This window comes from Bacillus cereus group sp. BfR-BA-01379, from assembly GCF_022663605.1.
Lineage (GTDB): Bacteria > Bacillota > Bacilli > Bacillales > Bacillaceae_G > Bacillus_A > Bacillus_A mobilis.
In genome coordinates this window covers 1-57,671 of the sequence record NZ_JAKUFT010000004.1, presented here as the reverse complement: position 1 = coordinate 57,671, position 57,671 = coordinate 1, and the positions used below count along the sequence as shown (strand labels likewise).

Genomic DNA, 57,671 nt, shown 5'->3' with positions numbered 1-57,671 from the left:
AATAACTAATAATAAGCAGAGAGAAAAAAGTGTGTTCTCTTACATCCATCGTCATTCCCCTTTCTTCTTCATATATATGGACAAAGTATAAGAAGTATGTTTTGATTTCCGCTTTCCTCATCACCTATAATAAAAGTAGTCAAATTGGTAAAGAGAGGGTACAACAGTGAAGTTTGTGCATTTACAATGTCAAACCGTTTTTAGTTTGTTAAAAAGTGCTTGTAAAATTGATGAGCTTGTAGTCAGGGCGAAAGAACTTGGTTTTTCATCACTGGCTATTACGGATGAAAATGTTATGTATGGTGTTATTCCGTTTTATAAAGCATGTAAGAAACATGGTATACAGCCTATTATCGGCTTAACAGCTTCTATTTTTAGTGAAGAAGATGAGAAATCTTATCCGCTTGTTTTACTTGCTGAAAATGAAATAGGCTATCAAAATTTATTAAAGATTTCTAGTAGCATTATGACGAAGTCAAAAGAAGGTATTCCGAAAAAGTGGCTTGCCCATTATGCGAAAGGATTAATTGCTATTTCACCAGGTAAAGATGGGGAAATCGAACAATTATTATTAGAAGACAAAGAGAGTGAAGCTGAAGAAGTAGCTCGCATGTACCAAAGTATGTTCAGCAATTTTTATATGAGTTTGCAGCATCATGCGATTCAAGATGAACTGCTTTTGCAAGAGAAATTGCCTGCATTTATGAGTAGGATAAATATTCCAGTCGTTGCAACAAACGATGTACGCTACATCAATCAAAGTGACGCACTTGTTCATGAGTGCTTATTATCTGTTGAAAGTGGATCGAAAATGACGGATCCAGATAGACCGAGGTTGAAAACAGATCAATATTATTTAAAATCATCAGATGAAATGGAAGCACTATTTTCTCACGTAGAAGAGGCGATTTACAATACAGTAGAAATTGCAGAACGTTGCAGAGTAGAAATACCGTTTCATGTAAATCAATTACCGAAATTTCCTGTTCCAGCTAACGAGACGAATGATATGTATTTACGCCGCGTTTGTGAAGAGGGGTTGCAGAAACGTTATGGTACGCCGAAAGAAGTACATATCGAGCGTTTAAATCATGAATTAAACGTTATTTCTAGTATGGGGTTTAGTGATTATTTCCTCATCGTATGGGATTTTATGAAGTATGCGCATGAAAATCATATTTTAACAGGACCAGGACGTGGATCGGCAGCTGGCTCACTTGTTTCTTATGTATTAGAAATTACAGATATTGATCCGATTGAATATGATCTATTATTTGAAAGATTTTTAAACCCCGAACGTGTGACACTTCCAGATATTGATATCGATTTTCCGGATATAAGACGTGATGAGATGATTCGATATGTGAAAGATAAATATGGTCAGCTTCGTGTTGCACAAATCGTAACGTTTGGGACGCTTGCAGCAAAAGCGGCAATTAGAGATATTGCGCGTGTAATGGGACTTCCGCCGCGAGATATTGACATATTCTCAAAACTTATCCCATCAAAGCTTGGTATAACGTTAAAAGATGCATATGAGGAATCGCAATCACTCCGTGAGTTCATACAAGGGAATCTGTTACATGAGCGTGTGTTTGAAATTGCAAAACGTGTAGAAGGCTTACCACGTCATACGTCTATTCATGCAGCTGGCGTTATTATGAGCCAAGAACCGTTAACAGGAAGTGTTGCAATTCAAGAAGGGCATAACGATGTGTATGTAACGCAATATCCAGCTGATGCATTAGAAGAACTTGGTTTGTTAAAGATGGACTTTTTAGGATTACGTAATTTAACGTTACTTGAAAATATTATAAAGTTTATCGTGAAAAAAACGGGGACACAAATTGATATAAGAAATTTACCACTTCAAGATGAAAAGACGTTCCAATTGTTAGGTAGAGGGGATACAACAGGTGTATTTCAGCTTGAATCAGGTGGTATGCGAAATGTACTTCGCGGGTTAAAACCGAATGAATTTGAAGATATTGTCGCTGTTAACTCGTTATATAGACCAGGACCAATGGAACAAATTCCGACCTTTATTGAATCAAAGCATGGAAAAAGAAAAATTGAATATTTACATCCGGACTTAAAGCCGATTTTAGAAAGAACGTACGGTGTAATTGTATACCAAGAACAAATTATGCAAATTGCGTCGAAATTAGCGGGATTCTCGCTCGGAGAAGCAGATTTATTACGCCGTGCAGTGAGTAAAAAAAATCGTGATATTTTAGATCAGGAACGTAAGCATTTTGTGCAAGGTTGTTTACAAAATGGTTATGACGAGACATCCGCGGAGAAAATTTACGACTTAATTGTAAGATTTGCGAATTACGGTTTTAACCGAAGTCACGCGGTAGCCTACAGTATGATTGGATATCAGCTTGCTTACTTAAAAGCGAATTATACGCTGGAATTTATGACAGCATTATTATCAAGTGCAATTGGAAATGAAGATAAGATTGTGCAGTATATAAGAGAAACGAAACGGAAAGGTTTTCACGTTTTGCCGCCGTCTCTTCAGAGAAGTGGTTACAATTTCCAAATAGAAGGCAATGCGATACGTTACAGCTTACTTTCCATTCGAAACATCGGAATGGCTACAGTGACAGCATTACTCGAAGAACGAGAGAAAAAAATGTTTGAAGATTTATTTGAATTTTGTCTTCGCATGCCATCAAAGTTTGTAACAGAGCGAAATTTAGAGGCGTTCGTCTGGTCTGGATGTTTTGATGATTTTGGTGTTTCGAGAACGAATTTATGGAAAAGTCTTAAAGGAGCGTTAGAGTACGCAAATCTTGCACGTGATTTAGGAGATGCTGTTCCGAAATCAAAATACGTACAAGGAGAAGAGCTCCCTTTTATTGAACAGTTAAATAAAGAAAAGGAAGCATTAGGCTTTTATTTATCAAGCTATCCGACAGCACAGTATGTAAAGCTAGCGAAAGAATTAGAAATTCCATCTCTTGCTCAGGCGATGCGGCATAAGAAAAAAGTACAAAGAGCGATCGTGTATATAACAAGCGTGAGAGTAATTCGTACGAAAAAGTTTCAAAAGATGGCGTTTATTACATTTTGTGATCAAAATGATGAAATGGAAGCAGTTCTTTTCCCAGAAACGTATATACATTTCTCAGATAAGTTACAAGAAGGCGCAATTGTATTAGTTGACGGCATGATTGAGCTTAGAAATCATAAGTTGCAATGGATTGTAAATGGGCTATATCCGTTAGAAGAAATGGATGTGTATGAAGAAAAGAAAGACGCATCTGTTTACGTGAAATTGCCGTCTCAGTATGAGAAAAAGTTGTTAAATCAGGTTACTAAAATATTGTTTGACTATTCGGGTTTTGCGAAAGTACTAATTTATTATGAAAAGGAACATAAAATGGTACAATTATCACGAAGTTTATCGATTCATCCAAGTGAAGAATGTTTAGGAGCACTTCGTGAAATTGTCGGGGAAGAAAATGTGGTTGTGAAAATATAATGGACAATTTCCCTACACTTCGATTATTATAGTAGTAGTGTTCGTGGTCAGACCACTTGGAGAAATTGATATCAGCTAGAATAATTTGAGGAGAGTGGATAGTTTGTCAACACTTCGTGAAGAAGCACTTCACATGCATAAAGTGCATCAAGGAAAATTAGAAACTGTATCAAAAGTAAAAGTAGAAAATGCAAAAGATTTAAGTCTTGCATATTCTCCAGGGGTTGCAGAGCCTTGTAAAGAAATTTATGACGATAAAAGTAAGGTATATGAATATACGATGAAGGGAAATATGGTAGCAGTTGTGACTGATGGAACGGCTGTACTTGGTCTTGGTAACATTGGACCTGAAGCATCTCTTCCAGTAATGGAAGGTAAAGCTGTATTATTCAAGAGCTTTGCTGGTGTAGATGCATTCCCGATTGCCTTAAATACAAACGATGTGGATAAAATTGTTGAAACTGTAAAATTAATGGAGCCAACTTTTGGCGGCGTTAACTTAGAGGATATCGCAGCACCAAACTGCTTCATTATTGAAGAGCGTTTGAAAAAAGAAACAAATATTCCTATCTTCCATGATGATCAACACGGAACAGCTATCGTAACAGTAGCAGGTCTTGTGAACGCGCTAAAATTAGTTGGAAAGAAAATGTCTGACATTAAAGTTGTCGCAAATGGTGCAGGTGCAGCAGGTATTGCAATTATTAAACTTTTATATCGCTATGGTGTACGCGACATTATTATGTGTGACCGTAAAGGTGCGATCTATGAGGGGCGTCCTACAGGTATGAATCCTGTGAAGGATGAAGTTGCAAAATATACAAATAAGAATCGTATCGAAGGTTCTTTAGCTGATGTTGTACAAGGTGCGGACGTATTCATTGGTGTATCTGCAGAAGGTGCATTAACAGAAGAGATGGTTCGTACAATGAATGACGATGCAATTATTTTTGCAATGGCGAATCCAGTTCCAGAAATTATGCCAGAATTGGCAAAAGCAGCGGGCGCAGCTGTTGTTGGAACGGGTCGTTCTGACTTCGCAAACCAAGTAAATAATGTACTAGCGTTCCCTGGTATTTTCCGCGGTGCACTTGACGTACATGCGACACAAATTAACGAAGAAATGAAGATGGCAGCTGTACAGGCTATTGCTGAGCTTGTAGCAGAAGATGAGTTGAATGCAGACTATATCATTCCTGCACCGTTTGACGCGCGTGTAGCGCCTCAAGTGGCAGCTTACGTTGCGAAAGCTGCAATGGAGACAGGAGTAGCTCGCCGTCAAGTAGATCCAAATGAGATTGCTGAGAAAACAAAACAATTAGCGCTGATTGGTAAAGAATAAGCGAGGAATTTCCATTGACATCATCAAATACAAAAGTATATCTCGAAATTGTAAAAAAAATCCGTTCCATTATGGAAGAAGATGGATTGGTGGCGGGGGATCGTTTGCCGTCTGAGCGTGAGTTAAGTTCACGTTTAAACGTAGGGCGTTCCTCTGTAAGAGAGGCATTGCGTGCTTTAGAACTGGTAGGATTGATTGAAACGAGACGTGGTGAAGGGACGTTTATTCGAAACTTTTACGATAACGGTCTTGTACAATTGATTGCGCCGTTCTTGCTGCAAGATGAGAAAACAATTCGTGATTTATTACAAACAAAACGATTGCTTGAGAAAGATATGATTCGAATTGGATGTAATTTACCGAAAGAAACATTTTCTAAAGTGCTAAGTAAATTAAACAAAGTACTTGAAGAAAATGAAAACTCAATTCCAATGCTTCATCAAACGTTCTTTAAAACACTTATTGAACAAGTCGATAATTATTTACTTTATCGCATTTGGATGATCGTAAATGATTACGTATCAACTCTTTCTTGTAAAGTTTCAGGAGATTCTATCGATATGTATAGAAAGCTTTATGCTACTTTGGAAGAAAAACAAGAAAGTGATGCACTAAAAATTTACGATGAATTAGTAGAGAATATACAGTTTCACTCGTAATGTATAAAATTTGTCGAAATGACCATGACACGTTATGACAAACATTCTATCGCGTAGCGGTTAAAGTTAAACGTAAAGAGTGAGGTTATTAGACAGATTGAGAAGATAAGGCTAACATCAAACTTTGGTGTTAGCCCAATTTTCTTCTTGCGCTAACCTTAGCTCTCAACGAAGGGGGTCAAATTGTGCTAAGAGATTTATTCGTGAAAAAGAAAAAGTACGCTGCAATACCTTCAGAACAAGTACGAAAAGATGTGCCGGATGGCGTTATGACAAAATGTCCGAAATGTAAAAAAATCATGTATACGAAAGAGGTTCTAAAAAATTTAAAAGTATGTGTGAATTGTGGATATCATCATCCTATGAATGCATGGGAACGTCTTGATAGTATATTGGACGAAGGGTCATTCCGTGAGTATGACAAAGAAATGGTTTCATTAAATCCACTCGAGTTTCCGGGGTACGAAGAGAAACTAGAGAGCGATCGTAAGAAGACTGAATTGAACGAAGCGGTTGTAACTGGTGAAGGAACAATTGATGACATGCTTGTTGTTGTTGCAGTAATGGATTCTCGTTTTCGAATGGGCAGCATGGGCTCTGTTGTAGGAGAGAAAATCGCCCGTGCAGTTGAAAAAGCATACGACTTACAAGTTCCATTTATTATCTTTACTGCGTCGGGTGGTGCCCGTATGCAAGAAGGGATATTAAGTTTAATGCAAATGGCAAAAACAAGCGTAGCTTTGAAAAAGCATAGTAATGCAGGAGGGTTATTTATTTCTGTTATGACTCACCCAACGACGGGCGGGGTTTCAGCGAGTTTCGCTTCACTTGGTGATTACAATCTTGCAGAGCCAGGTGCACTTATCGGATTTGCTGGTAGACGTGTAATTGAACAAACAGTGCGTGAGAAACTACCGGAAGACTTCCAAACGGCAGAATTTTTATTAGAGCACGGTCAATTAGATGCGGTGGTGCATCGTGATGATATGAGAGAATCGCTCCGTAAGATTTTAGAAGTTCATCAAGGAGGGGAAATGGCTGTATGGCAGAGCTAGAATTTGAGAAACCAGTTGTTGAGCTAAGAAATAAGATTCGTGAACTGAAAGACTATACGAAAAACAGCCAGATGGACTTCAGTGAGGAGATTCGTATTTTGGAAGACAAGTTAGAAAAATTAGAGGAAGATATATACGGCAATATGAAAGTATGGGACCGTGTTCAAATTGCTCGTCATGCAGAACGACCGACAACGCTCGATTATATTGAGCACTTATTTACTAATTTTTTTGAATGTCATGGAGATCGCCTATTTGGCGACGATGCAGCGATTGTCGGCGGCATTGCGAAATATAAGGGGATGCCAGTAACTGTAATTGGGCATCAACGCGGAAAAGATACGAAAGAAAATATTCGTCGTAATTTTGGGATGCCTCATCCAGAAGGATATCGAAAAGCACTGCGTCTAATGAAACAAGCGGAAAAGTTTAATCGTCCTATTATTTGTTTCATTGATACGAAGGGAGCTTATCCTGGTAAAGCAGCTGAAGAACGTGGACAAAGTGAAGCAATCGCCCGTAATTTATTTGAAATGGCGGGTTTAACTGTACCTGTTATTTGTATTGTTATCGGTGAAGGTGGTAGTGGTGGTGCGTTAGGTCTTGGAGTAGGAGATTACATTCATATGCTGGAAAATTCTACGTATTCTGTTATTACACCAGAGGGTGCGGCGGCAATTCTTTGGAAAGACGCTGGTAAAGCAAAAGAAGCTGCAGAAGCGATGAAAATTACAGCATTAGATTTGAAAGAATTAGGTGTAATTGACGAAATCATTCCAGAGGCGAAAGGCGGAGCGCATCGTAATATTTTAAAACAATCAGAAAATATAGATTTAATGCTTAAGAAAACATTTGAACAATTAAGCGGAATTTCGAAAGATGAATTAATCGAAAAACGTTATGAAAAATATATGAAAATTGGGCAAGTTTCGTTTTCAAACGCTTCCATTGGGATAAAATAATAAAAGCGTGCGTTCCTCTTCGCGAATGCACGTTTTTATTATGAAAAGACACATCTTCTCCATTGTGTTTTTATATTTTTTCGTGTTATTTTATTATAAGGCAAATAATCTTTATGAGGTGAGTACAAATGAAACGTATTGGTGTATTAACAAGTGGTGGAGATTCACCTGGTATGAATGCTGCCATTCGTGCAGTTGTTCGTAAAGCGATTTTCCATGATATTGAAGTATATGGTATTTACCATGGATACGCTGGTTTAATTTCTGGTCATATTGAAAAATTAGAACTTGGTTCTGTTGGCGATATTATCCACCGTGGTGGTACAAAATTATATACAGCAAGATGTCCTGAGTTTAAAGATCCAGAAGTACGACTAAAAGGTATCGAGCAATTAAAGAAGCACGGTATCGAAGGACTTGTTGTTATTGGTGGAGATGGTTCTTACCAAGGTGCTAAAAAATTAACTGAACAAGGATTCCCATGTGTTGGTGTACCAGGTACAATCGACAATGATATTCCTGGAACAGATTTCACAATTGGTTTCGATACAGCTTTAAATACTGTTATTGATGCAATTGATAAAATTCGTGACACAGCTACATCTCATGAACGTACATATGTTATCGAAGTAATGGGACGTCATGCTGGAGATATCGCATTATGGGCTGGTTTAGCTGATGGTGCTGAAACAATTTTAATTCCAGAAGAAGAGTATGACATGGAAGATGTTATTGCTCGTCTGAAGCGTGGTAGTGAACGTGGTAAAAAACACAGTATTATCATTGTGGCTGAAGGTGTTGGAAGTGCAATTGACATCGGTAAGCATATTGAAGAAGCAACAAACTTTGATACTCGTGTAACTGTGTTAGGTCACGTACAGCGTGGTGGATCACCAAGTGCACAAGACCGTGTATTAGCAAGTCGTCTTGGCGCAAGAGCAGTTGAATTGTTAATTGCTGGTAGAGGTGGACGTTGTGTAGGTATTCAAGATAATAAACTTGTTGATCATGATATTATCGAAGCGTTAGCTCAAAAGCATACAATCGATAAAGATATGTATCAATTATCTAAAGAATTATCCATCTAATCGGCTTAATGTCGGATATTTGGGAACGGTTTCATAATTTTCGGAGGTGCAATATGCGTAAAACTAAAATTGTATGTACTATAGGTCCTGCTAGTGAAAGTATTGAGAAATTAGAACAATTAATCGAAGCGGGTATGAACGTTGCTCGTTTAAACTTCTCTCATGGTAGCCATGAAGAGCACGGCGCTCGTATTAAAAACATTCGTGAAGCTTCAAAGAAAACTGGTAAAACAGTTGGTATCTTACTTGATACAAAAGGTCCAGAAATCCGTACTCACGACTTCGTAGACGGACAAGCTGAGCTTGTAACAGGTGCAGAAGTAGTTCTTTCTACTGAGCAAGTATTAGGTACTGCAGAGAAGTTCTCTGTATCTTATGCTGGTCTTTATGATGATGTAGACCCAGGTTCTCGTATTCTAATCGATGACGGCCTTATCGAACTAGAAGTAATCGAAAAAGCTGACGGAAACATCCGTACAAAAGTTCTTAACAGCGGAACTGTAAAAAATAAAAAAGGTGTTAACGTACCAAACGTAAGCATTAAGCTTCCTGGTATCACTGAAAAAGACGTAAAAGATATCGTTTTCGGTATCGAACAAAAAGTTGATTTCATCGCAGCTTCATTCGTACGTAAAGCATCTGACGTATTAGAAATCCGTGAATTATTAGAAGAACATAAAGCTCAATATATCCAAATCGTACCAAAAATCGAAAACCAAGAGGGTATCGATAACATCGATTCAATCTTAGAAGTTTCTGACGGTTTAATGGTAGCTCGTGGTGATATGGGTGTAGAAATTCCACCAGAAGAAGTACCATTAGTACAAAAACGTCTAATCAAAAAATGTAACGTGTTAGGTAAGCCAGTTATTACTGCAACACAAATGTTAGATTCTATGCAACGTAACCCACGTCCAACTCGTGCGGAAGCAAGTGACGTAGCTAATGCGATCTTCGATGGTACAGATGCAATCATGCTTTCAGGTGAAACAGCTGCTGGTCAATACCCAGTAGAAGCAGTAACAATGATGGCTAACATTGCAGTACGTGTTGAAAAATCATTACAGTATGAAGATATGTTCAAAAAACGTATTAAAGAGTTCACTCCAACAATTACAGATGCAATTAGCCAATCTGTTGCGCATACAGCACTTGCTCTTGATGTAGCTGCAATCGTAGCTCCAACAGAAAGTGGATATACTGCGAAAATGATCTCTAAATACCGTCCGAAATCTCCAATCGTAGCTGTAACATCTGACGAGCAAGTAGGACGTCGTCTTGCACTTGTTTGGGGTGTACAAGCATTTATGGCTGGAAAACGTGCAGCGTCTACTGACGAAATGTTAGATACTGCAATTCAAACAGGTATGGATGCAGGTCTAATTGGACTTGGAGACACTGTAGTAATCACTGCTGGTGTACCAGTTGCTGAAACAGGTACAACAAACTTAATGAAAATCCACGTTGTTGGTGAAGAAGTTGCGAAAGGACAAGGAATCGGTCGTAAAGCTGCAAAAGGTAAAGTAGTTGTAGCGAAAACAGCTGCTGAAGCTGTAGCGAACGTAAACAAAGGTGATATCCTTGTTACAACAAGCACTGATAAAGATATGATTCCTGCAATCGAAAAAGCTGCTGCTCTAGTTGTAGAAGAAGGCGGTCTAACAAGCCACGCGGCTGTTGTAGGTGTATCAATCGGTATTCCTGTTATCGTTGGTGTAAACGGCGTAACAGCAACTTTAAAAAATGGCCAAGAAGTAACAGTTGATGCAGCACGCGGAATTGTTTATAATGGACATGCGGAAGTGCTATAAGTAATACGGAGAGAAGGATCGGAGTCCTTCTCTTTTTTTTTACACAAAAATGAGGTATAACTAGCTTGAGACGTCTGAAATTGCTTTTAAAAGCTATTTATTATGAGGTTTGATATGTGAAATGTATTCGGCTTTTATATGGTGTGTATGGGCGTTGTGAGGCGTTTAAAGTGATGGTGTGAGAGAGGAGTGTAGAACTATGAAGTGGTTACTATTCTTGTTTATTTTAATACCGGCGATTGAGATTACAGTCTTAATTGGATCGAGTCATGTAATAGGTTTATGGTCTACGTTCGCTATGATTGTATTTACGGGTGTTGTAGGTGTCTATTTGGCGAAAAGGCAAGGATTTAAAGTACTTGGAGAGATTCAATCTAAGTTGAATAGAGGAGAAATGCCAGGGGCGGCAGTACTCGATGGTATTTTTATCTTTGTAGGAGGTATTCTTTTGGTACTTCCTGGATATGTAACGGATATAATAGGTTTGATCTTTGTTATCCCTGTGACAAGGGCTTTATTGAAGCCATTTGTTATGAAATGGATGGAATGGAAGTTTAGAAAGAACTCTACTATTATCGTTCAGAAATAGTGCTTAGATTATAGCGATCTAAGCACTATTTTTTTTGCCCGCAAAAGGAAGGGGATGGAGCTCTGTTAATTAAAGTTTTGTTGTATCATGTTTTAAAATTTGGTGAGTGCGAAGGAGTTAAGTGGAAGTCGGATTGCCCATGAAAGTTCATAATCGGTGGTGGGCAAAATCCTTATTAGTTGTGTGTTTTTTGATTGGATATGTGATTTGGGGAGTTGGTAGCTCTTAATGAGTGTGCTACAAGAAAGTTTTTGTGGACTCCAACTTGTTTTTGTATATAAAAAGAATTAATTGGTATGGAAAAGTTAAATAAGAGCAGGGGAGTTAGTAGGTTAAGTCTCGTTTTACGCTATTTTGTATATTTATTCATTTACATAAAAAGTAATAAATGTAAGTAATAATTATGAAAATAACGGAATAAATATGTAAAAAGACCTCGAAATATGCGTTTTTTATACAAAAAAACAAGAGAATGATCCTTTTTGGGTGCAATTCTCTTGTTGGATGTAATAAGTATGAAAAATAAGTACAAGGAATAATCAGTGGGAATTTCCCACTGATTACATGTAAGTTTTGTTGTATATGAATTAGAAACTATTATTTTGAAGGTGAGCCTTTAATATATTTCCATAAATCATGGAATACACGAGCTTTGTGCAATGTATTAAGTAGTACTAAGGTGACTGGACCGATGATTAATCCTAAAAAGCCAAAGAGTTTAAAGCCGACAAATAGAGCAATTAGTGTTGCTAATGGATCGAGGCCGATATTAGATGAAAGTACTTTAGGCTCCATAATTTGTCTTTGGACAATCACGACGATGTATAAGATGAGAAGACCGATGGCGAAAGCAGTGTCGCCAGTGAAAAATACGTATATAACCCAAGGGACGAAGACGGCGCCTGTTCCTAGATACGGGAGTAAATCTACAACCCCTGTAATAATCGCGATAGTAATGGCGTATGGTACGCGTAATATTAACAGTCCGATTAGTACAATAACAGTTGTCATAGATACGAGTGTAAGTTGAGCTTTAAAAAAACCAAATAAAGCTTTTCTTAAATCAACAAAAATAGTTTTTCCATAGCCATGAACACGATTGGGCAAAAATTTTCTTACTTTCTGAGCAAGACGGTGCCAATCGTAACTAATGAAGAAAGTGGCTAATAAAACGAATACAAGTACAGTTAAAGTTGTTGGTAATGCACTAATGAAATTTGTTAACCCGCTTATAATAGCCGTTAAAAGTTCTTTCATTTGCGTCGTTGCTTCGGTTCCTAAGTTTTGAATGTTTTGTGTAATCGTATAGCGCTGTGGTTCCCCAAGATGATTAAATTTAGAAATTAAATCATCATAGAGAGGCATAATATGATTAAGTGCAAATTGTTGCGCGAATGCAACGATATCTGGAAACTTTACTGTAACAAGTTGTAGTAAGTATGTTGTGGCAGATATTGCTTCTGTTACAAGATATGTAACGAGTCCGACGATAGCTCCGAATACGAGAATTAAGCTAACGAGTACTGCTAGTGCGCGGGGAAATTGTAGTTTTTGATTAAGGAAATTGACGACAGGATTAATCAAATAAGCAAATGCGAAAGCGATAATAAAAGGGTAGATAAGTCCTGACATATATAGTAATGCATAGAACCCGGCTACCGTTGCTACAATGACAAATATGAGTCGCAATATCATATATAGTAAGTTTCGGTTCAAAGATGTATACCTCCCATTCCAATTTGGATTATCCTAGTTCGTTCAACTTATAACGAGTGTGCTCCACTGATTAAAGTTTCACTTTATGTTATAGTGGAATGATGGATTTTTCCTGCTTTTTCAGTATATGAGTGACCGGAAAAGCTTGGTGTTGATGCTTCTACTATATGGTAAAAACTTCATTTTCTCTTCTTTTTATTTTACCTGTTTCTTATTAGAAAAGAAAGGTGAGACGACCGTTTTTAAAAATGTATACATGCTTAAATTTTTGATGGTTAGCGTTTCAATTTGTCATTTTAAAATATGAAAAAATGAAGTGGTTATTGTTGCATATACATCGATATAGCATGTATAACGATAGGTTTAAAGGTATTTTTGTTTGGAAATGAGTTCATTATTTTCAGAAAGGAAGTGCAAACATGATTAGTCAGTCAACGTTATTTTTATTCATACTACTTATTATAGGACTTATTGCGAAAAACCAATCGCTTACTGTAGCCATTGGCGTGTTATTTTTATTGAAATTTACGTTTCTAGGAGATAAAGTCTTTCCTTATCTACAAACGAAAGGGATTAACCTCGGTGTAACGGTTATTACAATAGCAGTACTCGTACCGATTGCGACTGGGGAAATAGGTTTTAAACAACTTGGAGAAGCGGCGAAATCGTATTATGCATGGATTGCGTTAGCTTCAGGGGTAGCGGTTGCTTTGTTAGCGAAAGGCGGCGTACAATTATTGACGACGGATCCTCATATTACAACTGCGCTCGTTTTCGGTACAATTATAGCGGTTGCTTTATTTAATGGGGTTGCTGTAGGTCCATTAATTGGGGCTGGAATTGCCTATGCAGTTATGAGTATTATACAGATGTTTAAATAAGAAATTTTATAGTAATATAAAATTTTTGAATTCTTTCTGTTCACAAAAGTCAGATAATTGTTTATAATAGGATTAGAAACTTTGAAAAGTTACATAACAGCAGAGACTTTACACCAGATAAAATAAAAACAACATAAAACAATTTTATAATGATATTGTTTTATGTTGTTTTTATCATAAAACTCTTCGGAATTCATTTTCCTCACTAACTTGTTGTTTTGAGCGTGAGGATTCGGGGAGACATTCACGCTCATGCTTTCCATGTAAACAATGGACATAAGAGGAGAACATCGCAACAAATTTGCATGATCGTGCATTTTGCTTGCCTAAAGAGTGAACGGGCGTTCATAATTCAAAAGGGGAGCAAATAGATATAAGGAGCAAGGTTGGGAGAATTTTCAGGAAAAGGAGAGAATGTCATGACTGTTATTCGAGGTTTAGAAGGGGTAGTAGCAACAACATCATCTGTGAGCTCTATTATTGATGATACATTAACGTATGTTGGGTATAATATTGATGATTTAGCGGAGAATGCTACATTTGAAGAAGTAGTGTACTTATTATGGCATCGCAAGCTTCCTAATGAACAAGAACTAGCGAAATTTAAAGAGACTGTATCGGAATACTATAAAGTCCCAGGTGAGATTTTAACATATTTGAAACAAGTAGATTTAAAAATCGCACATCCGATGTCTGTTTTACGAACTGCAATTTCCATGCTATCATTATACGATGAGAGCGCTGAAATTATGGATGAAAACTCCAATTATTTGAAAGCGGTTAAATTGCAGGCTCAAGTAGGAACTTTAGTTGCTGCTTATGCAAGAATTCGTAAAGGTTTAGATGTTGTTGAGCCTAGAAACGATTTATCATTAGCTGCAAACTTCTTGTATATGTTAAATGATCGCGAGCCAAATGAAGTTGAAATTGAAGCTTTTGATAAGGCGCTTGTACTTCATGCAGATCATGAGTTAAACGCTTCTACATTTACTGCACGTGTTTGTGTAGCTACACTGTCAGATGTATATTCTGGTATTACGGCAGCGATCGGTGCGTTAAAAGGTCCTCTTCACGGCGGGGCAAATGAAAATGTAATGAAGATGTTAACTGAAATTGGCGAAGAAGAAAATGTAGAATCATATATTCATAATGCTCTTCAAAATAAAGTGAAAATCATGGGCTTTGGCCACCGTGTATATGAGCAGGGTGATCCACGTGCGAAACATTTACGCGAAATGTCCAAGAGATTATGCGTGCTTTTAGGAGAGAACAAATGGTATAATATGTCTATCAAAATTGAAGACATTGTAACAAAAGAAAAAGGTCTTCCACCAAATGTTGATTTCTATTCAGCTTCTGTATACCATTGTTTAGGAATTGACCATGACTTATTTACACCTATTTTTGCAATTAGCCGTATGTCAGGCTGGTTAGCTCATATTCTAGAACAATATGAAAACAACCGTTTAATCCGTCCGCGTGCTGATTATAATGGACCAACACATCAAGTGTATGTTCCAATTGCACAACGATAAGCGAAAAACACTATTTTGATAGTGAAAATACGCTTTCAAAAGTCTGATTTTTTAGGAAAGACGTAATGATTAGAATATTTTAATTTGAATAACGGTTTGAACTGAGGGGTTATTCCCTCAGTTTCATACATATGAAATTTCAAACATGGGGGTTATCACATTGACAACAGGTGAAAAAATTACTGTAACTAACGGTGTTATGAATGTACCAAACAATCCGATTATTCCATTTATCGAAGGAGATGGAATTGGTCCTGATATTTGGGCAGCTGCATCTCGTGTACTAGAAGCAGCAGTTGAAAAAGCTTATGATGGTGAGAAGAAAATCGTTTGGAAAGAAGTGCTTGCAGGGGAAAAAGCATTCAACCAAACAGGCGAGTGGTTACCAGAAGAAACTTTAAATTTAATCCGTGAATATTTAATCGCGATTAAAGGTCCACTTACAACTCCAGTAGGCGGTGGTATTCGTTCTCTAAACGTAGCACTTCGTCAAGAATTAGATTTATATGTATGTCTACGTCCAGTACGTTATTTTGAAGGTGTTCCTTCACCTGTAAAACGTCCGGAAGATACTGATATGGTTATTTTCCGTGAGAATACAGAAGACATTTATGCTGGAATTGAATATGCACAAGGATCTCCAGAAGCAGAAAAAGTTCTTGCTTTCTTAAAAGAAGCAATGGGTGTTAATAAAATCCGCTTCCCAGAAACATCTGGTATTGGTATTAAACCAATCTCAGAAGAAGGGACAAAGCGTCTTGTTCGTGCTGCAATTCAATATGCAATTAACGAAAAACGTTCTTCTGTTACATTAGTTCATAAAGGAAACATTATGAAATTTACAGAAGGTGCTTTCAAAAACTGGGGTTACGAAGTAGCGGAACAAGAATTCGGCGACAAAGTATTTACTTGGGCTGAATATGACCGTATCGTTGAGAAAGATGGTAAAGATGCAGCGAATAAAGCGATGGCAGATGCTGAAGTGGCTGGAAAAATCATCGTAAAAGATTCTATTGCAGACATCTTCTTACAACAAATTTTAACTCGTCCACGTGAGTTCGATGTTGTTGCAACAATGAACTTAAACGGAGACTATATCTCTGATGCACTTGCTGCACAAGTAGGTGGAATTGGTATTGCACCTGGTGCAAACATTAACTATGTGACTGGACATGCTATCTTTGAAGCTACACACGGTACAGCTCCAAAATATGCAGGTTTAGACAAAGTAAATCCATCTTCAGTTCTTCTTTCTGGTGTATTATTATTAGAGCACTTAGGATGGAACGAAGCTGCGAAATTAGTAACTGCTTCTGTTGAGAACACAATTGCTTCAAAAGTAGTAACTTATGATTTCGCACGCTTAATGGAAGGTGCAACTGAAGTGAAATGTTCTGAGTTCGCTAATGAACTTATTAAAAACATGGATGTAGCGATAATCAAAAACGCATAATTAAAGCGGGGGGTAAATTATGACAATCAAACGCAAGAAAGTTTCAGTCATCGGTGCAGGATTTACAGGAGCAACAACAGCATTCTTATTAGCACAAAAAGAACTTGCAGATGTTGTATTAGTGGACATTCCACAACTGGAAAATCCAACAAAAGGGAAAGCGTTAGATATGTTAGAAGCGAGCCCAGTACAAGGTTTTGATGCTAACATTATTGGAACATCTGATTACGCAGATACTGCTGATTCTGACGTTGTCGTTATTACAGCAGGTATTGCACGTAAGCCTGGTATGAGCCGTGATGACTTAGTAGCAACAAACTCTAAAATTATGAAAAGTATTACGCGCGACATTGCAAAACATTCACCAAATGCGATTATTGTTGTATTAACAAATCCAGTTGATGCAATGACATATTCTGTATTTAAAGAAGCAGGATTCCCGAAAGAGCGTGTTATCGGTCAATCGGGCGTATTAGATACAGCTCGTTTCCGTACATTTATTGCACAAGAATTAAATCTTTCTGTGAAAGACATTACAGGATTTGTTCTTGGTGGCCACGGCGACGATATGGTACCTCTTGTACGTTATTCTTATGCAGGTGGCATTCCGTTAGAAACGTTAATTCCGAAAGAGCGTTTAGAAGCAATCGTAGAACGTACCCGTAAAGGTGGCGGCGAGATTGTAGGCTTATTAGGAAACGGTAGTGCATATTACGCACCGGCTGCTTCTTTAGTTGAAATGACAGAAGCAATTTTAAAAGATCAACGCCGTGTATTACCGGCTATTGCGTACCTTGAAGGTGAATATGGTTATAGCGACCTTTACTTAGGGGTACCAGTAATTCTAGGTGGTAACGGAATTGAAAAAATTATTGAATTAGAACTTCTTGCAGATGAAAGAGAAGCGTTAGATCGCTCTGTAGAATCTGTACGTAATGTTATGAAGGTTCTTGTTTAATAATTAAATATAAGCGGAAAAAGATTCGGGGCCCCGAATCTTTTTCTACTATTTATTTCAAATGTTTTTTTGAAATAATATGAAAACGCTATCATTTGGTGTATCCTATAATGAAACTATAGATTTATACTATACATTGCCCTCATCATAGTAAATTTCGGATTAGGTATCGGTTTTAGTAGGATAATAAGGTGAAAAAATCGGAGGGGGTTGTAACATGTTAAAGAAAAAAGTTCAAATTGGTCGTAGAATGGATGAAATTACAGTAGGAGAGAAATTATCTATCACTGAAAAAATTGAGGATAAAGATTTGTTATTGTACTTAGGGTTAACAAATGATGCCAATCCATTATATATTCAGCATGATTACGCATCCCAAACTCCGTATGAAAAGCCGATTGTACCAAGCATTATGCTAACGGGAATGATTACAACGGCAGTTACGAAATATTTACCAGGTCCAGGTAGTCATATTACAAGGAAGGACCTTACGTTCGTGAAGCATGTTCACCATTATGAAACGTTACAAATCCACTTTGAAGTTGTGGCTGTTTCCGAGGAGGAACATACAATTGATATGCTTGTATCTGCCCATGATGAAAAAGGAGAAACGGTTGTAAAGGGCTCTTTAACAGTAACGCCGCCTTTTAAATCAGTTTCTATTATGGAAAAAGCATTAGATAATTTTTAAAACATGAAAATATGAATAGCGCTAGCATACCTTTCTATAAGGGGGCTAGCGCTATTTTTAGTTGAAGAATCCTTGTGTGAATCCTTCGGCGAAATCGGAACAACCTGTTTTAATCGTGTCCCAGCTCGGTACGTTAAAGGTAAGGAAACATGTAACTACTAAAGTTAAAATAGGTAGTAATATTCGCATAATAGACCTCTCTGCATGTTGTTTATTTATATATTTAAATTAATAATATATTTATTGGTAATCGAAGTCAATGAAAGGTGTGATTTTTAAGGTGAAGTGGAAAAAAGAAGACGTTATCTTTGAAACGATAAGAGAAGCTGAAGTGTGGGCAGACGGGGTCGCGAATGAAATGTATGGAAGAGTATTTGATGGATATGAAACGCTAGACTATAAAGTAGCGTATGCTCTTGCGTTTTTGTTAGCGCAAAATCGAGAATTTAATATTCATCCCGCTTTAATGGGCAGTAAGACCCCCACCTCAAAGTTCAGCGAAAGCAAAGAAGTTAGGTGGGGGATCAACTGCCCATAAAAGTCCGATTGGTGAGGGCTAATAATCAGTGGGGGATGAAGAAAACCCCCACTGATTAAAGTTTCACTTTATACGGAAGTAGAATGTAATGAAACTATAGAAGTATATAAAGTATGGATAACAATAAGTTAATTAAGCCAAGTGTAATTGTTTTTAGGAATAATGATAGTACAAATGAGCTTCATGTATAGACAATTATATTGAGAGGGACCTTGTTTTCTAGTATGATGAGAATAACGGGGAAAATACTAGGATGAAGAAGGTTTCAAGTCTATAACTTGGAGGAAAAGAATGAACAATCGTATTTTAGTAGTTGATGATGAGGAGTTTATCTTAACTTTAATTGAATTTAATCTACAACAAGCTGGGTTTGAAGTAATAACAGCGATGGATGGAGAAATGGCGCTTCAAAAAGCGACAACAGAACGCCCAGATTTAATTATATTAGATTTAATGCTTCCGAAAATGGATGGTATGGAAGTGTGTAAAGAATTACGATTGCAGCGCGTTATGACGCCGATTTTAATGTTAACAGCAAAAGATGATGAATTTGATAAGGTGCTAGGTCTTGAACTTGGGGCAGATGATTATATGACGAAGCCATTTAGCCCAAGGGAAGTTGTTGCGCGTGTGAAGGCAATTTTGCGCCGCACGAAATTGCAACAAGAAGAACAAGTTAAAGAAACATCAGATGAAGAGAGCATCACAATTGCTGAACTTAAAATTTTGCCGGAATTTTATGAGGCTTATTTCCAAGGAAGAAAGCTTGAATTAACACCAAAAGAATTTGAACTACTCGTTTATCTTGCGAAAAATAAAAGTCGCGTGTTGACACGTGATCAATTATTAAGTGCTGTATGGAACTATGATTTTGCTGGTGATACACGAATTGTTGACGTTCATATTAGCCATTTGCGCGATAAAATTGAAAAAAATACGAAAAAACCGACGTACATTAAAACGATACGTGGTTTAGGATATAAATTAGAGGAGCCAAAAGGGGATGAATAAATTTCGTTCCAGGCTTCTTTTTACATTTGTTTCTCTTATTGTTTTTATTTTAGTTGGACTAGGTTTATTGCTGGAAACTGTGTTTGAAAACTACTATATAGAACATGCCAAAGAGAGAATGGTAAAAGAGACAGAGTATGTTGCAGTATTAGCAGAAGAACAAGGTTTTGATGAGGTTTTAAAAAATCCATATGTATTTGAAAAGTTAGAAGAAAAAATCCAGGCTTCTATTGCATTTGTAGATGAAAAAAAGAAAGTGCAATATAGCGGCGGAGAACAGTCTGCATTTAGCCAAGGGATAATGAAAGAACTTACTTCTGAAACAGCGAAACAAAGAAATAAAGTCATTACGAAAGAAACAGATCAGAATAATGAATTTTACCATGCGGTATTCGTTCAAGATGTAGCAGGGAAACAAGGGTATATTTTGGTGAAAAGTACAATTGAGCCTTTGAAAGCTGTTCATCAAAAAACGTGGGGATTATTAATTATCGGATTTGTGATCGCTTGTCTCGTAGTCGTATTTTTAGGTATGAAAATTACAGGGCAATATATTAGACCAATTGAATCCGTTACGAAAGTGGCTATCGAATTAGCGAAGGGAAATTATAAAGCACGCGCTTATGAAAGTCATTCAGATGAAACAGGAATGCTGAGTAAAGCGATTAATATTTTAGCCCGTAATTTACAAGAGATGACACTTGAGCAAGAAATGCAACAAGATCGTCTGCATACGTTAATTGAAAATATGGGCAGCGGAATGATTTTAATTGATAGCCGCGGTTATATAAACCTTGTAAACCGTTCGTATAAGGAGACTTTCCACGTAACAGATGAAGAATATTTAGATCGTTTATATTATGAGTCGTTTCATCATACAGAAATTATAGAGCTCGTGGAAGAAATCTTTATGACAGAAGTGAAAGTGCGTAAACAAATGTTATTGCCGCTTGGAATTGAACGAAAGCATTTCGAAGTATATGGAGCACCAATTATCGGGACGAACCATGAATGGAAAGGGATTGTCCTTGTATTCCATGACATTACTGAGCTAAAGAAATTAGAACAAATGAGAAAAGACTTTTTAGCGAATGTTTCTCATGAACTAAAGACACCGATTACTTCTATTAAAGGTTTTTCAGAAACTCTCTTGGACGGTGCTATGGATAATAAAAAATTCTGCGAACATTTCTTGCACATTATTTTAAAAGAAAGTGAACGCATGCAAGGGTTAATTGAAGATTTATTAGATTTATCAAAGATTGAGCAACAAGGATTTAAATTGAATATGGGGACCGTTGATATGAAGGGACTTCTTGAAGACATTCATATGGTGCTTGATAATAAAGCAGGAGAAAAAGAAATTTCTTTACAAGTAAATGCGCTAAAAGGAGTCTCGGTCATTGGAGATCCAAGTCGTTTGAAGCAAATCTTTATTAATTTAATGAATAACGCAATCGTATATACGCCGGCTGGAGGCGTTGTTTCTGTAGAATTAGCAGAAGATAAATATAATGCTTATATAAAGGTATCGGATACGGGAATTGGTATTAGTAAAGATGAAATTCCGCGTATTTTTGAACGCTTTTATCGAGTGGATAAAGCGAGAAGTAGGAATACTGGTGGTACAGGCCTTGGATTATCGATTGTAAAGCATTTAGTTGAGGCGCATCACGGTACGATTACAGTGGATAGTGAAGTTGGGGAAGGGACAACATTTACAGTTGTTTTACCAAAATCAGCAACCGAAAAATAGGATGAAGGATGTTTACAATATATTAACAATGGCTTAATTAAATATTAATAAAGCTCTGTTAATATAATACATGAAAACCCCTTCATCCAAGGAGTAATTTTGGACGAGAATAGTTATGCTGTTCTCGTCACTTCCCTTATATGTTAATGAACGTTTGTATATATGATAGAAAATAGCCGTTATTTTTCTTCTCTCTATTAGTCATGTTAATATAGAGAGAGGAAAGGAACGGTTTTTTTCTGTGAAAAAAATCATTTCAAATTTGTATGGGGAGGTTTATGCTTTGGAAAAAAAGGTCGTATTAGTAGATGGTAATAATATCGCGTATCGTGCTTTCTTTGCACTACCGCTTTTAAATAACGACAAAGGTATACATACGAACGCAATTTACGGTTTTACAATGATGTTAATGAGAATATTAGAGGAAGAAAAACCGACGCATATGTTAGTAGCGTTTGATGCAGGTAAAACAACGTTCCGTCATAAAACGTATAGTGATTATAAAGGAGGACGTCAAAAGACTCCACCTGAATTGTCAGAGCAATTCCCGTTTATTCGTGAGATGCTTGATGCATTCAATGTACCGCGTTATGAATTAGAAAATTATGAAGCGGACGACATTATGGGAACGCTAGCGAAAGAAGCAAGTGAACAAGGAGCAAATGTAAAAGTTATTTCAGGAGATAAAGATTTACTTCAGCTTGTTTCTGATAACACGCTTGTATGCATTCCTCGAAAAGGGATTACGGAAGTAGATGAATATACGACAGAAGCTTTATTTGAGAAATACAGCTTATCACCAAAGCAAATTATCGATATGAAAGGTTTAATGGGAGACCAATCAGATAATATTCCAGGGGTACCAGGAGTTGGTGAAAAAACTGCGATTAAATTGTTAACACAGTTTGGAACGGTTGAAGAAGTGTATGAAAATATAGAGCAAGTAAGCGGGAAAAAATTAAAAGAAAAGCTAGAAGCAAATAAAGACCAAGCTCTTATGAGTAAAGATCTTGCAACTATTATTACAGATGCGCCGATTACAGTGCATGTGGATGATATGGAGTATAAAGGATATGAAGCAAGTGATGTCATTCCAATGTTCGAGAATTTAGGATTTACATCTCTTTTAAATAAATTAGGTGTTACGCCAGAAGAAACGGCTCCAGCTGAATTAGATGATATTACATTTGATATTGTGGAAGAAGTTACAGAAGAAATGCTTCAGCAAGATAGTGCGCTTATTGTTGAAGTACAAGAAGATAACTATCATAAAGCGGACATTCAAGGTTTTGGTATTCAAAATGAAAATGGTTGTTACTTTATTCAGACAGACATTGCTCTTAAGTCAGATGCTTTTAAAGAGTGGCTTGCAGATGGAGAAATGAGAAAGCATACATTTGATGCGAAGCGTGCGATCGTGGCACTTAAATGGAATGATATAGATATGCAAGGGATTGACTTTGATCTATTAATCGCTGCTTATTTACTTGACCCAGCTGATACGGATAAAGATTTCCGTACTGTAGCGAAAATGAAAGAAACGCATGCCGTGAAATCCGATGAAGAAGTTTACGGAAAAGGTGCAAAGCGTGCTGTTCCAGAGCTAGAAGTAGTAGCGGAGCATGTAGCTCGTAAAGTGCACGTATTATATGATGTAAAGCAAACATTCGTAGAAGAGTTACAAAAGAATGAGCAATATGAACTGTTTACAGAGTTAGAATTACCACTTGCGCGTGTATTAGCTGATATGGAAGTAAAAGGTGTAAAAGTTGATACGGAGCGTCTTCGTAATATGGGAGAAGAACTTGCAGGTAGATTAAAGGAAATGGAACAGGAAATTTATAAGCTTGCGGGAACAGAATTTAATATTAATTCACCGAAGCAGCTTGGTGTTATTCTGTTTGAGAACTTAAACTTACCAGTTATTAAAAAGACGAAAACAGGTTATTCTACGTCAGCTGATGTACTAGAAAAGCTTATGGATCGCCATGAAATCATTCCAAACATTTTACATTATCGTCAATTAGGGAAACTAAATTCAACTTATATTGAAGGTTTATTAAAAGTTGTGCATGAAGATTCGTCTAAAATCCATACTCGTTTCAATCAAGTATTAACGCAAACAGGTCGATTGAGTTCAACGGATCCGAACTTGCAAAATATCCCGATTCGATTAGAAGAAGGAAGAAAGATTCGTCAGGCATTTGTTCCATCAGAAGAAGGATGGATTATGTACGCGGCAGATTATTCACAAATTGAACTTCGTGTATTAGCTCATATTGCAAATGATAAAGGGCTAGTTGACGCGTTCCAACATGACATGGATATTCATACGAAAACAGCTATGGATGTATTTGGCGTTGAAAAAGATGAAGTAACTTCAAATATGAGACGACAAGCGAAAGCTGTTAACTTCGGAATTGTGTATGGTATTAGTGATTATGGTCTTTCACAAAACTTAGGAATTACAAGAAAAGCAGCAGCGGAATTTATTGAAAAGTATTTAGAAAGCTTCCCTGGTGTACAAGAATACATGGACGACATCGTAAAAGATGCGAAACAAAAAGGATATGTGGCTACATTATTAAATCGCCGCCGTTATATTCCGGAAATTACGAGTCGTAATTTCAATTTACGTAGTTTTGCTGAGCGTACAGCTATGAATACACCAATTCAAGGTACTGCAGCAGATATTATTAAAAAAGCGATGATTATTATGGCAGATCGTTTAGAAGAAGAAGGATTACAAGCTCGTCTTCTTCTGCAAGTACACGATGAATTGATATTTGAAGCACCACAAGAAGAAATTGAAAAATTAGAGAAGCTTGTACCAGAAGTAATGGAGCATGCAATTGAACTTGTAGTTCCGCTGAAAGTTGATTCTTCTTACGGTCCAACTTGGTACGACGCAAAATAAGGAAGTGATGAAATGCCTGAATTACCAGAGGTTGAAAACGTCAGACGGACACTTGAAAATCTTGTAACAGGAAAAACGATTGAAGATGTCATTGTTACGTATCCGAAAATAGTAAAACGACCGGATGATGCAGAAATCTTTAAAGAAATGCTAAGAGGCGAGAAGATTGAAAGTATAAAGCGAAGAGGAAAGTTTTTGCTTTTATATGTAACGAATTATGTTATTGTTTCACACTTGCGTATGGAAGGTAAGTTTTTATTGCATCAAGAGGGTGAACCAATTGATAAGCATACGCACGTCCGTTTCTTATTTACAGATGGAACTGAATTACATTATAAAGATGTGAGAAAGTTTGGTACGATGCATCTCTTTAGGAAAGGTGAAGAGTTGAATCAAATGCCTCTTGCTGACCTAGGTCCGGAGCCGTTTGATGCTGAATTGACACCGCAGTATTTACAAGAAAAATTGCAAAAGACCAATCGTAAAATAAAAGTTGTATTATTAGACCAGCGTCTTTTAGTAGGGCTTGGAAATATATATGTAGATGAAGTTTTATTCCGCTCTCAAATTCATCCGGAACGAGAAGCGTCGTCTTTAACAGCAGAAGAAATTGAACGAATTTACGAGGCGACTGTCACAACGCTAGGCGAAGCAGTGAAGCGTGGCGGAAGTACAATTCGAACGTATATCAACTCGCAAGGGCAAATTGGTTCGTTCCAAGAACTTCTAAATGTATACGGAAAAAAGGGAGAACCGTGTGTAACTTGCGGTACGATATTAGAAAAAACAGTTGTTGGCGGAAGAGGGACGCATTACTGCCCAATTTGTCAACCAAGAATATAGAAAAGAGATAACATCGGATAGGCATTTGTCATATACATACAGCAGGGCTATGTATAAGGGAGGAGCTTACCGATGTACCTTTATTTATCTCTTATTTTATTAGCTTTTACATTAAGCTTAGATAGCTGTAGTGTAGGGCTAACATATGGTTTAAGAAGCGTAAGAATTCCACTAAGATCTATTATAATTATCGGAATGTGTTCAGCGGCTGTTATGCTTGTTTCAATGGGAATTGGACATATGATCGCGAAAGTATTTTCACCTGTTATCGCAACGCGTATCGGTGGGCTTGTTCTTATTGGAATAGGAATTTGGGTATTATACCAATTTTTTCGAAGTGAGAAGAAAGAAGAACCGAAGCAAGAGGAAAAGGTTTGGAAATTAGAAATTGCTTCGCTCGGGCTAGTGATTCAAATTTTACGGAAACCGACTGTTGCAGATTTTGATAAATCAGGCACCATTTCTGCAGGAGAAGCGTTACTTCTTGGTATCGCTCTTTCTATAGATTCGTTCGGTGCTGGAATTGGTGCATCTTTATTAGGGTATGCACCTGCTATGATGGCGATATTAGTTGCGGTTATGAGTTCTTTGTTTTTATTTATTGGAATGAAACTTGGAACGGTTTTATCAAATATGAAATGGTTACAAAAATTTACATTCCTGCCTGGGGTATTACTCATTATTATTGGAATTTGGAAAATGTAAGTATGGGCGTGGAACATTAGTTTCGCGCCTTTTATATTGTGAGGAGGATTATGATGACGGTAGTAATTGGATTAACGGGAGGCATTGCAAGCGGGAAAAGTACGGTATCAGAAATGTTTCGTGAACTGAGTATACCAGTTATTGATGCGGATATTATTGCGAGAGAAGTTGTAGAGCGAGGAAAACCAGCATATAACAAAATAGTAGAAGTGTTTGGAACGGAAGTATTACAAGAAGATGGAGAACTGGACCGGCCGAAATTAGGAAGTGTCGTTTTCTATAATGAAGAAAAACGATTACAGTTAAATAAAATCGTTCATCCTGCAGTGCGTGAGGAAATGAATACGCAAAAGGAAATGTACATAAAGGAAGGTATGCAAGCGGTTGTGTTAGATATTCCTCTTCTGTTTGAGGGGAAATTAACCAGTCTCGTTGATCGTGTTTTAGTTGTAGCAGTTAAGCCACATACGCAATTAGAACGTTTAATGAAACGAAATAATTTTTCAGAAGAAGAAGCAACGGCTCGTATTCAATCTCAAATGCCGTTAGAAGAAAAAGTGAAGAATGCAGATGAAGTGATACATAATGATGGCACAATTATGGGAACGAAAACACAATTACAGGTGATTTTAAAGAATTGGAACATTATTGACTAAAAAATTGTGAAATTAATGAAAATGCTTAGTGACATATCCCCTTTTTGTGTTATACTATTATTGGGATTGGAGATAAATAGTATAACGCATTCAAGGGGGATAACATATTATGACTCGTGTGGCAATTAATGGATTTGGACGTATTGGGAGAATGGTATTTCGTCAGGCAATAAAAGAAAGCGCATTCGAAATTGTAGCAATCAATGCAAGCTATCCATCTGAAACGTTAGCACATTTAATTAAATATGATACAGTTCACGGCAAGTTTGACGGAACAGTAGAAGCATTTGAAGATCATTTATTAGTTGATGGGAAAATGATTCGCCTTTTAAACAACCGCGATCCAAAGGAATTGCCTTGGACAGATCTAGGTGTTGAAGTTGTAATTGAAGCAACTGGTAAATTTAATTCAAAAGAAAAAGCAATTCTTCATGTTGAAGCTGGAGCGAAAAAAGTTATTTTAACAGCGCCTGGTAAAAATGAAGATGTAACAATTGTAGTTGGTGTGAACGAAGACCAATTAGATATTACAAAACATACTGTTATTTCAAATGCATCTTGCACAACAAACTGTTTAGCGCCTGTTGTTAAGGTGTTAGATGAGCAGTTTGGAATTGAAAACGGTTTAATGACAACTGTTCACGCTTATACAAATGACCAAAAAAATATTGATAACCCACATAAAGATTTAAGAAGAGCGCGTGCTTGCGGACAATCAATCATTCCGACAACGACAGGCGCTGCGAAAGCGCTTGCAAAAGTTCTTCCACACTTAAACGGAAAACTTCATGGTATGGCACTTCGTGTACCAACACCAAACGTGTCTCTTGTTGACTTAGTAGTAGATGTAAAACGTGATGTGACAGTTGAAGCTATTAATGAAGCATTCAAAACTGTTGCAAACGGTGCATTAAAAGGTATTGTAGAATTCAGCGAAGAGCCTTTAGTATCTATTGACTTCAATACAAATACACACTCAGCTATTATTGATGGTTTATCTACAATGGTAATGGGTGATCGTAAAGTCAAAGTACTTGCTTGGTATGATAACGAGTGGGGCTACTCTCGTCGTGTTGTGGATCTTGTAACGTTAGTTGTTGACGAATTAGCGAAACAAGAAAATGTGCAACATATTTAAGTGAATAAGGGAGAGGGCAAGTGAATATTTGCCCTCTTTTTTTTATTTTTTTCTGAAAAGGAAAAAAATTATATAAGTATATTTTTGAAAGTGGACATACCACGAAACGTTGTGATTACTGTATTTGTGAATCATTTATTTTTTTTAGGGAAAAGTAAAGAGGAAAATATGACAGAAAATCGAAAAAACTGTTGTTGCAAAATGAAAATAAACAAAGTATACTAACACTCGTAAACTTAAGAGCTGAGGTACGTAGTCACTACTTAAAGGGTTAGGACCTCTCTGGACTAACTTTCCCCCGTGGTAGTGGAGCAAGCCAAATTGCAAATTAGTTTTCAATTCGAACAGTTAGAATAAATTTACAAGGGGGAACTGTAGAATGGATACTATGGATACGATGGGTCGTCACGTGATCGCTGAACTTTGGGATTGCGATTTCGACAAGCTTAATGACATGCCGTATATTGAACAATTATTTGTGGATGCAGCACTGAGAGCTGGTGCTGAAGTGCGTGAGGTGGCTTTCCATAAATTTGCACCACAAGGTGTAAGTGGAGTAGTAATTATCTCGGAATCACATTTAACAATTCATAGCTTTCCGGAGCACGGTTACGCAAGTATCGATGTTTATACTTGTGGGGATCGTATTGATCCAAATGTTGCTGCAGAATATATTGCAGAAGGTTTAAACGCGAAAACGCGTGAGAGCATCGAGCTTCCTCGAGGCACTGGTAGCTTCGAAATTAAGCAGAGAGAAACAAAAGCTCTTTAAAAAAGAACATAATTGATTTAAAATGTAAAGAGGTGTATAATGCACCTCTTTTTTAGTTTATAAAAAAGGAAAAATATAACGTACTCGTTAGTTAGATAAATTGAGCTCTTATGAATAAGTTAACGCCCCGTCTCACATCTTATTTTTGAAAACGAGATGATAAAATAATGTGCGTAAACTTAAAGTGGTAAGAGAGTTAGAATGAGTTATATAATATTGTATATATATTGTCAGATGAAGTAAGTAGAGGGAAAATAAAGAGTATAGTGTAAAGGAGTGAATATATTGCGTTGTCCATCCTGTTCTCATAATGGTACAAGAGTGTTAGATTCGCGTCCGGTAGACGAGGGGCGCTCTATTCGAAGAAGGAGAGAGTGTGAAAGTTGTTTAAGTCGCTTTACGACATTTGAAAGAGTAGAAGAGTCACCTCTTATCGTTGTAAAAAAAGAAGGCACACGTGAAGAGTTTAATAAAGAAAAGATTTTGCGCGGCTTAATTAAAGCGTGCGAAAAAAGACCAGTATCTTTAAGACAATTAGAAGAAGTAACTCAAAGTGTGGAACGTGAACTTCGTAATTTAGGTATATCTGAAGTGAAAAGTGATATGATTGGTGAAATTGTTATGGAAGAACTGCGTGATATTGATGATGTTGCTTACGTGCGTTTTGCTTCTGTATATCGCCAATTTAAAGATTTAAATGTATTTATTGAAGAATTAAAAGATATACTGCAAAAAGAAAGAGAGTAGAAGTTGTATTTTATTCTCTTTACATACCGTAAGGAATGAGATAAGAGAGCTAGAAGCGAAAGCTAATAGCTCTTTTTCGCTAAGAAATTATATAATGAAGATAGAACGAATGAAGTAGAGGATAGATTAGATGAGAGAAAGGAAAAGCAAGAATGGAAAAACAGTCATGGATGGAGCTATTGCCAATTGATCGTTATAAAGTAAGTGCGAAAGGGTTACTGCATCATTACGACCGAAAAGTGTTAACGATGTTGTATCAGCCGTTAGTAGGTAGTAGAGCTTTTAGCTTGTACATGACGCTATGGGGAGAGTTAGAGCAAGATCGTGTGTTTGGAAAAGAGAATACACATCATTCCCTTATGGTGACCATGCAAATGCACCTTCCCGAAATATATGAGGAACGAGTAAAGTTAGAGGCAATTGGGCTTTTGAAGGTATATATTAAGAAAGAAAAAGATATTCGAATGTTTATATACGAATTGCAACCACCTTTATCTCCGAAACAATTTTTTGATGATATTGTGTTAAGCATCTTTTTATACAATCGATTGAGTCGGACAAAATATAATCAAGTAAAGCAATATTTCTTAGAAGAAGAATTTGATTTTGCTTCGTATGAAAATGTTACGCGTTCTTTCAATGATGTGTTTGGTTCGTTTAATCCAGGACAGCTTGAGCATGCGCAAGAAGATCTTCGTATTCCCAAAACGACAGCTATGCCAAGTAACGAGAAGGGAGACGCTCCAAAAGTTTGGAATGATTTCTTTGATTTCTCCTTATTTGTAGATGGCTTGTCCGCTCTTGTCCCTAAAAAGGCGATTACAGATCAAGTGCGAGAATGTGTCATTACACTTGCTTACGTGTACGATGTAGATGTGTTATCGATGCAAAATATCGTTCTTGGTACGGTGACAGAGATGCAGACAATTGATATCGAAAGGCTTAGAAAAGGAGCACGTGATTGGTATCAATTCGAAAACGGTCAAGCGTTACCTGTATTAAGTGAAAGAGTACAACCTCACGCTGCACGTATGATGGAAGGGAAAGAGCCTTCTACGCAAGAAGAGATGTTAATAAAACAGTTAGAGGAAATCTCACCAAAACAACTATTGAAAGAAATCTCTGGTGGTGCAGAGGCGACAAAGGCTGACTTGCAGATCGTTGAAGATGTAATGATCAATCAAAAATTAACGCCAGGTGTTGTGAATGTACTTATTTATTACGTTATGCTACGCTCAGATATGAAACTTGCAAAAACGTATGTAGAGAAAATTGCTGGGCATTGGGCACGTAAAAAAGTCGGTACAGTAGCTGAAGCGATGGCGTTAGCGAAAGAAGAAAATCGTCAATATCAAGAATGGGCTGAGACAAAGAAAAAAGGCCGTACGTCGAAGAAAACGATAAGAAAAGAAATGGTACCAGATTGGCTGAAAGAAGAGCCGAAAGAACAAGAGAAAGAAACAGTGAAGAAAGATGTAAGTAAGAAAAAAGATGCAAGTACGTTAGATGATGAACGAAAACGACTAGAAGAAGTGTTAAAAAAATATAAGCGTGATTAATAGAAGAGAATGAACGCTCTTTGAGGTGAGAAAATGGAGCATATTCAAAATTCATTTGCAAAGTTAATGGAAAATAAAAATTTTAAAAATAGATATGAAGTATTAAAAGCGGAAGTAATGGCACATCCGCGTGTGAAAGAATTTATAGACGAACATCAAGGTGAAGTAACAACTTCTATGATTGAGCGCAGCCTTGTGAAGTTATACGAATATATTGGACAAAGTGTAGGTTGCGCAGATTGTCCGGATCTAGGTTCGTGTAAAAACATGCTGCAAGGATATGAGCCAAAGCTCGTTATCCAAGGGAAGATGATTGATATTCAATACGATCGTTGCGTGAGAAAAGTAGCATATGACGAGAGAAAGAAATATGAAAAACTCGTTCAAAGTGTATATATGCCAAATGACATTTTACAGGCAACGATGGAAAACTTAGATCCTTCAGATTTAGATGCGCGTATTGATGCAATTGGTGCAGCCAATGAATTTTTAAGTACATATGAACCTGGTAAAAAAGTACAAGGTTTATATTTGTACGGTAAATTTGGTGTAGGGAAAACGTATTTGTTAGGAGCAATGGCGAATGAGCTTGCTCAAAAGAAAATAAGTTCGATGCTCGTATACTTCCCTGAATTTCTACGTGAAATTAAAAGTTCGATTCAAGATAATTCGATTGGGGAAAAGATTGATGCGGTGAAACGCGTACAAGTTTTAATGCTAGATGATATCGGAGCAGAAGCGATGTCAAGCTTTGTACGTGACGATGTACTTGGTGCGATTTTGCAATTCCGTATGTTAGAAAACTTACCGACGTTCTTTACGTCTAACTTTGATTTCAAGGAATTGGAACATCATTTAACGTATACACAGCGTGGTGAAGCAGAACAAATGAAAGCAGCACGTATTATGGAACGAATTAAATATTTAGCGAAGCCAATTCCAATTGGTGGGAAAAACCGACGTCATAAGTAAAGAGTAAGCCGAAAAGCTTGCTCTTTTTTCGTTTTGAACACTTTTTAGACTAGGTGAATTGTAAAACGAAAAGTTCTTATGGAAAATTCATTGTAGCTTGTATCATTTTTTTCTCCCTCCCTTAATATATATAAAATTAGCAAGCCATATCGAGTGGATTCTCTAACGATAGGAGATGTAATTCTACTAAGAGTGAACTTCACGCGGAACGGACTCTTATAGGATTTGTAACGTATAGATACAATCCTTTAGAGCAGGGATAAAAGGGGGGACAAAAGTGATTGAAATTTGCTTCGAAGAAAAAAATGATGCTATGCATGTATATAGACAACTATTGAAAAGGGCTGAACTGTTATATAAGGAAACGAGTGTGTATTTACAGGAACAAAAAGTGGTGATTCACATACCAGTATGTGAATCGAATTATATTGAAAAGATTTTATTGCCAGTCATGGTATATTTCATTGTGAATGTAAAGCAAAATGAGTGGATTTATACGATCTTAAAAGAAAAGTTTTTTTATGAAGAAGAGGAAGAGTGTCATCAAATATTGCATATGGCACAAGAGATTTTAAAGGGAAGAAGAAAAGGGATTGCTCAAGAATTAACACGTCATACATTTGAATCATATATTAAATCTTCTTTAAATAACTGGCTTTGTGATCCGCTTTCGTTCTCGTTTTCATCATATGTTCGTTTTCGCCTTCGTACATATAGGGAAATGGTAGCTAAGCTTGCTGAAGTGTCGATTGATGAGTATAAGTTGGAACAAGAATATCAAATGTTTATTGAGACGCTAAGGCAACAAGTGCGTAGCCGAAAATCACGTTTGTCCTGTGTGCATCTTATTTTTGATGAAAGCTTTATTTTCTATGACGATAAAGGTAGACGTTTAAAACAGGAGAAATTGGTTCAATATATAGATGAGGAATTATTAAAGCAAAAGGATGTATATATTGATACGAAAGTAATTGCACCACTTCTTTCTATCTCGCCGAAAAAAATTTATTTATATACGAAAGAACAAGACCATAATATGATTATTACTTTGCGAAATGTATTTCAAGAACGGGTCCAATTACATGGATTACATGAGTTTGAGCGCAATGTGAAAAATTTAAAAAATAAAGGTAACGCCCTTGATTTTCTAAGTTTTTGAGCATATAATTACCTACATAAATGAAATATATTGAAATGTCATGATGAGGACATGAGTAGTTTTCTACGATTTTCAGAGAGGGAAGCCTTAGGGTGTGAGCTTCCTAGTACGGGATTATTACTTACCACCTCTAAACTTTAGCAGTGAACGGTTTTTCTAGTAATTGCTAACGGACAACACCGTTATGTTGAACTTGAGCAATTAACGATAAGGTTAATTGGAACAAGGGTGGAACCACGAATTCAACACTCGTCCCTTTTTACGGGATGAGTGTTTTTTATTTTGAAAAAAAGAGGAGTGACCAGTGATGGCAGATGTAGTTAAAATTACTTTCCCTGATGGAGCTGTGAAGGAGTTTCCAAAAGGCGTAACAACTGAAGAAATCGCAGCTTCTATTAGCCCAGGCTTAAAGAAAAAAGCTGTGGCTGGAAAATTAAACGATGAGATGATCGATCTTGTTACACCAATCGAAGAAGATGGTGCAGTTTCTATTATTACATTAGATTCTGAAGATGGCTTATACATTTTACGCCATTCAACAGCCCACCTTTTAGCACAAGCGTTAAAACGTTTATATAAAGATGCTAAGCTTGAGCTTGGTATTGGTCCAGTAATCGAAAATGGCTTCTACTACGATATTGATATGGAAGAAGCAATTACAGTTGAAGACTTCAAGAAAATCGAAAAAGAAATGCAAAAAATTGTGAACGAGAACTTAGAAATCGTTCGTCATGAAGTACCACGTGCAGAAGCACTTCGTCGCTTTGAAGAAATCGGCGATGAGTTAAAATTAGATTTAATTAACGATCTTCCAGAAGATGCGGTTATTTCAATCTATGAGCAAGGCGAATTCTTCGACCTTTGCCGTGGTGTTCACCTTCCATCTACAGGGAAAATTAAAGTATTTAAATTATTAAGCGTTGCAGGTGCTTACTGGCGCGGCGATAGCAATAATAAAATGTTACAACGTATTTACGGTACTGCATTCGTTAAGAAAGCAGAATTAGATGAGCACTTACGTATGCTTGAAGAAGCGAAAGAGCGCGATCACCGTAAATTAGGTAAAGAATTAAAATTATTTACTAATAGCCAAAAAGTAGGACAAGGTTTACCACTTTGGTTACCAAAAGGTGCAACTATTCGCCGTATTATCGAGCGTTACATCGTTGATAAAGAAGCAAGTTTAGGCTATGATCACGTATACACTCCAGTACTAGGAAGCAGAGAGCTTTATGAAACTTCTGGTCACTGGAATCACTACCGTGATGGTATGTTCCCATCAATGGAAATGGATAATGAAGAGTTAGTTCTTCGTCCAATGAACTGCCCTCACCACATGATGGTTTATAAAAATGACATTCACAGCTACCGTGAATTACCAATCCGTATTGCGGAACTTGGAACGATGCACCGCTATGAAATGTCAGGTGCGTTATCTGGATTACAACGTGTACGCGGAATGACTTTAAACGATGCGCACATTTTCGTTCGCCCAGATCAAATTAAAGAAGAGTTAAAACGTGTTGTAAACTTAACTCTAGAAGTGTACAAAGATTTCGGTTTAGAGAACTATTCATTCCGCCTATCTTACCGTGACCCAGCTGATACTAAAAAGTACTATGCTGATGACGAGATGTGGGAAAAAGCACAAGGTATGTTAAAAGAAGCTATGGATGAAATGGGTCTTGATTACTATGAAGCTGAAGGTGAAGCGGCATTCTACGGTCCAAAACTTGACGTTCAAGTTCGTACTGCTCTTGGAAAAGACGAAACACTTTCAACTGTACAATTAGACTTCTTACTTCCAGAACGCTTTGAATTAGCTTACGTTGGTGAAGACGGTAAACAACATCGTCCAGTTGTAATTCACCGTGGTGTTGTATCAACTATGGAACGTTTCGTAGCCTTCTTAATTGAAGAATACAAAGGTGCATTCCCAACTTGGTTAGCTCCAGTTCAAGCGCAAGTAATTCCAGTTTCTCCGCAAGTACATTTAGACTATGCGAAGAAAGTGCAAGATGAACTACGCCGTGCTGGTATCCGTGTTGAATTAGATACTCGTGAAGAGAAAATTGGTTACAAAATCCGTGAAGCACAAATGCAAAAAATTCCGTACATGCTTGTAGTAGGTGACAATGAAGTAACTGAAAACGGCGTAAACGTACGTAAATACGGTGAACAAAAATCAGAAACAATCGCATTAGATGCTTTTGTTGATATGATTAAAGTAGAAGGAAAACGATAAGACAGAGCCGCGGTATACCGCGGCTTTCTTATGTATTATAAAAGAGAAAAACTAGAAAAAATAACCAAACAATACTTATCATAAAAAAGTATTGCAAGTATGTTAGTTGTTTGTTACAATATTTCTTGTTGTTAGTAAAACACATCGCGTCTTCTTGACAGACGTCATGTCCTATGATAAACTCATCAAGGATAATAGAATATTGTTTTGTGGAACAAGTAGAAGCACCCGCTTCTCACCTGATGGACGCATTCGCAGTTTACAGGTAAATGTATTTCTTACTTAAGAATTTACAAGTGTGGGTGTCGTATGCCCGCACTTTTTTTGTCGGGTTCTATGACTACAAAATATGTTCTGAGAAAACCTTGGAGGTGGCTTACTATTAGCAAGGATATGATGATTAACGAGCAAATTCGTGCACGTGAAGTACGTTTAGTTGGTGCCAATGGCGATCAACTTGGAATCAAGTCTCGTAATGACGCTTTAGACTTAGCTGCAAATCTTAATCTTGATTTAGTATTAGTTGCTCCAAATGCGAAACCGCCAGTATGCCGCATTATGGACTACGGTAAATTCCGCTTTGAGCAACAGAAGAAAGAAAAAGAACAGCGCAAAAATCAAAAAGTAATTAGCATGAAAGAAGTTCGTTTAAGTCCAACAATTGATGAACACGACTTTAACACAAAACTTCGTAATGCTATCAAGTTTTTAGAGAAAGGCGACAAGGTTAAAGCGTCAATTCGCTTTAAAGGACGTGCCATTACTCATAAAGAAATCGGTCAACGTGTTTTAGATCGCTTCTCAGAAGCTTGTGCTGAAGTTAGTACAATTGAATCTAAGCCTAAAATGGAAGGACGTAGTATGTTCTTAGTTTTAGCACCGAAAAACGATAAGTAATAGATAGAGGAGGAAATACCTATGCCTAAACAAAAAACTCATCGCGGCTCTGCAAAGCGTTTCAAAAAGACTGGATCAGGTAAACTGAAACGTTCTCACGCTTACACAAGCCATTTATTCGCTAACAAATCTACAAAAGCTAAACGTAAACTACGTAAAGCTGGTGTAGTAAGCGCTGGTGACTTCAAACGCATTCGTCAAATGCTTGACAACTTAAAATAAGTTCGGCTGATATATAGAACAATTAGGAGGTAATATTATGCCAAGAGTAAAAGGTGGTACAGTTACTCGTCAACGTCGTAAAAAAGTTATAAAATTAGCAAAAGGTTACTACGGTTCTAAGAGTACATTATTCAAGGTTGCTAACCAACAGGTTATGAAATCTCTAATGTATGCATTCCGTGACCGTCGTCAAAAGAAACGTGACTTCCGTAAATTATGGATTACACGTATCAACGCAGCAGCTCGTATGAATGGTCTTTCTTACAGCCGCTTAATGCACGGTCTTAAAAATGCTGGCATCGAAGTTAACCGCAAGATGCTTGCTGACTTAGCTGTTCATGACGAAAAAGCTTTCGCTGAATTAGCAACAGTTGCAAAAAACAACATTAACTAATTAATTAGTTGAAACCTTAGAAGATTTTTCTTCTAAGGTTTTTTTATTTGTATGCAAAGAGAAGTATGTCGTTATCGATATGACAAAATCAATATAAAAGTTATAGCGATATAGAAGAATATACATATGAAGCCAGGAGGATTCTCCTGGCTTTTTTCAATTATCTCCCTTTGGAAAGAAGAGTATCTTTCCTACCTGAAACGACACTGCTATAATGGAAAGATGATATGGAACTTTCATCAGATAAAATAATTTTTTTTATCAGTGGATAATCCCCGGATAATGACTAACTATCACCAATCGGAGTGAACAATCTAATCGTGATGATTGAAACGTATTTGTAAATTAAGGACAAGCTATTTTGTAAAGAGATAAATGGCTGACTTATTAATAAGAAATGAAAAATAATAATGAACTTTGAGATGAAACAACATTGTTGCGTAAAATGCGATGTTGGAGGAGGACAATAGAATGGACTTACTACAACTATTTAAATTACAAAAAGAATTAGATGACCGTATTGTGAAAGAGCATGACTTACAACCGAAAAAGTTGTTAAAAGAAAAAATGTTAGCTCTTCTTGTAGAAATTGGAGAACTTGCAAATGAAACACGTTGTTTTAAATATTGGAGCAACAAACCAGCATCAGAACGTGAAGTAATATTAGAAGAATACGTAGATGGTTTGCATTTTATTTTATCAATCGGAATTGATTTAGGTATTGATAAAAACTTCCTATTCTATAAATGTGCACAAACGAATAAAACACAAGTAGAAATTTTCTTAGACACATATGCGAAGGTGATTCGTTTTACAGATCAACCATCTATTACGAACTATATTGAATTATTTACAAGCTATCTTCGACTTGGACAAGCGCTAGAGTTTGAGCAAGAAGAGATTGAAAAGGCATATTTAGATAAAAACGAAGTAAATCATCAGCGCCAAACACAAGGATACTGATTTAATTTTTGAATATTTCAATTTCCTTTTGTATAATGAAGTGACTGAAGAAAAAGGAGGGTGTTGGCAATGACAAAATTAGACGCGACATTGACAATGCTAAAAGAATTAACAGATGCACGTGGTATTGCGGGTAACGAGCGTGAACCACGTGAAGTAATGAAGAAATATATTGAGCCGTTTGCGGACGAACTTTCTACTGATAATTTAGGAAGTTTAGTTGCGAAAAAAGTAGGGGAAGAAAACGGCCCGAAAATTATGGTTGCAGGTCATTTAGATGAAGTTGGCTTTATGATTACGCAAATTGATGACAAAGGTTTCCTTCGTTTCCAAACAGTTGGTGGCTGGTGGTCACAAGTTATGCTTGCACAGCGCGTGACAATTGTAACGCGTAAAGGAGATGTAACAGGTGTAATTGGTTCAAAACCACCGCACATCTTACCTCCAGAAGCGCGTAAAAAGCCAGTAGATATTAAAGACATGTTCATCGATATTGGTGCTTCTAGCCAAGAGGAGGCAATGGAGTGGGGCGTACGACCAGGAGATCAAGTTGTACCTTACTTTGAATTCCAAGTGATGAAGAATGAAAAAATGTTACTGGCAAAAGCATGGGATAACCGAATTGGTTGTGCAATTGCAATTGATGTATTAAAACAATTAAAAGATGAAAAGCATCCAAACGTTGTATATGGCGTAGGGACTGTACAAGAAGAAGTCGGTCTTCGTGGTGCGAAAACATCTGCAAATTATATTAAACCAGATATCGCGTTCGCAGTAGATGTTGGTATCGCTGGTGACACGCCTGGTGTAACGGCAAAAGAAGCGCAAAGTAAAATGGGTGATGGGCCACAGATTATATTATATGATGCGTCTGTTATTGGTCATACTGGTTTACGTGACTTTGTAGTAGATGTTGCTGACGAATTAGAAATTCCATATCAATATGATTCAGTAGCGGGCGGTGGAACGGATGCAGGTGCAATTCACATTGCTGTAAATGGTATTCCGTCTATGGCAATTACGATTGCGACGCGCTACATTCATTCTCATGCGGCAATGTTACACCGTGATGACTATGAAAACGCAGTGAAGTTAATTGTAGAAGTTATTAAACGTCTTGATAAAGAGGCTGTACATAACATTACATTTAATTAATAGAAAAAGCGAAGGAGTCTCTCCTTCGCTTTTTTATGTTTTAAAAAGGTCTCTCTAATCCAGCGGCAGTATGAGCTCCTAAAATAATTAAACGAGTTAATTGCATGGCCATAAAATGCGGAGTATATATCATCCCTCTTTTTAACCATGACATAATCATCCCGATATGAGCCCCTGTCACATAGCTAATCAAAATATCACGAGGAACCATAAGATCTTTATCATCTGGCTGTGAAATAGATAAGCTTAACGTTAAATGAGTTTGTATTGTTTTCATCATTTTATAAGAGTAGTTTCCGGCAGCTTTATCGCCAAGCATAACGTTATAGAAGTTCACATTTTCTGCAATATGTTCGAATAAAGCTAAAAAGGTTGGATGTGGTGAATCAAATGTAAGTTGAAACTCTTCTTTATTTCTATTTTTTGGTTTAATAACTTCTGTTAATTTTTCTAACATTTCTTCAATGCTTTTGTCTAATAAGTCATATTTATCGTGGTAATGGCTATAAAATGTAGCACGATTTACAGGAGCGCGTTCTGCGATATGTTGAACAGTTACATCGTCAAATCCTTTTTCGCCTACTAAAGCGACAAAAGCATCCTGTATGAGTTGTCTCGTCCGCTTTACACGTGGATCATTTGTATTTTTAATAGACATTTTTGCTTCTCCTCGTTTAATTTTTCATACTTAAACAACACGATGGTATTATATTGTTGTTTAAGCGACATTTCATACGTAAATTGTCGGTTGTAGATTCGAAATAATTATTTATAATTATAAACGATAGTCCTTCAGAAATCAGCACCGCTCGCAGGTAGATAAATTTCGATTTACACCGCAGATGGTGTGATTTTTTTGTTTAAAAGTTAATATAATTAACAATTAAACAGTCTAAACAATAAGGACGTAAATAGTTTAGAAAAAAATTATATGCGATATAAGGAGAGGAATGCAATGAATCAGTTTCGAAGAATGGTAATTATCAACATTATCACATTAATTGTACTAGTTGGCGGCGGTATTGGCGGTTACTACTATTACAACCAAACGGAAAATTACTTAAAAACAGACAATGCAAAAATTGATGGAAAGGTAATTCCGGTTGCTTCACCAGTAGCAGGTAAATTAACTGACTGGAAAGCTGAAGTAGGTAAGAACTACAATGAAAACGATAAATTAGGTGCGGTTACTGTAGCGGCAGCAAATGGAGAACAAACAGTAGACGTAACAATTCCGCAAAATGCAACAGTTGTACAATCAAACGCAACGACAAATGCTTTCGTTGGAGCGGGTAGCCCAATTGCTTATGCATTTGATATGAACAATTTATGGGTAACAGCAAACATTGAAGAAACAGTGATTGACGATGTTCAAAAAGGTCAAACAGTAGATGTATATGTAGATGCATACCCAGATACAACGTTAACAGGGAAAGTAGAACAAGTTGGATTAACAACAGCAAATACATTCTCAATGTTACCATCAAGTAACGCAACAGCGAACTATACGAAAGTAAAGCAAGTTGTACCAGTTAAAATTTCTTTAGATCATAGTAAATCAGTAAATATTGTTCCTGGAATGAATGTGTCAGTTCGTATTCATAAGTAAGGGGGAGATGAGATGTCCTCAATTGCAATTGTAGGATATGCACTATTTTGTATAATCGTCTTCTTCCTTGTAAATCGTCTTTTACGAAAGAAAAAAACGAACGTGGGAGAAGAACAAGTCCCAGCCGTAAGTAAAATAGAAGTAAGTAAAGTAGAAACAGAAGAGAAAGAAATAGAACAAAAGCAAGAAGTAGAAATTTCTAATGTAGTTGAATTAGAAACAAGCAAGCAAGAAGAAGTAAAACAAGAAAAAGAAGTACCGAAAAAACAAACGTCTATGCCTATAGAGAATGTAAATGTAAAAGCAGTTGTAACAGTATTAATTCTTGGTATGTTCGTTTCTATTTTAAACCAAACAATCATTAACGTTGCGTTGCCACCGCTAATGAATGAATTTAATGTGTCAACATCAACAGCCCAATGGTTAATTACAGGATTCATGCTTGTAAATGGTATTTTAGTACCGATTAGTGCCTTTTTAGTTTCACGATTTACGTACCGTAAATTATTTGTAGCAGCCATGTTATTCTTCACGGTAGGATCTATCATTTGTGCTATATCAGGAAACTTCACAATGATGATGACAGGTCGTATTATTCAAGCGGTCGGTGCAGGTATTTTAATGCCGGTTGGTATGAATATCTTTATGACATTATTCCCGCCTAATAAGCGCGGAGCGGCGATGGGATTACTAGGCGTTGCAATGATTTTAGCACCAGCTATCGGGCCAACTGTAACGGGCTGGGTTATTGAAAACTACAGCTGGAACTTAATGTTCTACGGAATGTTTGTAATTGGTTTAATTATTACGTTCCTATCTTTAAAATTCTTTACACTAGCTCAGCCAGTGTCTAATACGAAATTAGATGTATTTGGTGTAATTAGTTCAAGTATTGGACTAGGTAGCTTACTGTATGGATTTAGTGAAGCTGGAAATAATAGTTGGACTAGTGCCGAAGTTGTTATTTCACTTGTTATCGGTGTAATTGGTTTAGCGTTATTTATTTGGAGAGAGTTAACAACAGACAATAAAATGCTTGATTTACAAGTATTTAAATATCCGGTATTTACTTTTACTTTAGTAATTAACGCGATCGTTACGATGGCATTATTCGGAGGTATGTTATTACTTCCAGTATATCTGCAAAACATTCGCGGCTTTACGCCGATTGAATCAGGTTTATTATTACTACCAGGATCATTAATTATGGGTATCATGGGACCTATTGCAGGTAAACTATTTGATAAATATGGTATTCGTCCGTTAGCGATTGTTGGATTAGCCATTACAACGTTTGCGACATATAAATTCACAACGTTATCGATGGATACACCATATAGCGTTATTATGACGGATTATATTATACGTTCAATTGGTATGTCATTCATTATGATGCCAATTATGACAGCTGGTATGAATGCATTGCCGATGAAATTAATTTCTCACGGTACAGCAACGCAAAATACGTCAAGACAAGTAGCTGGTTCAATTGGAACAGCGATATTAATTACACTTATGACGCAACAAACGACTGCTCACGTAGCAGATTACGGCAACATGTTAACAACGTCAAATCCAATTTTAGTTGATAAAGTACACGGTATGGGGCAAAGTTTAGCAGCCTTAGCTGGATCGGCTCAAGCAGGAGATGCGATGAGCACGCAGCTATTATTTGGACAAATTTCGAAGTTATCTGCAATTAACGGTATTAACGATGCCTTCTTAATTGCAACGATACTCGCAGGGATTGCTTGGGTATTATCGTTCTTCTTACCATCAGGCAATAAACCAAATAGAAAAGCAGGGAATTAATTTCCCTGCTTTTTTGTCTTTTTAAAGAGTGAGATATAAAAAATGATAACCAGTTACAGAGCACAGCCCTGTTATAAACAAAATTGTCCCCATAGAACGAATACTTGATATTTGCCTTCCGGTTATAATAGCTAATAGTCCAGCTAAAGAGAAGAAACTCCAATATAAAGTTCCTGAAATTGGAACGATCTCCTCTAAATCTATTCCAGAACCTATACAAATGATAGGAACAACGATAAGAGATATGCTAATTAAACCAGCTATAATAGTAAGTGACTTACGATATTTAATACCAGCAATAATTAAAAAAATGCCAATGATAAATGCGCATAGCATCAAAGTAAGAGCTAAAATCATCCAAGTTAATATTCCAAACACTTCTGTATTACCTCCGATTTATGGGTTTCTAAAAAATATTATATATAGTATGAATCACCTACAGTCATGAGTAACCAGAAGATAACCCCTAATATTCCAGCGATAAAAATAATGAATCCCATATTACGTATACTTTTAATTTTTGCTTGTAATCCACTTAATCCTGCCAATAATCCAGTTAAAGAAAACAGAATCCAATATAAAGTAGTTGAAATAGGGAGGATTGTATTACTCTCCACTCCCATGCCCCAAAAAACAAAAGGTAGTGTGACAAAGGAGAAGCTAAGTAACCCCATTAAACCGACAAATAATTTACGATGTTTCATGCTAGTAATCATTAAGAAAATACCACCTAAAAATCCACATAACACAAGGAGTGGCATATAAACAACCCAAAGTAAGCTCAACATATATAATCTCCTTCTATGTAATCAGTTATATTTTACTACATGAGGTTTATTTTGGATATTATTAATAAATATGTATAAATTGATAGAAATGAGAAGTGATGATACGAATTAATAGATATAGAGAACGTTAGAGAGGAGGGTGTATATGAAAATTACAGAAGAGAACGTTACAATGCAGCTAAGGAAAAGGAATGAAAAAGCATTATACTTTATTATCGACCAGTACGGTGGACTTATAAAAAGTATTATTCAGAAGCATTTAGCTTCGTTTCAAGATGTACAAGAGGAATGTATGGATGATGTGTTATTAGCGATTTGGAATCATATTGAAAAGTATGATGAAGAGAAAAATACTTTAAAAAATTGGATCGCGGCTATTACAAAATACAAATCTATCGATTATGCGAGGAAATATGCGAAAACAGTAAATGAAAAAGGGTTAGATCAAATAGGTGAAATCGCGATGCATACCGATACGATTAAAAATGAAATTAGTAATGATATGGAACATATATTAGATCATTTAAAGAAGAATGATAAAGAAATCTTTATGAAGCATTACGTGGAAGAAGATAGTGTAGAAAATATTGCAGAGAAAATGGGAGTGAAAACTTCTTTTATATACAATCGTCTATCGAGAGGACGGAAGAAGTTAAGGTCATTATTTTTACATAATCGGATGAAATAAATAAGAAAAGAGGTGAAGAAAATGAAAGATCCATATGAAATGTTAAATGATATAAAAATGGATGAGAATGAATATGAAGAGGTTAACTTAACTCACATAGAGAAACAGAAAATAAAAAAGCGAGTTCATAAAAAAATAAACAAGAACAAAGTTCATACGAAACGGAATGTAGCGATTGTAACATCGGCTGCGGCATTATTTATTATGATGATGACTGTAGATATGAGAAGGATGATTGCGGATATACCGTTAATCGGAAGTAAAATGGAAGACTACGTAAACAGTAGAGGAGAACCTTTGAAAGAATATAAAACGACAATAGGGCAAACAGTTTATGATAACGGTGTAGAAGTGCGGTTAGATGAAGTGATGATAGATGAAGGGCAGATTATTGTTAATAGTACGTTTAAGTCTAGTCGAATCAATTTAGAGGGTTCTTATCCTAGTCCTGATATTTATATAAATGGAAAACAGTTAAATGGCAGTGGTAGTGGTGGAGACAAGAAAATAAATGAGTACACGTATACATTTTTCTCAAATATAGATTTAAAAGATGATGAAATGAATCCTCTAGAAATTCGTGGAGAATGTGATGTACAAGTTGTATATAGGGATATTTCTTTAAAAGAGGGCAATTCAACATGGAAAGGAGAATGGGGCTTTTCCTTCAAAGCGTCTGGAGACAAAATAAAAGCTGAAACGAAAACAATCCCAATCCATAAGCATTTTAAATTAGAAAATGGTCAAAAAATAGAAGTGGAAGATTTAAAAGTTTCTCCTATATCTGCGAAGTTGGACTATAAAATGTTGAATGGAACGAAATTAGAGGTGAAATTTATCGCGAAAGATCAAGATGGAAAAGAGTTAATACCACATTCAGGTCTTACATTATCGGAAAATAGTTATTGGCGATTTGAAAAACTAGAGGATAGTGTAACGAAAATTGTGCTGACACCTGTTGTTACTTCTGGTGAAGAGGGAGAAAGGAAAACGGATTATCGAAAAGTATTAACGGAAGAAGAGTTTGAAGTTGTGATAAAAGAGTAGAAAGAGGTATCGCAATGATACCTCTTTCTAACTCAAGAAAGCTAACATATTATTCATAATATGAAATAGCATAGCTGGAATAATGGATTTTGTTTTTTTGCATAAAATAGCCATTAATAATCCCATGAAGAAAGTAATTACCATGACTCCAAGTGAGTATGTATGAGCGATACCGAAGAAGAAACTTGTTATGATGGCTGCAATCCAAAATGGAAAGCGCTCTGAGAAGAAGTGAAGTATAAAGCCACGGAAAATAAGCTCTTCAAAAATTGGTGTAAGTATTGCGAAACCGAGAAGTAATAATATTTGATACTGCTTAAAAACATCTAAGTTTAATGCGGAAGATTGCTGCTTTGTTGCGTCTTGGAACACATAATTTAACAAGATGTAATTGAGTATAATGTTTATAGCGAAGAAAAGAAGTAAGTATACGTATGTACGCCATTCTTTAAGTGCTTTAAAGTTAAATGATTGTAGTAGTAATTTTTTTGCGGGTTCGAATTTAAAAATGAAGAATAACAACACGGCTAGTTGTAATACGATGCTTGCAGTGTTTACGATCGATTCATACAGAGCAATTTGTTTTTTATCTGTAAGACCGGCTGTATAAATTGTTAAGGGCATTGCGAGGAACACAGTAATAAGTCCGGTTCCGAAAAAAGCGAATAAAACGGAGCTAATAAATTGTCCCCATGACATAGAGTATTTTTGTTCATTAGAAAGTTGTGTAGCGGGTTGCATTTATAAAATCACCTCTTTATATTTGTATATTTAATTATAAAGTATTTTGTTTTTATATGTAATATTTAAATATTACATATAAAGGTGTATTTTCCATAAAATAATAAAAGAGGTATCACCCTATAGTGATTCCTCTTTCTCATTGATAACTATGTTCTGCCGTGTTATTCGATTTCGATTGCTCTATTTGCAATTCACGTTCTACCAATCGGTCTAACTGTTGAATAGCTTTTAATGCTTTTTCATAAGAAATCGTTCTATAATGGTGCGCTCCGCCCGGTTCTTCATCTGCTTCGTCTGCCCATTTAATAATGTTTTGAAGAGATGTTCTTTCAATTTCTTGCTGTACTAAGAAAGAATCTGTATGAAGAAGAATCGCGATAGAAATTTCTTTTGCTAGTTTCGGATGTTCTCCTAATCTAATAAGCAATTTATGAGCTCTTTCTGCTCCTTTAATCGCATGGATATCATTCTTTTTATACAAGTCATAGTCCCATTCTCCCTCACTGTACCATGTGTGATGTCCGATATCATGAAGGAAACCAGCTTTTGTTGCAGCATCGACTGAGGCATGATGCTTTTTCGCTAAGTGAAACGCATGGTAAGCGACAGCGATCGCGTGGACCATTCCAGAACGGTTCACATATTTTTGGGTAATGTGGTGTTTAAAAACTTGTTCAAGCGTAATACGTTGCATAAAACATTCACTCCTTTTTATCCCGCTTTAACGGGCAGTAAGATTCCTACTTCAAAATTCGGCGAATACGAGGAAGTTAGGTGGGGAATCAACTGCCCGTAAAAGCCCGATTGGTTCAACTAATAATTAGTGTGGATGAACACCCTTTCCCACTAATTAAAGTTTCACTTTATCTAATGGTGTCTATAAGAAAATCGATCGGTTTAAATGTATTTTGAACATTGTACTCCATTGGGGTAGCGTTAGTAAAGTAGAAATGTTTAGGAGAAGAAAAAATCACCTTAGCTTATGCGAAGGTGATTTTTAAATTGCTTATTTTTTTAGTCCCTGCTCTAATGTTTCTAACATTTCGTGCTTTTCATTTTCATCAGCGTTTTTCCAAATGACTTCGAATAAAACACCAAGACCTGGAAGCATTTTTTCTTCACCGCTTTGAATTGCATCGACAATTGTTTCTTGCAATTGGTCTTGTGAATTTCCAGATACATTTGCTAATACAGCACCACGTAAATTAAAACTCATTGCTTTCACCTCTTCTTCAGAATTGAAACTGACGTTAGTTTTTGTTCTTTTTTATGTAAATATGTATGAAAAATAGGCTATAATGATAAGACAAGAAGAGAGGGAAATACATATTATGAAAAACATTGATTCAGTACAAAACCCGCGTGTGAAGCAGTGGAAAAAACTGCAGACGAAAAAAGAGCGCGATAAAAAAGGTTTATTTTTTGTAGAAGGATTCCACTTAGTCGAGGAAGCTTTAAAAGCAGGAGTTGTAACAGAACTTATCGTTTCTGATCAGACAGATCTTCCGAAAGATTGGACAGTTAATGATGTGGAAATGTATATCGTACCTGAAGCAATCGTAAAAATACTTCGTGAAACAGAAACGACGCAAGGCGTATTTGCTGTTTGTGAGAAACATGAGAGTGAAGTAGCTCTTGCTGATGGGAAGTTTCTTTTATTAGATGGCCTTCAAGACCCAGGTAACCTAGGGACAATTATTCGTACAGCTGATGCAGCTGGTATTCATGCCGTTGTGCTTGGAGAAGGATGCGTTGATGCATATAATAGTAAAGTGCTTCGCTCTACACAAGGGTCTATTTTCCATTTACCAGTTGTAAAAGGGAACTTAGAAGAATGGGTAGACAAGCTAAAAGAACAAAACGTTCCTGTATATGGAACAGCTCTTGAAAATGGAGTTCCGTATGGTGAAGTAACACCGGTCGGTAGTTTTGCATTAATTGTAGGAAATGAAGGAAGCGGCGTAAGCCAAGAAATTCTTGCGAAAACGGATCAAAACTTGTATATTCCGATTTACGGCGGGGCAGAATCATTAAATGTTGCGGTTGCAGCGGGGATTTTAACGTATTATTTGCAAAGCCCAGTTGCGAACAAATAAAAAACTTCTTATAATAAGTTGAAGTATATTATATTAAAAGTTAAATAACGAAAAACGTTGATAGAGAAGAGTAACTTACAAAATCGCCATATAGGGAGAGAATGCCTTAGACTGAAAGCATTCTTATGGTAGACGGAAGTGAATTCACCTCTGGAGTTGACGCCAGGACCATATATATGTAAAGGCGTTCCGGTCAGAATTGATCGTTATAACTAATGAGTGGGCAGACTTGTTCTGTCAATTTAGGGTGGTACCGCGAATTTACCTCGTCCCTTTTTGGGAGCGAGGTTTTTTTATTTTTAAAATTAGGAGGGTTCCAAATGGAAGCACGTTTAAAAGAGCTAAAGCAAAAAGCGTTAGAGCTTATTGAAGAAGCGAAAGAGCTAAAAGGCTTAAACGACGTACGCGTAGCGTACTTAGGAAAAAAAGGTCCAATTACAGAAGTATTACGCGGCATGGGAAAATTATCAGCAGAAGAGCGTCCACGTATGGGAGCATTAGTAAATGAAGTACGTGAAGCGATTCAAACGCGTCTAGAAGACAAAATTGGTAACTTAGAAAAAGCAGTCATTGAAGCGAAATTAGCTACTGAAACAATTGATGTTACACTACCAGGTCGCCCTGTTGAAACAGGTTGTCACCATCCGTTAACAGCTGTTGTTGAACAAATTGAAGATGTATTCATCGGTATGGGTTATGAAGTAGCTGAAGGAACAGAAGTAGAAAAAGACTACTACAACTTCGAAGCATTGAACTTACCGAAAGATCACCCAGCGCGTGATATGCAAGATACATTCTACATTACAGAAGAAACGTTACTACGTACACATACATCTTCTGTGCAAGCACGTACGATGGAAAATAATAAAGAAAAAGGCCCGATTAAAATTATTTGTCCTGGTAAAGTGTATCGCCGCGATGACGATGATGCGACGCATTCACACCAGTTCATGCAAATTGAAGGTCTTGTAATTGATAAAAACATTCGCATGAGTGACTTAAAAGGTACACTGCAAGTATTCGTGAAAAAGATGTTCGGTGAAGATCGTGAAATCCGTCTTCGTCCAAGTTTCTTCCCATTCACAGAGCCGTCTGTAGAGATGGATATTTCTTGTATGATGTGTCACGGCAAAGGTTGCGGCACTTGTAAAGGAACTGGCTGGATCGAAATTCTAGGCGCAGGTATGGTTCACCCGAACGTACTTGAAATGGCTGGTTATGATTCAAAAGAATATCAAGGTTTCGCATTCGGTATGGGCGCAGAGCGTATCGCAATGTTGAAATACGGCGTAGATGACATTCGTCATTTCTATACAAATGATGTACGTTTCTTACAACAATTCAAACGAGCGTAAGGGAAGGAGAGGATAAGTATGTTCGTATCATATCGTTGGTTACAAGAGTATGTAGATATTAAAGATGTAACAGCACAAGAACTAGCAGACAAAATCACGAAAAGTGGTATTGAAGTAGAAGGCGTTGAAGTATTAAATAAAGGTGTAAAAGGTGTTGTAGTTGGTCACGTATTAGAATGTGAAAAACACCCAGAAGCTGATAAATTAAGCAAATGCTTAATCGATATCGGTGAAGAAGAGCCAGTTCAAATTATTTGTGGAGCTGCTAATATTGCAAAAGGTTTAAAAGTACCAGTTGCAAAAGTTGGCGCTGTACTTCCTGGTAACTTTAAAATTAAAAAAGCAAAACTACGTGGTGAAGCTTCTCACGGTATGGTTTGTGCTCTTCAAGAGCTTGGTATTGATGGAAAGTTAGTTTCAAAAGAATATGCAGATGGTATCTTCATCTTCCCAAGTGACGCTGAAGTTGGTGCAGATGCACTTGAAATTTTAAACTTACACGATGAAGTACTTGAGCTTGGTTTAACACCAAACCGTGCAGATTGCTTAAACATGTTAGGTGTTGCATATGAAGTCGCTGCTATTTATGGCCGTGAAGTAAAACTTCCAGCTATCAGCCTACAAGAAGCAGCAGAAAAAACTTCTGATTACATTTCTGTAAGTGTAGAAGCGAAAGAAGAAAACCCATTATATATTGCAAAAATGGTGAAGAACGTAAAGATTGGTCCATCACCAATGTGGATGCAAACGCGCCTTATGGCAGCTGGCATTCGTCCAATTAGCAATGTAGTTGATATTACAAACTACATTTTAATGGAATACGGTCAACCGTTACATGCATTCGATTACGATAAATTAGGTTCAAAAGAAATCGTTGTTCGTCTTGCAAAAGAAGGCGAAAAAATTGAAACGTTAGATGATCAAGAGCGTACATTACAAGAACACCACCTTGTAATTACAAACGGAACAAAAGCTTTAGCTGTTGCTGGTGTAATGGGCGGAGCGGATTCTGAAGTTACAAATGAGACAGTGAACGTTTTAATCGAGTCTGCATACTTTGCAGGTCAAACAGTACGCCGTACATCAAAAGACTTAGGTCTTCGTAGTGAATCAAGTGCACGTTTTGAAAAAGGAATCGATCCAACACGTACATTTGAAGCAATTCAACACGCAGCTGCTTTAATGGCGAAATACGCTGACGGAGAAGCACTTGAAGGTGTAGTAGAAGCTGATAACTTACAAGTACAAGAGCGTACAGTATCTGTTACTGCTGAAAAAGTAAACCGTGTATTAGGTACAAATATTTCTGCAAGTGAAATGGGTACAATGTTTACAAACTTAAAATTCCCATTCACAGAAGTAGAAGGAACATTCCATGTGAATGTACCAGCACGTCGTCCGGATATTACAATTTCAGAAGACTTAGTAGAAGAAGTGGGTCGCCTATACGGGTATGACCACATTCCAGTTACATTACCTTCTGGAACAATGACTCGTGGTAAATTAACATCAGCACAAACGAAACGTCGTAAAGTACGTCGCTTCTTAGAAGGTGCTGGTTTATATGAAGCAATCACGTATTCATTAACAAGTGCTGACAAAGCGAAACAATATATGGTTGAGCCAAACGAAAAGGCGCCTGTAAATCTTGCACTTCCAATGAGTGAAGAGCGTAGCCAACTTCGTTTAAGCTTAGTGCCACAGTTGTTAGAAGCAGTTTCATACAATGTTGCACGTAAAAACGATAGCGTTGCTTTATACGAAGTAGGTTCTATCTTCTTACCAACAGAAGCAGGAGAACTTCCGAAAGAAGAACAACATCTTGCAGGTGTTATGACAGGTCTTGCTCTTCACCATGCATGGCAAGGTGAGAAAAAAGTAGTAGACTTCTTCGTTGTGAAGGGTGTACTAGAAGGATTATTTGACGTACTTGGCGTTTCAAACCAAATCACTTATGCACCAGCAAAACGTGAAGGTATGCACCCAGGTCGTACAGCTGACATCGTATTAGATGGCGAAGTAATTGGTTTCATCGGTCAATTGCACCCAGAAGCAGAAAAACAATTAGATGTGAAAAATACATTCGTATTCGAACTATCTCTTGTAAAAGTATTCGGTGCAGACGCAGAAGGAACTTACTACGCAGCAATTCCACGTTTCCCATCTATGACACGTGATATGGCTGTTGTTGTAACGAAAGAAACAAAAGCTGGCGAAATGAAGCAAGTCATTGCTAAAGCTGGTGGAGAACTTCTGAAAGACGTAACACTATTCGACTTATACGAAGGTGAAAAAATGGAAGAAGGCAAGAAATCACTTGCATTCTCTATGACTTACTTCGATGCAGAACGTACGTTAACAGATGAAGAAGTAACAGAAGCACATAACCGTGTATTAACAACGGTAGAAGAGAAATTTGGTGCGGAGTTACGTAAGTAATGAGAAATTGCCGGATTAATTCCGGCAATTTTTTTATGGCATGATTGTCGATATATGATAAAAATCGCCGATAAATATTAAGGCATCTTGCATCTTTCTCTCGAATGTAGTACATTAATTTTAGTTTAACAAAATGAAAGACGATGATAAGGAAAAGTAGTATATACTATAATCCAAAGCGAGTCAGGGACGGTGAGAGCCTGATGAGGCGGTATATGTGAAGAACACCTTGGAGTTGCTAACCGAAATTGAATCTTATATTCAAGAGTAGACTTAGACGGGAATCCGGCCTGTTACAAACCGGGAAGTATGTATTACATACGAGTTAAAGTTGGTCTTTATGACAAATTGGGTGGTACCGCGAAGTTTAACCTTTCGTCCCTTTATGGATGAAAGGTTTTTTTGTATTTAAATATATCAGCAAAGGAGAATTTCACTATGGAAAACACATTAGTAAAAAGTCTGTATAGAGATACAGATAAATACGCAGGTCAAACAGTACAAGTATCAGGGTGGATTCGTAACTTACGTGATTCAAAAGCATTTGGTTTCATCGAATTAAACGACGGTAGCTTCTTCAAAAGCGTTCAAATCGTTTTCGATACAGAGCTAGAAAACTTCAAAGAAATTGCAAAACTTCCACTTAGCTCTTCAGTTAAAGTAGAAGGTAAAGTAATTGCAACGCCTGGAGCGAAGCAACCATTTGAAATTAAAGCAGAAAAAATTGATATCGAGGGCTTATCAGATTCTGATTACCCACTTCAAAAGAAACGTCACACGTTTGAATACTTACGTACAATCGCTCACTTACGTCCAAGAACAAATGCATTCTCTGCAACGTTCCGTGTACGTTCTGTCGCAGCATTTGCGATTCACCAGTTCTTCCAAGAGCGTGGATTCGTACATGTTCACACACCAATCATCACTGGTAGTGATACAGAAGGTGCAGGCGAAATGTTCCGCGTAACAACGCAAGATTTAAACAACGTATCAAAAGGCGAAGACGGACAAGTTGATGAATCAAAAGACTTCTTCGGCAAAGAAACAAACTTAACAGTAAGTGGACAGCTGAACGCTGAAGCTTATGCATTAGCATTCCGTGACGTATACACATTCGGACCTACATTCCGTGCAGAAAACTCTAACACAACTCGCCACGCTGCTGAGTTCTGGATGGTTGAGCCGGAGATTGCATTCGCTGAATTAGGCGATGTAATGGATCTTACAGAAGATATGCTGAAATATGCAATGAAATACGTACTAGAGCATGCACCAGAAGAAATGGAATTCTTCAACAGCTTCGTTGATAAAACAGTTCTAGAGCGCATGAACAACGTAATCAACTCTGACTTCGGTCGTATCACATATACAGAAGCAATTAAAGTGCTTCAAGAGTCAGGTGCTGACTTCAAATACCCAGTAGAATGGGGTATTGACTTACAAACAGAGCACGAAAGATACTTATCAGAAGAAATCTTCAAACGCCCTGTATTCGTAACTGACTATCCAAAAGACATTAAAGCGTTCTACATGCGTATGAATGAAGATGGGAAAACAGTAGCTGCTACTGACCTTCTAGTTCCTGGCATCGGCGAATTAATCGGCGGAAGTCAACGTGAAGAAAGAATGGACGTTTTAGTAGATAGAATTAAAGAACTAGGCATGAACGAAGAGGACTACTGGTGGTACTTAGAACTTAGAAAATACGGCGGTACAAAACACGCTGGATTCGGCCTAGGTTTCGAGCGCTTCCTAATGTACATCACTGGCATGGCTAACATCCGTGACGTAATTCCATTCCCAAGAACTCCAGGTTCTTCTGAATTCTAAAATATAAAAAAGCGAGAGCAGCTGCTCTCGCTTTTTTTATTGGGAAAGGGTGTAACTACAACCCAAATTTTATTAAGTATTTCACAATTGGAAAAGATGTTGTTCATAGTTTTCTTCCCACTTCATATATAAGTAAAGCGAATGCGACATTTATAGGGAAGGGGTTTTGATGCAATGGGAGAAATTTTAAATCATACAAAGTGGTCATTGCGTGACAAGTATATAGTAATCACTGGTGCAACAAGTGGTATTGGATTAGCGGCAGCTAAGGTATTTGCAGAACGCGGTGCTAAGCTAGGAATCATTGCACGCAATGAAGCAAAAGCGAATGATGTTATGACTCAACTTGAACATCTAACGAATGGGAATACAGTGGTAGATATATTTTTCGCTGATATGGCTTCCCAACAATCTATACGCCGGGTAGCCACTGACATTTTAGAAAGGTGTCCGAGAATTGATATATTAGTGAATAATGCTGGAGCTTTATTTCAAACAAGGAAAATTACGGAGGACGGTTTGGAGATGACCTGGGCGGTAAACCATTTAGGCCCATTTTTGCTCACAGATTTGTTGTTGGAGCGTTTAAAAGAAAGTGCTCCTGCTCGTGTCATTACCACTGCATCTCACGGTCACAAAATGGCTAAAAAGGGAATTGATTTCGGTGACCTAGATGCAGAACAACTGTATCGCGGTGTTAAGAAGTTCATGGGCGGTCCTACAATGCGTTATGCGCAAACAAAACTAGCTAACATTTTATTCACCTCTGAATTGGCACAGCGATTGGAGGGAACGGGTGTTAGTGCTTATAGCTTTGATCCGGGGCTAGTGAATACGAATTTTAACCAGGACAATGGTCTGGTTGCTCGCTTAACTATGGCGGCAATGAAACCTTTCTCTCGTACGCCCGAGGAAGGTGCTGAAACTTTGATATGGCTAGCAGAATCAAATGGAATTATTGACCATAGTGGCTGTTACTATGCTGATAAGCAAATAGGAAAAATGTCTGAAGCCGCCTTGGATAAGGGTGTTTCAAAACGTCTATGGGACATTAGTGAAAAACAGACACGAGAGTAACAGAGTAGTGAGCGTCTGTTCAGACTAATATGTTGAATAGTTTTTTACCCTTAAGTAAAAAGTAATCTTGGGGGTGAGTGCAATGAGTAAAAAAGTGAAAACAGACCATTCAAGATCAAGCCTTGGTTCTCCAGAAGTAGAAGGACAAGGAACGACGACACATGAAACGGGTTCTCATAAAGTATCTTCATCAAATAAGAAACAGAAACGAAGCTAACATAAAAAGGAGAGTCTTGGCGGCTCTCCTTTTTTATGTATTATATCTTATTATCATTAATCTCTTTTGTAATGTTATCTACATCCTTGTCTAATCGATCTAAATAGAAAACCCATAGTAAGCTCATGAGCACGTAGTAGATGGCCATCACACCAAGATTATCAGATATATTTTCGAATGTGGATTTAGTAGTGAAAAAAGCTCCCCAAATGGTAGAAATAGTGAGGTACGAAAGCGGGCCAACGAGATGTACGAAAACATATAATAACTTTTTAACCTTTAAAGCGTTCATATGAATTCCCTTCCTATGTAAATAATCTTTTTCTTCTAATCATACATTCAAGTTCCTCACAGAAGTGTTGTAGTTTTGCTGGATTATGTATTAACAAGCGGGCATCGTGTTTCCTGATAAAGTGAAACTTTAATCAGTGGGGGTTTTCTTCATCCACCACTGATTATTAGTTGAACCAATCGGACTTTTATGGGCAGTTGATCCCCCCACCTAACTTCTTTGCCTTCACTGAATTTTGAGGTGGGGGTCTTACTGCCCATTAAAGCGGGATAAACCTTCGAATCCGAAAGTTTAATAAGAAAGACCGGCCATAACGCTCTATTAAATCGTTGAACTCTCGTTGCTCACTTAGTAGCTGAATGTTTTCTCTAATTTCAAACTGTCTTTCGTGTGGATCACCTAGTAAAATATTTAGAATCATTTGTAGAAGTAGCAATGGGAATCTCCTCCGCTGTTGTAACTTAATTCTGTATATTTAGATTATAACAAAAATAGGGTTTTTTTGTAAATTTTATATGTTATGATGAAGTAAAAAGAGGTTTGAGGATGTTTATATGATTGAGGAGAGGGAGTAATACTTTGACAAACAATGCATTGTTTAGATTGAAATTTCGTTATATATTACTATACTTATTAGTTGGATTTTTCCTTATGGAATGCTTAATTAGATTGCCATTGTTTCATGGAGCATCTATGGCGTTAAAGCAAGAAATTGGTTTGCTCAGTGTTTTGTATGTTATACCAGTTTTATTGTTTTATAAATATTGCAGAAAGCATAGTATAAATTTTCAGAGGACGTTTTTCACAAAACCATCTGTAATATCTACTAGAATGGTTGTTATGCCAGTTGTCATGTTATTAGTATTTCAACTAGGTTGCCTTATGGCGCTTGGTGTCCTAATATTAAGTTTTAGTTCCGGAGAATTAGCTACTTCAAGTATTGCAAAAACGAAAGAAACAGCAGATGTATTACAAGTGTGGATTCGGTGTATTGGAGTGGCATTTTTTGCACCTATCGCTGAAGAAATACTGTTCCGTGGATATTTATTGCGTAAGTTACATTTAAAATTTAATATGAAAACGAGTGTAATAATCTCCTCGATTATATTTGGTATGTTGCATTTGCAAGCAACATTTAGTGCTATTCTTTTTGGAGTGGTTATGTGTTTATTGTATATAAAATCTAGAAGTCTTGTCCTACCAATTATCGTACATATGATACAGAACATATTAATAGTAACGAAAGATGTTATTAGTATTACTAATCCATCTGAATCTACCAGTGCATCTACTGCTCCTATGAGTATAACGATTGGAATTATCGCAGCAGTGCTCTTTTTAGGAGTCGGGTTATTATGGATTATCCCATTTTTAAAAAGAAATTGGCGTGACTGTATGGAGAAGGGGTTGCCAAAAATAATATATCATCCATAGAAGGCGAAAAGAATCCAATTCTTTTCGCCTTGTTTAGTTCATGCAAATCATGTCGATACTAAAAAGTAGTTATTTTTTCAATAAGCGAAGCGCCTTCTCCCTATTAGCGAAATGCATTTTCACAAACTCAGGTAATCTTTCTTCACCAAGTTTTTGAATTAATTTAGCAGCGGCGATATCAACTTGTTTACCGGCACCTTTTGGAAGTGGCATACCAGCTTTTTTACTTAGTTCGTCAAACTGTTTTACGAATGAGTAACGAGCTAAAATAGAAGCAGCGGCTACTGCTAAATGAACGCTCTCACCTTTCGTTGCGAAGTAAACATTTTCACGCTGTACCTGTTTTTGTTTTGCTAAATATTTGTAGTATGTATCAGGTTGTGTGAATTGATCGATTAATACACCTTCAGGTTTTGTAGGTGCGATTTTTGCTAATAAGTTTGTAATAGCTTTATTATGTAGTAAAGCTTTTAACTTACCTTGGTTGTTTCCTTTATCAAATAGCTCATTATATTTTTCGTTATGAAGGACAAGAGAGCTGTAAGGAACAACGTGTAGAAGTTGTTTCGCAATGGCAGAAATTTGATCGTCATTTAAGTTTTTAGAGTCTTTTACACCAAGTTCTTTTAAAAGTGGAATTTGCTTAGCGTCCACATATACAGCAACTACTGTCATCGGTCCGAAGAAATCACCAGTACCAACTTCATCTGACCCTACGATAGACATTGTACCGATGGAAGCAGGCGGTGCATAACGGTGTGAATCGACAGATTTTTTTACAGTTGTTTTCGGTGTTTGAGAGACAGATTGCCAACGAGAAGCTTCTGCTTCAGCACGGCCGCCCTGGAACATTACTTTTCCAGATTTATAAGCTGTAATCGTGCAAGATGGCACCTTTGCCATGAATATTCCGCCTTGTGGGGTTTTTGGGCTAAGCGCTTGTTTATATTGTTGTTTCATGTCTTCAATTACTGTAGAACTTGTTTGTATTACGATAGAATTTGACAAGATGGTCGCTCCTTTTTTATATTGTTATTTTTATCATATCGGATTGTTCTTTCTGTTTCCATAATATGATGGTTCATGGTATGATAAACTTTAGGATTCTGTACGTGATTGGAGGCCGGTGAGTTGTCACAACAAAAGGGAAAGAAAAGTCGAATTAATGTAGAAATCTATGGTCAACAATATTCAGTTGTTGGCGATGAAAGTACAAGTCATATCCGCATGGTAGCAGCGATTGTGGATGATAAAATGCGCGAACTCAATGCCAAGAATCCTTCGCTTGACACGAGTAGACTAGCGGTATTGACGGCGGTAAACGTCATACACGATTACATAAAATTAAAAGAAGAACATGA

The 57,671-nt window shown here is 36.9% G+C and carries 56 protein-coding genes and 4 other annotated features (1 of these 60 running past the window's edge); of the genes, 44 read left to right on the top strand and 12 right to left on the bottom strand.

Annotated features, from left to right (window positions below; all coding sequences use genetic code 11):
• Positions 1–124, bottom strand: the 5' end (the start) of a protein-coding gene (gene ytrH, locus MR113_RS02705) for a sporulation membrane protein YtrH (RefSeq protein ID WP_073516695.1). 290 nt of this gene lie to the left of the window's left edge; 124 of the gene's 414 nt are visible here — the first part of the coding sequence; the start codon lies at positions 122–124; the stop codon falls past the left edge of the window.
• Positions 125–166: 42 nt separating this feature from the next.
• On the opposite strand from ytrH, the gene dnaE reads away from it, so the two are divergent.
• From dnaE to MR113_RS02665, 8 genes are all read left to right on the top strand, one after another.
• Entirely contained in the window at positions 167–3,493 is a 3,327-nt protein-coding gene (gene dnaE / locus MR113_RS02700) for a DNA polymerase III subunit alpha (protein WP_242250872.1), read from the top strand.
• 133 nt (positions 3,494–3,626) lie between these two features.
• Positions 3,627–4,835 carry an NADP-dependent malic enzyme gene (gene ystJ, locus MR113_RS02695; protein ID WP_168216092.1) on the top strand — a complete coding sequence of 403 codons (1,209 nt, stop codon included), beginning with the start codon at positions 3,627–3,629 and terminating at the stop codon, positions 4,833–4,835.
• Between the two features lie 14 nt (positions 4,836–4,849).
• Positions 4,850–5,494, top strand: a complete 645-nt coding sequence (locus MR113_RS02690) for a FadR/GntR family transcriptional regulator (protein ID WP_242250871.1) — start codon at positions 4,850–4,852, stop codon at positions 5,492–5,494.
• Between the two features lie 185 nt (positions 5,495–5,679).
• On the top strand, positions 5,680–6,549 hold the full coding sequence (gene accD, locus MR113_RS02685; protein WP_000942872.1) for an acetyl-CoA carboxylase, carboxyltransferase subunit beta: 870 nt from the start codon (positions 5,680–5,682) through the stop codon (positions 6,547–6,549).
• Positions 6,537–7,511 carry an acetyl-CoA carboxylase carboxyl transferase subunit alpha gene (gene accA / locus MR113_RS02680; protein WP_000818786.1) on the top strand — a complete coding sequence of 325 codons (975 nt, stop codon included), beginning with the start codon at positions 6,537–6,539 and terminating at the stop codon, positions 7,509–7,511. The genes accD and accA overlap by 13 nt, the downstream gene beginning before the upstream one ends.
• Positions 7,512–7,639: 128 nt before the next feature.
• Positions 7,640–8,599 (top strand): 6-phosphofructokinase, encoded by a 960-nt coding sequence (pfkA, locus tag MR113_RS02675; RefSeq protein ID WP_000821162.1) that lies wholly within the window; start codon positions 7,640–7,642, stop codon positions 8,597–8,599.
• A 53-nt stretch (positions 8,600–8,652) separates the two neighbouring features.
• Positions 8,653–10,410, top strand: a complete 1,758-nt coding sequence (gene pyk / locus MR113_RS02670; RefSeq protein ID WP_061677039.1) for a pyruvate kinase — start codon at positions 8,653–8,655, stop codon at positions 10,408–10,410.
• Positions 10,411–10,609: 199 nt separating this feature from the next.
• Complete coding sequence (locus MR113_RS02665) at positions 10,610–10,999, top strand: FxsA family protein (protein WP_097818355.1); 390 nt, start codon at positions 10,610–10,612, stop codon at positions 10,997–10,999.
• Between the two features lie 597 nt (positions 11,000–11,596).
• Here MR113_RS02665 and ytvI read toward each other — a convergent pair.
• Positions 11,597–12,715 (bottom strand): sporulation integral membrane protein YtvI, encoded by a 1,119-nt coding sequence (gene ytvI, locus MR113_RS02660; protein WP_242250870.1) that lies wholly within the window; start codon positions 12,713–12,715, stop codon positions 11,597–11,599.
• Between the two features lie 419 nt (positions 12,716–13,134).
• On the opposite strand from ytvI, the gene MR113_RS02655 reads away from it, so the two are divergent.
• The 5 genes from MR113_RS02655 (at position 13,135) to MR113_RS02635 (ending at position 18,233) form a co-directional block, all read left to right on the top strand.
• Positions 13,135–13,596 (top strand): DUF441 domain-containing protein, encoded by a 462-nt coding sequence (locus MR113_RS02655; protein WP_000625507.1) that lies wholly within the window; start codon positions 13,135–13,137, stop codon positions 13,594–13,596.
• Between the two features lie 386 nt (positions 13,597–13,982).
• Positions 13,983–15,131: a citrate synthase gene (gene citZ, locus MR113_RS02650; protein ID WP_002073260.1), complete on the top strand. Its 1,149-nt coding sequence runs from the start codon at positions 13,983–13,985 to the stop codon at positions 15,129–15,131.
• 160 nt (positions 15,132–15,291) lie between these two features.
• Positions 15,292–16,584, top strand: a complete 1,293-nt coding sequence (icd, locus tag MR113_RS02645) for an NADP-dependent isocitrate dehydrogenase (RefSeq protein ID WP_000206899.1) — start codon at positions 15,292–15,294, stop codon at positions 16,582–16,584.
• 19 nt (positions 16,585–16,603) lie between these two features.
• Positions 16,604–17,542 carry a malate dehydrogenase gene (mdh, locus tag MR113_RS02640; protein WP_000153234.1) on the top strand — a complete coding sequence of 313 codons (939 nt, stop codon included), beginning with the start codon at positions 16,604–16,606 and terminating at the stop codon, positions 17,540–17,542.
• Between the two features lie 217 nt (positions 17,543–17,759).
• The gene (locus MR113_RS02635) at positions 17,760–18,233 is read left to right on the top strand and encodes a MaoC family dehydratase (RefSeq protein ID WP_000914190.1); all 474 of its coding nucleotides are present in this window, start codon (positions 17,760–17,762) and stop codon (positions 18,231–18,233) included.
• Positions 18,234–18,290: 57 nt separating this feature from the next.
• Here MR113_RS02635 and MR113_RS28320 read toward each other — a convergent pair whose 3' ends face one another.
• Entirely contained in the window at positions 18,291–18,422 is a 132-nt protein-coding gene (locus MR113_RS28320; protein WP_076540620.1) for a hypothetical protein, read from the bottom strand.
• Positions 18,423–18,513: 91 nt separating this feature from the next.
• Here MR113_RS28320 and MR113_RS02630 point away from each other — a divergent pair, with 91 nt between their 5' ends.
• The 19 genes from MR113_RS02630 (at position 18,514) to MR113_RS02540 (ending at position 38,882) form a co-directional block, all read left to right on the top strand.
• On the top strand, positions 18,514–18,771 hold the full coding sequence (locus tag MR113_RS02630; RefSeq protein ID WP_242250869.1) for a hypothetical protein: 258 nt from the start codon (positions 18,514–18,516) through the stop codon (positions 18,769–18,771).
• A 291-nt stretch (positions 18,772–19,062) separates the two neighbouring features.
• Positions 19,063–19,782 carry a two-component system response regulator PhoP gene (phoP, locus tag MR113_RS02625; protein WP_242250868.1) on the top strand — a complete coding sequence of 240 codons (720 nt, stop codon included), beginning with the start codon at positions 19,063–19,065 and terminating at the stop codon, positions 19,780–19,782.
• Positions 19,775–21,538 carry a sensory box histidine kinase PhoR gene (phoR, locus tag MR113_RS02620; RefSeq protein WP_242250867.1) on the top strand — a complete coding sequence of 588 codons (1,764 nt, stop codon included), beginning with the start codon at positions 19,775–19,777 and terminating at the stop codon, positions 21,536–21,538. Before phoP ends, phoR begins: the two co-directional genes overlap by 8 nt.
• A 283-nt stretch (positions 21,539–21,821) precedes the next feature.
• Positions 21,822–24,455, top strand: coding sequence for a DNA polymerase I (gene polA, locus MR113_RS02615; protein WP_242250866.1), 2,634 nt, complete (start codon positions 21,822–21,824; stop codon positions 24,453–24,455).
• 12 nt (positions 24,456–24,467) lie between these two features.
• Positions 24,468–25,298, top strand: coding sequence for a DNA-formamidopyrimidine glycosylase (gene mutM / locus MR113_RS02610; protein WP_242250865.1), 831 nt, complete (start codon positions 24,468–24,470; stop codon positions 25,296–25,298).
• A 72-nt stretch (positions 25,299–25,370) separates the two neighbouring features.
• On the top strand, positions 25,371–26,003 hold the full coding sequence (gene ytaF, locus MR113_RS02605; protein WP_000281742.1) for a sporulation membrane protein YtaF: 633 nt from the start codon (positions 25,371–25,373) through the stop codon (positions 26,001–26,003).
• Between the two features lie 53 nt (positions 26,004–26,056).
• On the top strand, positions 26,057–26,659 hold the full coding sequence (gene coaE, locus MR113_RS02600) for a dephospho-CoA kinase (RefSeq protein WP_242250864.1): 603 nt from the start codon (positions 26,057–26,059) through the stop codon (positions 26,657–26,659).
• A 109-nt stretch (positions 26,660–26,768) separates the two neighbouring features.
• Positions 26,769–27,797, top strand: a complete 1,029-nt coding sequence (locus MR113_RS02595) for a glyceraldehyde-3-phosphate dehydrogenase (RefSeq protein WP_061677050.1) — start codon at positions 26,769–26,771, stop codon at positions 27,795–27,797.
• A 388-nt stretch (positions 27,798–28,185) separates the two neighbouring features.
• Positions 28,186–28,569, top strand: coding sequence for an adenosylmethionine decarboxylase (gene speD / locus MR113_RS02590; protein WP_002003660.1), 384 nt, complete (start codon positions 28,186–28,188; stop codon positions 28,567–28,569).
• A gap of 285 nt (positions 28,570–28,854) precedes the next feature.
• The gene (nrdR, locus tag MR113_RS02585) at positions 28,855–29,316 is read left to right on the top strand and encodes a transcriptional regulator NrdR (protein ID WP_001203687.1); all 462 of its coding nucleotides are present in this window, start codon (positions 28,855–28,857) and stop codon (positions 29,314–29,316) included.
• Positions 29,317–29,468: 152 nt separating this feature from the next.
• A complete protein-coding gene (locus MR113_RS02580) occupies positions 29,469–30,875 on the top strand; it encodes a replication initiation and membrane attachment family protein (protein WP_242250863.1) in 1,407 nt (468 codons plus the stop codon).
• Positions 30,876–30,908: 33 nt separating this feature from the next.
• Complete coding sequence (gene dnaI, locus MR113_RS02575; RefSeq protein ID WP_242250862.1) at positions 30,909–31,847, top strand: primosomal protein DnaI; 939 nt, start codon at positions 30,909–30,911, stop codon at positions 31,845–31,847.
• 277 nt (positions 31,848–32,124) lie between these two features.
• Positions 32,125–33,006 carry a putative sporulation protein YtxC gene (gene ytxC / locus MR113_RS02570; RefSeq protein WP_242250861.1) on the top strand — a complete coding sequence of 294 codons (882 nt, stop codon included), beginning with the start codon at positions 32,125–32,127 and terminating at the stop codon, positions 33,004–33,006.
• Positions 33,007–33,037: 31 nt separating this feature from the next.
• Positions 33,038–33,266: a binding site (T-box leader), on the top strand.
• A 47-nt stretch (positions 33,267–33,313) separates the two neighbouring features.
• Positions 33,314–35,251, top strand: coding sequence for a threonine--tRNA ligase (thrS, locus tag MR113_RS02565; RefSeq protein ID WP_000786073.1), 1,938 nt, complete (start codon positions 33,314–33,316; stop codon positions 35,249–35,251).
• Positions 35,252–35,461: 210 nt separating this feature from the next.
• Positions 35,462–35,582, top strand: a sequence feature (ribosomal protein L20 leader region).
• Positions 35,583–35,644: 62 nt separating this feature from the next.
• On the top strand, positions 35,645–36,148 hold the full coding sequence (infC, locus tag MR113_RS02560; RefSeq protein ID WP_000973214.1) for a translation initiation factor IF-3: 504 nt from the start codon (positions 35,645–35,647) through the stop codon (positions 36,146–36,148).
• Positions 36,149–36,169: 21 nt separating this feature from the next.
• Positions 36,170–36,370: a 50S ribosomal protein L35 gene (gene rpmI / locus MR113_RS02555; RefSeq protein WP_001125946.1), complete on the top strand. Its 201-nt coding sequence runs from the start codon at positions 36,170–36,172 to the stop codon at positions 36,368–36,370.
• A gap of 37 nt (positions 36,371–36,407) precedes the next feature.
• The gene (rplT, locus tag MR113_RS02550; protein ID WP_001138364.1) at positions 36,408–36,764 is read left to right on the top strand and encodes a 50S ribosomal protein L20; all 357 of its coding nucleotides are present in this window, start codon (positions 36,408–36,410) and stop codon (positions 36,762–36,764) included.
• 471 nt (positions 36,765–37,235) lie between these two features.
• Positions 37,236–37,727, top strand: coding sequence for a dUTP diphosphatase (locus tag MR113_RS02545; RefSeq protein WP_000365057.1), 492 nt, complete (start codon positions 37,236–37,238; stop codon positions 37,725–37,727).
• Positions 37,728–37,796: 69 nt separating this feature from the next.
• Entirely contained in the window at positions 37,797–38,882 is a 1,086-nt protein-coding gene (locus tag MR113_RS02540; protein WP_000163547.1) for a M42 family metallopeptidase, read from the top strand.
• Positions 38,883–38,922: 40 nt separating this feature from the next.
• Here the strand turns inward: MR113_RS02540 and MR113_RS02535 are convergent, their stop codons facing one another.
• Complete coding sequence (locus MR113_RS02535) at positions 38,923–39,540, bottom strand: TetR/AcrR family transcriptional regulator (protein WP_000023655.1); 618 nt, start codon at positions 39,538–39,540, stop codon at positions 38,923–38,925.
• Between the two features lie 297 nt (positions 39,541–39,837).
• Between MR113_RS02535 and MR113_RS02530 the strand changes: the two genes are divergently transcribed.
• Both MR113_RS02530 and MR113_RS02525 read left to right on the top strand, forming a co-directional pair.
• Positions 39,838–40,491: an HlyD family secretion protein gene (locus tag MR113_RS02530; RefSeq protein ID WP_016080108.1), complete on the top strand. Its 654-nt coding sequence runs from the start codon at positions 39,838–39,840 to the stop codon at positions 40,489–40,491.
• A 12-nt stretch (positions 40,492–40,503) separates the two neighbouring features.
• The gene (locus MR113_RS02525; RefSeq protein ID WP_242250860.1) at positions 40,504–42,303 is read left to right on the top strand and encodes a DHA2 family efflux MFS transporter permease subunit; all 1,800 of its coding nucleotides are present in this window, start codon (positions 40,504–40,506) and stop codon (positions 42,301–42,303) included.
• 21 nt (positions 42,304–42,324) lie between these two features.
• Here MR113_RS02525 and MR113_RS02520 read toward each other — a convergent pair whose 3' ends face one another.
• On the bottom strand, positions 42,325–42,681 hold the full coding sequence (locus tag MR113_RS02520) for an ammonia permease (RefSeq protein ID WP_242250859.1): 357 nt from the start codon (positions 42,679–42,681) through the stop codon (positions 42,325–42,327).
• Between the two features lie 38 nt (positions 42,682–42,719).
• On the bottom strand, positions 42,720–43,091 hold the full coding sequence (locus MR113_RS02515; RefSeq protein ID WP_242250858.1) for a DNA-binding protein: 372 nt from the start codon (positions 43,089–43,091) through the stop codon (positions 42,720–42,722).
• A gap of 145 nt (positions 43,092–43,236) precedes the next feature.
• Here MR113_RS02515 and MR113_RS02510 point away from each other — a divergent pair, with 145 nt between their 5' ends.
• Both MR113_RS02510 and MR113_RS02505 read left to right on the top strand, forming a co-directional pair.
• Positions 43,237–43,779, top strand: coding sequence for a sigma-70 family RNA polymerase sigma factor (locus MR113_RS02510; protein ID WP_242250857.1), 543 nt, complete (start codon positions 43,237–43,239; stop codon positions 43,777–43,779).
• A gap of 21 nt (positions 43,780–43,800) precedes the next feature.
• Complete coding sequence (locus MR113_RS02505; protein ID WP_242250856.1) at positions 43,801–44,826, top strand: DUF4179 domain-containing protein; 1,026 nt, start codon at positions 43,801–43,803, stop codon at positions 44,824–44,826.
• A 27-nt stretch (positions 44,827–44,853) separates the two neighbouring features.
• Here the strand turns inward: MR113_RS02505 and MR113_RS02500 are convergent, their stop codons facing one another.
• The 3 genes from MR113_RS02500 to sspI form a co-directional block, all read right to left on the bottom strand.
• A complete protein-coding gene (locus tag MR113_RS02500) occupies positions 44,854–45,567 on the bottom strand; it encodes a CPBP family intramembrane glutamic endopeptidase (protein WP_242250855.1) in 714 nt (237 codons plus the stop codon).
• Positions 45,568–45,706: 139 nt separating this feature from the next.
• The gene (locus tag MR113_RS02495; protein WP_226604793.1) at positions 45,707–46,264 is read right to left on the bottom strand and encodes an HD domain-containing protein; all 558 of its coding nucleotides are present in this window, start codon (positions 46,262–46,264) and stop codon (positions 45,707–45,709) included.
• Positions 46,265–46,576: 312 nt separating this feature from the next.
• On the bottom strand, positions 46,577–46,786 hold the full coding sequence (gene sspI, locus MR113_RS02490; protein WP_000009509.1) for a small acid-soluble spore protein SspI: 210 nt from the start codon (positions 46,784–46,786) through the stop codon (positions 46,577–46,579).
• Between the two features lie 82 nt (positions 46,787–46,868).
• Between sspI and MR113_RS02485 the strand changes: the two genes are divergently transcribed.
• From MR113_RS02485 to MR113_RS02460, 6 genes are all read left to right on the top strand, one after another.
• Positions 46,869–47,666: a TrmH family RNA methyltransferase gene (locus MR113_RS02485; protein WP_242250854.1), complete on the top strand. Its 798-nt coding sequence runs from the start codon at positions 46,869–46,871 to the stop codon at positions 47,664–47,666.
• A gap of 48 nt (positions 47,667–47,714) precedes the next feature.
• Positions 47,715–47,943, top strand: a binding site (T-box leader).
• A gap of 43 nt (positions 47,944–47,986) precedes the next feature.
• Complete coding sequence (gene pheS / locus MR113_RS02480) at positions 47,987–49,021, top strand: phenylalanine--tRNA ligase subunit alpha (protein WP_000388220.1); 1,035 nt, start codon at positions 47,987–47,989, stop codon at positions 49,019–49,021.
• Between the two features lie 18 nt (positions 49,022–49,039).
• A complete protein-coding gene (pheT, locus tag MR113_RS02475) occupies positions 49,040–51,460 on the top strand; it encodes a phenylalanine--tRNA ligase subunit beta (protein WP_242250853.1) in 2,421 nt (806 codons plus the stop codon).
• A 134-nt stretch (positions 51,461–51,594) separates the two neighbouring features.
• Positions 51,595–51,846, top strand: a binding site (T-box leader).
• Positions 51,847–51,898: 52 nt separating this feature from the next.
• Positions 51,899–53,290 (top strand): asparagine--tRNA ligase, encoded by a 1,392-nt coding sequence (asnS, locus tag MR113_RS02470; RefSeq protein WP_071720508.1) that lies wholly within the window; start codon positions 51,899–51,901, stop codon positions 53,288–53,290.
• A 174-nt stretch (positions 53,291–53,464) separates the two neighbouring features.
• Positions 53,465–54,367 (top strand): SDR family NAD(P)-dependent oxidoreductase, encoded by a 903-nt coding sequence (locus tag MR113_RS02465; RefSeq protein WP_242250852.1) that lies wholly within the window; start codon positions 53,465–53,467, stop codon positions 54,365–54,367.
• An 82-nt stretch (positions 54,368–54,449) separates the two neighbouring features.
• Complete coding sequence (locus MR113_RS02460; protein WP_078179650.1) at positions 54,450–54,584, top strand: YuzL family protein; 135 nt, start codon at positions 54,450–54,452, stop codon at positions 54,582–54,584.
• Between the two features lie 40 nt (positions 54,585–54,624).
• Here the strand turns inward: MR113_RS02460 and MR113_RS02455 are convergent, their stop codons facing one another.
• Positions 54,625–54,876: a hypothetical protein gene (locus MR113_RS02455; protein WP_242250851.1), complete on the bottom strand. Its 252-nt coding sequence runs from the start codon at positions 54,874–54,876 to the stop codon at positions 54,625–54,627.
• A 259-nt stretch (positions 54,877–55,135) separates the two neighbouring features.
• Positions 55,136–55,312 (bottom strand): hypothetical protein, encoded by a 177-nt coding sequence (locus MR113_RS02450; protein ID WP_162230575.1) that lies wholly within the window; start codon positions 55,310–55,312, stop codon positions 55,136–55,138.
• A gap of 143 nt (positions 55,313–55,455) precedes the next feature.
• On the opposite strand from MR113_RS02450, the gene MR113_RS02445 reads away from it, so the two are divergent.
• Positions 55,456–56,310, top strand: a complete 855-nt coding sequence (locus tag MR113_RS02445; RefSeq protein WP_242250850.1) for a CPBP family intramembrane glutamic endopeptidase — start codon at positions 55,456–55,458, stop codon at positions 56,308–56,310.
• 69 nt (positions 56,311–56,379) lie between these two features.
• On the opposite strand, the gene rnhC is transcribed toward MR113_RS02445, so the two are convergent.
• The gene (gene rnhC, locus MR113_RS02440) at positions 56,380–57,318 is read right to left on the bottom strand and encodes a ribonuclease HIII (protein ID WP_242250849.1); all 939 of its coding nucleotides are present in this window, start codon (positions 57,316–57,318) and stop codon (positions 56,380–56,382) included.
• Between the two features lie 123 nt (positions 57,319–57,441).
• Here rnhC and zapA point away from each other — a divergent pair.
• Positions 57,442–57,671 (top strand): cell division protein ZapA (gene zapA, locus MR113_RS02435; RefSeq protein ID WP_242250848.1); only part of this gene is annotated, 230 nt, incomplete at its 3' end.

What these genes read in the sequence shown, in the direction of transcription:
- ytaF (WP_000281742.1), top strand. Translation starts at nt 25,371, where the DNA reads ATGTACCTTTATTTATCTCTTATTTTATTAGCTTTTACATTAAGCTTA.
- MR113_RS02500 (WP_242250855.1), bottom strand. Translation starts at nt 45,567, where the DNA reads ATGCAACCCGCTACACAACTTTCTAATGAACAAAAATACTCTATGTCA.
- pheS (WP_000388220.1), top strand. Translation starts at nt 47,987, where the DNA reads ATGGAAGCACGTTTAAAAGAGCTAAAGCAAAAAGCGTTAGAGCTTATT.
- rplT (WP_001138364.1), top strand. Translation starts at nt 36,408, where the DNA reads ATGCCAAGAGTAAAAGGTGGTACAGTTACTCGTCAACGTCGTAAAAAA.
- MR113_RS02655 (WP_000625507.1), top strand. Translation starts at nt 13,135, where the DNA reads ATGATTAGTCAGTCAACGTTATTTTTATTCATACTACTTATTATAGGA.
- thrS (WP_000786073.1), top strand. Translation starts at nt 33,314, where the DNA reads ATGGCAGATGTAGTTAAAATTACTTTCCCTGATGGAGCTGTGAAGGAG.
- dnaI (WP_242250862.1), top strand. Translation starts at nt 30,909, where the DNA reads ATGGAGCATATTCAAAATTCATTTGCAAAGTTAATGGAAAATAAAAAT.
- phoR (WP_242250867.1), top strand. Translation starts at nt 19,775, where the DNA reads ATGAATAAATTTCGTTCCAGGCTTCTTTTTACATTTGTTTCTCTTATT.
- MR113_RS02580 (WP_242250863.1), top strand. Translation starts at nt 29,469, where the DNA reads ATGGAAAAACAGTCATGGATGGAGCTATTGCCAATTGATCGTTATAAA.
- MR113_RS28320 (WP_076540620.1), bottom strand. Translation starts at nt 18,422, where the DNA reads ATGCGAATATTACTACCTATTTTAACTTTAGTAGTTACATGTTTCCTT.
- pyk (WP_061677039.1), top strand. Translation starts at nt 8,653, where the DNA reads ATGCGTAAAACTAAAATTGTATGTACTATAGGTCCTGCTAGTGAAAGT.
- ystJ (WP_168216092.1), top strand. Translation starts at nt 3,627, where the DNA reads ATGCATAAAGTGCATCAAGGAAAATTAGAAACTGTATCAAAAGTAAAA.
- pheT (WP_242250853.1), top strand. Translation starts at nt 49,040, where the DNA reads ATGTTCGTATCATATCGTTGGTTACAAGAGTATGTAGATATTAAAGAT.
- MR113_RS02505 (WP_242250856.1), top strand. Translation starts at nt 43,801, where the DNA reads ATGAAAGATCCATATGAAATGTTAAATGATATAAAAATGGATGAGAAT.
- asnS (WP_071720508.1), top strand. Translation starts at nt 51,899, where the DNA reads ATGGAAAACACATTAGTAAAAAGTCTGTATAGAGATACAGATAAATAC.
- pfkA (WP_000821162.1), top strand. Translation starts at nt 7,640, where the DNA reads ATGAAACGTATTGGTGTATTAACAAGTGGTGGAGATTCACCTGGTATG.
- MR113_RS02460 (WP_078179650.1), top strand. Translation starts at nt 54,450, where the DNA reads ATGAGTAAAAAAGTGAAAACAGACCATTCAAGATCAAGCCTTGGTTCT.
- MR113_RS02545 (WP_000365057.1), top strand. Translation starts at nt 37,236, where the DNA reads ATGGACTTACTACAACTATTTAAATTACAAAAAGAATTAGATGACCGT.
- MR113_RS02535 (WP_000023655.1), bottom strand. Translation starts at nt 39,540, where the DNA reads ATGTCTATTAAAAATACAAATGATCCACGTGTAAAGCGGACGAGACAA.
- MR113_RS02495 (WP_226604793.1), bottom strand. Translation starts at nt 46,264, where the DNA reads ATGCAACGTATTACGCTTGAACAAGTTTTTAAACACCACATTACCCAA.
- MR113_RS02635 (WP_000914190.1), top strand. Translation starts at nt 17,760, where the DNA reads ATGTTAAAGAAAAAAGTTCAAATTGGTCGTAGAATGGATGAAATTACA.
- accA (WP_000818786.1), top strand. Translation starts at nt 6,537, where the DNA reads ATGGCAGAGCTAGAATTTGAGAAACCAGTTGTTGAGCTAAGAAATAAG.
- rpmI (WP_001125946.1), top strand. Translation starts at nt 36,170, where the DNA reads ATGCCTAAACAAAAAACTCATCGCGGCTCTGCAAAGCGTTTCAAAAAG.
- speD (WP_002003660.1), top strand. Translation starts at nt 28,186, where the DNA reads ATGGATACGATGGGTCGTCACGTGATCGCTGAACTTTGGGATTGCGAT.
- MR113_RS02595 (WP_061677050.1), top strand. Translation starts at nt 26,769, where the DNA reads ATGACTCGTGTGGCAATTAATGGATTTGGACGTATTGGGAGAATGGTA.
- infC (WP_000973214.1), top strand. Translation starts at nt 35,645, where the DNA reads ATGATGATTAACGAGCAAATTCGTGCACGTGAAGTACGTTTAGTTGGT.
- coaE (WP_242250864.1), top strand. Translation starts at nt 26,057, where the DNA reads ATGACGGTAGTAATTGGATTAACGGGAGGCATTGCAAGCGGGAAAAGT.
- MR113_RS02485 (WP_242250854.1), top strand. Translation starts at nt 46,869, where the DNA reads ATGATAAGACAAGAAGAGAGGGAAATACATATTATGAAAAACATTGAT.
- MR113_RS02515 (WP_242250858.1), bottom strand. Translation starts at nt 43,091, where the DNA reads ATGTTGAGCTTACTTTGGGTTGTTTATATGCCACTCCTTGTGTTATGT.
- MR113_RS02465 (WP_242250852.1), top strand. Translation starts at nt 53,465, where the DNA reads ATGGGAGAAATTTTAAATCATACAAAGTGGTCATTGCGTGACAAGTAT.
- MR113_RS02510 (WP_242250857.1), top strand. Translation starts at nt 43,237, where the DNA reads ATGAAAATTACAGAAGAGAACGTTACAATGCAGCTAAGGAAAAGGAAT.
- MR113_RS02530 (WP_016080108.1), top strand. Translation starts at nt 39,838, where the DNA reads ATGAATCAGTTTCGAAGAATGGTAATTATCAACATTATCACATTAATT.
- MR113_RS02665 (WP_097818355.1), top strand. Translation starts at nt 10,610, where the DNA reads ATGAAGTGGTTACTATTCTTGTTTATTTTAATACCGGCGATTGAGATT.
- phoP (WP_242250868.1), top strand. Translation starts at nt 19,063, where the DNA reads ATGAACAATCGTATTTTAGTAGTTGATGATGAGGAGTTTATCTTAACT.
- MR113_RS02540 (WP_000163547.1), top strand. Translation starts at nt 37,797, where the DNA reads ATGACAAAATTAGACGCGACATTGACAATGCTAAAAGAATTAACAGAT.
- mdh (WP_000153234.1), top strand. Translation starts at nt 16,604, where the DNA reads ATGACAATCAAACGCAAGAAAGTTTCAGTCATCGGTGCAGGATTTACA.
- MR113_RS02455 (WP_242250851.1), bottom strand. Translation starts at nt 54,876, where the DNA reads ATGAACGCTTTAAAGGTTAAAAAGTTATTATATGTTTTCGTACATCTC.
- mutM (WP_242250865.1), top strand. Translation starts at nt 24,468, where the DNA reads ATGCCTGAATTACCAGAGGTTGAAAACGTCAGACGGACACTTGAAAAT.
- sspI (WP_000009509.1), bottom strand. Translation starts at nt 46,786, where the DNA reads ATGAGTTTTAATTTACGTGGTGCTGTATTAGCAAATGTATCTGGAAAT.
- MR113_RS02525 (WP_242250860.1), top strand. Translation starts at nt 40,504, where the DNA reads ATGTCCTCAATTGCAATTGTAGGATATGCACTATTTTGTATAATCGTC.